55 protein-coding genes and 1 pseudogene (2 of these 56 cut by a window edge) are annotated in these 54,740 nt (G+C 70.2%); 14 read left to right on the forward strand and 42 right to left on the reverse strand.

The features are described 5' to 3' along the window. Positions 1-204 carry the 5' portion of a hypothetical protein gene (locus H8N03_RS04100; protein ID WP_187074831.1) on the reverse strand. The gene continues 111 nt to the left of window position 1, outside the view, so 204 of the gene's 315 nt are visible here — the first part of the coding sequence; it begins with the start codon at positions 202-204; its stop codon lies beyond the left edge, outside the window. A 202-nt stretch (positions 205-406) separates the two neighbouring features. On the opposite strand from H8N03_RS04100, the gene H8N03_RS04105 reads away from it, so the two are divergent. Both H8N03_RS04105 and ligD read left to right on the forward strand, forming a co-directional pair. Continuing rightward, a complete protein-coding gene (locus tag H8N03_RS04105) occupies positions 407-637 on the forward strand; it encodes a hypothetical protein (protein ID WP_187074832.1) in 231 nt (76 codons plus the stop codon). A 163-nt stretch (positions 638-800) separates the two neighbouring features. Further along, positions 801-2,645, forward strand: a complete 1,845-nt coding sequence (gene ligD / locus H8N03_RS04110) for a DNA ligase D (RefSeq protein ID WP_187074833.1) — start codon at positions 801-803, stop codon at positions 2,643-2,645. A 52-nt stretch (positions 2,646-2,697) separates the two neighbouring features. On the opposite strand, the gene H8N03_RS04115 is transcribed toward ligD, so the two are convergent. The 5 genes from H8N03_RS04115 to H8N03_RS04135 form a co-directional block, all read right to left on the reverse strand. Continuing rightward, a complete protein-coding gene (locus H8N03_RS04115) occupies positions 2,698-3,069 on the reverse strand; it encodes a hypothetical protein (RefSeq protein WP_187074834.1) in 372 nt (123 codons plus the stop codon). Positions 3,070-3,121: 52 nt separating this feature from the next. Beyond that, positions 3,122-4,039, reverse strand: coding sequence for a DMT family transporter (locus tag H8N03_RS04120; protein ID WP_255428028.1), 918 nt, complete (start codon positions 4,037-4,039; stop codon positions 3,122-3,124). Continuing rightward, complete coding sequence (locus tag H8N03_RS04125) at positions 4,036-4,326, reverse strand: hypothetical protein (RefSeq protein WP_255428029.1); 291 nt, start codon at positions 4,324-4,326, stop codon at positions 4,036-4,038. Before H8N03_RS04125 ends, H8N03_RS04120 begins: the two co-directional genes overlap by 4 nt. Positions 4,327-4,498: 172 nt before the next feature. Then, the gene (locus H8N03_RS04130) at positions 4,499-5,182 is read right to left on the reverse strand and encodes a hypothetical protein (RefSeq protein WP_187074836.1); all 684 of its coding nucleotides are present in this window, start codon (positions 5,180-5,182) and stop codon (positions 4,499-4,501) included. A gap of 4 nt (positions 5,183-5,186) precedes the next feature. Then, entirely contained in the window at positions 5,187-5,405 is a 219-nt protein-coding gene (locus H8N03_RS04135) for a hypothetical protein (RefSeq protein WP_187074837.1), read from the reverse strand. 130 nt (positions 5,406-5,535) lie between these two features. Here H8N03_RS04135 and H8N03_RS04140 point away from each other — a divergent pair, with 130 nt between their 5' ends. Further along, positions 5,536-8,331, forward strand: coding sequence for a PAS domain-containing protein (locus H8N03_RS04140; protein ID WP_187074838.1), 2,796 nt, complete (start codon positions 5,536-5,538; stop codon positions 8,329-8,331). 6 nt (positions 8,332-8,337) lie between these two features. Here H8N03_RS04140 and H8N03_RS04145 read toward each other — a convergent pair whose 3' ends face one another. After that, entirely contained in the window at positions 8,338-9,195 is an 858-nt protein-coding gene (locus H8N03_RS04145; RefSeq protein WP_187074839.1) for a hypothetical protein, read from the reverse strand. Positions 9,196-9,577: 382 nt separating this feature from the next. Here H8N03_RS04145 and H8N03_RS04150 point away from each other — a divergent pair, with 382 nt between their 5' ends. After that, on the forward strand, positions 9,578-9,961 hold the full coding sequence (locus H8N03_RS04150; protein ID WP_187074840.1) for a hypothetical protein: 384 nt from the start codon (positions 9,578-9,580) through the stop codon (positions 9,959-9,961). Here H8N03_RS04150 and H8N03_RS04155 read toward each other — a convergent pair. Next, entirely contained in the window at positions 9,958-10,656 is a 699-nt protein-coding gene (locus H8N03_RS04155) for a B3/B4 domain-containing protein (protein WP_187074841.1), read from the reverse strand. The genes H8N03_RS04150 and H8N03_RS04155 overlap by 4 nt on opposite strands. Before the next feature lie 40 nt (positions 10,657-10,696). Beyond that, entirely contained in the window at positions 10,697-11,515 is an 819-nt protein-coding gene (locus tag H8N03_RS04160; protein ID WP_187074842.1) for an AraC family transcriptional regulator, read from the reverse strand. Positions 11,516-11,619: 104 nt separating this feature from the next. Between H8N03_RS04160 and H8N03_RS04165 the strand changes: the two genes are divergently transcribed. Further along, positions 11,620-12,771, forward strand: coding sequence for an aminotransferase class V-fold PLP-dependent enzyme (locus tag H8N03_RS04165; protein WP_187074843.1), 1,152 nt, complete (start codon positions 11,620-11,622; stop codon positions 12,769-12,771). A 6-nt stretch (positions 12,772-12,777) separates the two neighbouring features. On the opposite strand, the gene H8N03_RS04170 is transcribed toward H8N03_RS04165, so the two are convergent. Next, complete coding sequence (locus tag H8N03_RS04170; RefSeq protein WP_187074844.1) at positions 12,778-13,077, reverse strand: hypothetical protein; 300 nt, start codon at positions 13,075-13,077, stop codon at positions 12,778-12,780. 233 nt (positions 13,078-13,310) lie between these two features. Here H8N03_RS04170 and H8N03_RS04175 point away from each other — a divergent pair, with 233 nt between their 5' ends. Next, the gene (locus H8N03_RS04175; RefSeq protein ID WP_187074845.1) at positions 13,311-14,855 is read left to right on the forward strand and encodes a methyl-accepting chemotaxis protein; all 1,545 of its coding nucleotides are present in this window, start codon (positions 13,311-13,313) and stop codon (positions 14,853-14,855) included. A gap of 22 nt (positions 14,856-14,877) precedes the next feature. Here the strand turns inward: H8N03_RS04175 and H8N03_RS04180 are convergent, their stop codons facing one another. Next, on the reverse strand, positions 14,878-15,186 hold the full coding sequence (locus tag H8N03_RS04180; protein WP_187074846.1) for an MTH1187 family thiamine-binding protein: 309 nt from the start codon (positions 15,184-15,186) through the stop codon (positions 14,878-14,880). Between the two features lie 143 nt (positions 15,187-15,329). Between H8N03_RS04180 and H8N03_RS04185 the strand changes: the two genes are divergently transcribed. Further along, positions 15,330-17,147, forward strand: coding sequence for an AMP-dependent synthetase/ligase (locus tag H8N03_RS04185; protein ID WP_187074847.1), 1,818 nt, complete (start codon positions 15,330-15,332; stop codon positions 17,145-17,147). 45 nt (positions 17,148-17,192) lie between these two features. On the opposite strand, the gene H8N03_RS04190 is transcribed toward H8N03_RS04185, so the two are convergent. The 4 genes from H8N03_RS04190 to H8N03_RS04205 form a co-directional block, all read right to left on the reverse strand. Then, a complete protein-coding gene (locus H8N03_RS04190; protein WP_187074848.1) occupies positions 17,193-17,339 on the reverse strand; it encodes a hypothetical protein in 147 nt (48 codons plus the stop codon). A gap of 98 nt (positions 17,340-17,437) precedes the next feature. Then, positions 17,438-19,054: a hypothetical protein gene (locus tag H8N03_RS04195; RefSeq protein ID WP_187074849.1), complete on the reverse strand. Its 1,617-nt coding sequence runs from the start codon at positions 19,052-19,054 to the stop codon at positions 17,438-17,440. Next, positions 19,051-19,338, reverse strand: a complete 288-nt coding sequence (locus tag H8N03_RS04200; protein ID WP_187074850.1) for a hypothetical protein — start codon at positions 19,336-19,338, stop codon at positions 19,051-19,053. Before H8N03_RS04200 ends, H8N03_RS04195 begins: the two co-directional genes overlap by 4 nt. A 123-nt stretch (positions 19,339-19,461) precedes the next feature. Beyond that, the gene (locus tag H8N03_RS04205) at positions 19,462-21,243 is read right to left on the reverse strand and encodes a glutamine--tRNA ligase/YqeY domain fusion protein (RefSeq protein WP_187074851.1); all 1,782 of its coding nucleotides are present in this window, start codon (positions 21,241-21,243) and stop codon (positions 19,462-19,464) included. 204 nt (positions 21,244-21,447) lie between these two features. On the opposite strand from H8N03_RS04205, the gene H8N03_RS04210 reads away from it, so the two are divergent. After that, positions 21,448-21,795, forward strand: a complete 348-nt coding sequence (locus H8N03_RS04210; RefSeq protein ID WP_187074852.1) for a virulence factor — start codon at positions 21,448-21,450, stop codon at positions 21,793-21,795. Positions 21,796-21,934: 139 nt separating this feature from the next. Here H8N03_RS04210 and H8N03_RS04215 read toward each other — a convergent pair whose 3' ends face one another. From H8N03_RS04215 to H8N03_RS04245, 8 genes and pseudogenes are all read right to left on the reverse strand, one after another. Beyond that, positions 21,935-22,180: a hypothetical protein gene (locus tag H8N03_RS04215; protein WP_187074853.1), complete on the reverse strand. Its 246-nt coding sequence runs from the start codon at positions 22,178-22,180 to the stop codon at positions 21,935-21,937. 416 nt (positions 22,181-22,596) lie between these two features. After that, positions 22,597-23,388, reverse strand: a complete 792-nt coding sequence (locus H8N03_RS04220) for a LytR/AlgR family response regulator transcription factor (protein ID WP_187074854.1) — start codon at positions 23,386-23,388, stop codon at positions 22,597-22,599. After that, positions 23,385-24,422: a sensor histidine kinase gene (locus H8N03_RS04225; protein WP_187074855.1), complete on the reverse strand. Its 1,038-nt coding sequence runs from the start codon at positions 24,420-24,422 to the stop codon at positions 23,385-23,387. The genes H8N03_RS04220 and H8N03_RS04225 overlap by 4 nt, the downstream gene beginning before the upstream one ends. Continuing rightward, on the reverse strand, positions 24,422-24,718 hold the full coding sequence (locus H8N03_RS04230) for a 2TM domain-containing protein (RefSeq protein ID WP_187074856.1): 297 nt from the start codon (positions 24,716-24,718) through the stop codon (positions 24,422-24,424). Before H8N03_RS04230 ends, H8N03_RS04225 begins: the two co-directional genes overlap by 1 nt. Positions 24,719-24,789: 71 nt before the next feature. After that, entirely contained in the window at positions 24,790-25,074 is a 285-nt protein-coding gene (locus tag H8N03_RS04235) for a 2TM domain-containing protein (RefSeq protein WP_187074857.1), read from the reverse strand. Positions 25,075-25,104: 30 nt separating this feature from the next. After that, complete coding sequence (locus H8N03_RS26590) at positions 25,105-25,641, reverse strand: DUF6622 family protein (RefSeq protein ID WP_354005082.1); 537 nt, start codon at positions 25,639-25,641, stop codon at positions 25,105-25,107. Continuing rightward, positions 25,627-26,022, reverse strand: a pseudogene (locus tag H8N03_RS26165) (DUF2306 domain-containing protein); the annotation flags it as partial. The pseudogene H8N03_RS26165 and the gene H8N03_RS26590, both read right to left, overlap by 15 nt. Positions 26,023-26,187: 165 nt before the next feature. Further along, the gene (locus H8N03_RS04245) at positions 26,188-26,337 is read right to left on the reverse strand and encodes a hypothetical protein (RefSeq protein WP_187074859.1); all 150 of its coding nucleotides are present in this window, start codon (positions 26,335-26,337) and stop codon (positions 26,188-26,190) included. A 167-nt stretch (positions 26,338-26,504) separates the two neighbouring features. On the opposite strand from H8N03_RS04245, the gene H8N03_RS04250 reads away from it, so the two are divergent. Further along, positions 26,505-27,329: an undecaprenyl-diphosphate phosphatase gene (locus tag H8N03_RS04250; protein WP_187074860.1), complete on the forward strand. Its 825-nt coding sequence runs from the start codon at positions 26,505-26,507 to the stop codon at positions 27,327-27,329. Here H8N03_RS04250 and H8N03_RS04255 read toward each other — a convergent pair. From H8N03_RS04255 to H8N03_RS04285, 7 genes are all read right to left on the reverse strand, one after another. Beyond that, a complete protein-coding gene (locus tag H8N03_RS04255) occupies positions 27,292-28,074 on the reverse strand; it encodes an esterase/lipase family protein (RefSeq protein WP_187074861.1) in 783 nt (260 codons plus the stop codon). The genes H8N03_RS04250 and H8N03_RS04255 overlap by 38 nt on opposite strands. 72 nt (positions 28,075-28,146) lie before the next feature. After that, positions 28,147-28,950: an alpha/beta hydrolase gene (locus tag H8N03_RS04260; RefSeq protein WP_187074862.1), complete on the reverse strand. Its 804-nt coding sequence runs from the start codon at positions 28,948-28,950 to the stop codon at positions 28,147-28,149. Beyond that, entirely contained in the window at positions 28,947-29,777 is an 831-nt protein-coding gene (locus H8N03_RS04265; protein WP_187074863.1) for a proteasome-type protease, read from the reverse strand. Before H8N03_RS04265 ends, H8N03_RS04260 begins: the two co-directional genes overlap by 4 nt. Beyond that, positions 29,774-32,326, reverse strand: a complete 2,553-nt coding sequence (mutS, locus tag H8N03_RS04270) for a DNA mismatch repair protein MutS (protein ID WP_187075217.1) — start codon at positions 32,324-32,326, stop codon at positions 29,774-29,776. The genes H8N03_RS04265 and mutS overlap by 4 nt, the downstream gene beginning before the upstream one ends. A gap of 296 nt (positions 32,327-32,622) precedes the next feature. Beyond that, on the reverse strand, positions 32,623-33,492 hold the full coding sequence (locus tag H8N03_RS04275) for a DUF3014 domain-containing protein (protein ID WP_187074864.1): 870 nt from the start codon (positions 33,490-33,492) through the stop codon (positions 32,623-32,625). 110 nt (positions 33,493-33,602) lie between these two features. After that, positions 33,603-34,667, reverse strand: coding sequence for a mechanosensitive ion channel family protein (locus tag H8N03_RS04280; protein ID WP_187074865.1), 1,065 nt, complete (start codon positions 34,665-34,667; stop codon positions 33,603-33,605). Positions 34,668-34,669: 2 nt separating this feature from the next. After that, on the reverse strand, positions 34,670-35,584 hold the full coding sequence (locus H8N03_RS04285) for an inositol monophosphatase family protein (protein ID WP_187075218.1): 915 nt from the start codon (positions 35,582-35,584) through the stop codon (positions 34,670-34,672). Positions 35,585-35,741: 157 nt separating this feature from the next. Between H8N03_RS04285 and H8N03_RS04290 the strand changes: the two genes are divergently transcribed. After that, on the forward strand, positions 35,742-36,464 hold the full coding sequence (locus H8N03_RS04290; protein WP_187074866.1) for an RNA methyltransferase: 723 nt from the start codon (positions 35,742-35,744) through the stop codon (positions 36,462-36,464). Positions 36,465-36,493: 29 nt separating this feature from the next. Then, a complete protein-coding gene (gene cysE / locus H8N03_RS04295) occupies positions 36,494-37,267 on the forward strand; it encodes a serine O-acetyltransferase (protein WP_187074867.1) in 774 nt (257 codons plus the stop codon). 95 nt (positions 37,268-37,362) lie between these two features. On the opposite strand, the gene mog is transcribed toward cysE, so the two are convergent. Beyond that, positions 37,363-37,953 carry a molybdopterin adenylyltransferase gene (gene mog, locus H8N03_RS04300; RefSeq protein ID WP_187074868.1) on the reverse strand — a complete coding sequence of 197 codons (591 nt, stop codon included), beginning with the start codon at positions 37,951-37,953 and terminating at the stop codon, positions 37,363-37,365. Next, positions 37,946-38,575, reverse strand: coding sequence for a ribosome biogenesis factor YjgA (yjgA, locus tag H8N03_RS04305; protein WP_187074869.1), 630 nt, complete (start codon positions 38,573-38,575; stop codon positions 37,946-37,948). Before yjgA ends, mog begins: the two co-directional genes overlap by 8 nt. 62 nt (positions 38,576-38,637) lie before the next feature. Between yjgA and pmbA the strand changes: the two genes are divergently transcribed. Continuing rightward, positions 38,638-40,014, forward strand: coding sequence for a metalloprotease PmbA (gene pmbA, locus H8N03_RS04310; RefSeq protein ID WP_187074870.1), 1,377 nt, complete (start codon positions 38,638-38,640; stop codon positions 40,012-40,014). A gap of 151 nt (positions 40,015-40,165) precedes the next feature. On the opposite strand, the gene H8N03_RS04315 is transcribed toward pmbA, so the two are convergent. Next, the gene (locus tag H8N03_RS04315; protein WP_187074871.1) at positions 40,166-41,374 is read right to left on the reverse strand and encodes a M20 aminoacylase family protein; all 1,209 of its coding nucleotides are present in this window, start codon (positions 41,372-41,374) and stop codon (positions 40,166-40,168) included. A 7-nt stretch (positions 41,375-41,381) separates the two neighbouring features. Then, the gene (locus H8N03_RS04320; protein ID WP_187074872.1) at positions 41,382-42,362 is read right to left on the reverse strand and encodes a tripartite tricarboxylate transporter substrate binding protein; all 981 of its coding nucleotides are present in this window, start codon (positions 42,360-42,362) and stop codon (positions 41,382-41,384) included. Positions 42,363-42,472: 110 nt separating this feature from the next. Here H8N03_RS04320 and H8N03_RS04325 point away from each other — a divergent pair, with 110 nt between their 5' ends. Further along, positions 42,473-43,354, forward strand: a complete 882-nt coding sequence (locus H8N03_RS04325; RefSeq protein ID WP_187074873.1) for a LysR family transcriptional regulator — start codon at positions 42,473-42,475, stop codon at positions 43,352-43,354. A 13-nt stretch (positions 43,355-43,367) separates the two neighbouring features. Here H8N03_RS04325 and H8N03_RS04330 read toward each other — a convergent pair whose 3' ends face one another. After that, positions 43,368-43,817, reverse strand: coding sequence for a GatB/YqeY domain-containing protein (locus H8N03_RS04330; protein ID WP_187074874.1), 450 nt, complete (start codon positions 43,815-43,817; stop codon positions 43,368-43,370). 80 nt (positions 43,818-43,897) lie between these two features. Beyond that, on the reverse strand, positions 43,898-44,110 hold the full coding sequence (rpsU, locus tag H8N03_RS04335) for a 30S ribosomal protein S21 (RefSeq protein ID WP_104301834.1): 213 nt from the start codon (positions 44,108-44,110) through the stop codon (positions 43,898-43,900). Between the two features lie 175 nt (positions 44,111-44,285). Between rpsU and H8N03_RS04340 the strand changes: the two genes are divergently transcribed. Then, positions 44,286-46,472, forward strand: coding sequence for an ATP-binding protein (locus H8N03_RS04340; protein WP_187074875.1), 2,187 nt, complete (start codon positions 44,286-44,288; stop codon positions 46,470-46,472). On the opposite strand, the gene H8N03_RS04345 is transcribed toward H8N03_RS04340, so the two are convergent. The 6 genes from H8N03_RS04345 to nirB all read right to left on the reverse strand — a co-directional run. Then, positions 46,441-47,703, reverse strand: a complete 1,263-nt coding sequence (locus H8N03_RS04345; RefSeq protein WP_187074876.1) for a BaiN/RdsA family NAD(P)/FAD-dependent oxidoreductase — start codon at positions 47,701-47,703, stop codon at positions 46,441-46,443. The two genes, H8N03_RS04340 and H8N03_RS04345, sit on opposite strands and share 32 nt — an antisense overlap. An 18-nt stretch (positions 47,704-47,721) precedes the next feature. Next, positions 47,722-48,489: a uroporphyrinogen-III C-methyltransferase gene (gene cobA, locus H8N03_RS04350; RefSeq protein ID WP_187074877.1), complete on the reverse strand. Its 768-nt coding sequence runs from the start codon at positions 48,487-48,489 to the stop codon at positions 47,722-47,724. Next, positions 48,486-49,391 (reverse strand): DNA-binding protein YbiB, encoded by a 906-nt coding sequence (ybiB, locus tag H8N03_RS04355; protein WP_187074878.1) that lies wholly within the window; start codon positions 49,389-49,391, stop codon positions 48,486-48,488. The genes cobA and ybiB overlap by 4 nt, the downstream gene beginning before the upstream one ends. A gap of 174 nt (positions 49,392-49,565) precedes the next feature. Next, on the reverse strand, positions 49,566-52,490 hold the full coding sequence (locus tag H8N03_RS04360; RefSeq protein WP_187074879.1) for a nitrate reductase: 2,925 nt from the start codon (positions 52,488-52,490) through the stop codon (positions 49,566-49,568). Continuing rightward, positions 52,487-52,861 carry a nitrite reductase small subunit NirD gene (nirD, locus tag H8N03_RS04365; RefSeq protein WP_187074880.1) on the reverse strand — a complete coding sequence of 125 codons (375 nt, stop codon included), beginning with the start codon at positions 52,859-52,861 and terminating at the stop codon, positions 52,487-52,489. Before nirD ends, H8N03_RS04360 begins: the two co-directional genes overlap by 4 nt. After that, positions 52,858-54,740: the 3' portion of a nitrite reductase large subunit NirB gene (nirB, locus tag H8N03_RS04370; protein WP_187074881.1), read on the reverse strand. 565 nt of this gene lie beyond the right edge of the window; the window shows 1,883 of its 2,448 coding nt (coding positions 566-2,448); its start codon lies beyond the right edge, outside the window; its stop codon occupies positions 52,858-52,860. Before nirB ends, nirD begins: the two co-directional genes overlap by 4 nt.

The raw sequence follows: 54,740 nt of genomic DNA on the forward strand, positions 1-54,740 counted from the left end.
GTGCAGCACGGATTCGACGAGCACGCCGAGGCTGTAGAAGGAAAGGCCGCACCACATCCACCGCTTCATGTACGTGGGCAGCCAGCGCGCCTGGTCGCGGTTGTGGCGCCATGCGGCGGCGCGCTCGAGCAGCGTGCCGCGGTTGACGTCCTTGAACAGCCAGCCGAAGAAGAAGTAGCGGTACAGCAGGGTGCCGAAAGACATGATGCGCCTTCACTCCGTGACGCGGCCCGCCTGCGCGGCCGCGTTGCCATGTTCGATCCTTGTAGCGGCAAGGCTCGTGCGTGTCCATGCTGGTTTCGTGTAGGAACGCGGTACCCGGCCGGCCGATTCTTAAGGGCACTGGACTGGTGCGCCACGCTGCCGCACTGCAGCAGGCACAATGGACCTTTCACGAAAGCAGTTCATGACCCATTGGACGGAAGAACTGGCCGCGGCGGAAGCGCAAGCCGAGCGCTTCGAGGCCGCAGAGAGCCAGGCGGAACAGCAGTTCCACATCGTGCTGGCCGAAGCCGAGCAGGCCGGTGATTCCCAGCGTGCGCTGCAAAGCCCCGAATTCCGGCAGTGGATGGATGCGCGCTGCGCGACCGACCTTGCGTGGGGTTCGTGGTTCCTGTTGAAGGGTGCGAAGGGGTAAGTCGTTCGGTGGGGTTCGCTGACGCTCACCATCCGCGGCTTCCGCCGCGCCACCCTACAAGAAACTCCTACAAGAGCAGGCACGCGCGTCGCTGACGATCGGGCTTTCCGTCGAAGGGAGCCCTGCCATCGCGCGACGACGCATCGCCCTGCCGGCGGCCGCCGTGCCGGCCGACCTGCCCGCCACCCTCGAGCCCGAGCTCGCCACGCTGGTGGACAAGCCCTTGCCGGGCGACTGGATCTACGAGATCAAGTTCGACGGCTACCGCATGCTCGCGCGCGTCGGTGGCCGTGACGACGTGCGCATCGTCACCCGCCGCGGCAACGACTGGACGCACCGCTTCTCCGCCCTGCGCCGCGCGCTCGTCGCGGCGAAGCTGCCGCCCGGCTGGTACGACGGCGAGATCGTGCTGCTGGACGAGGCAGGCAAGCCCAGTTTCAACGGCCTGCAGAACGCGATCGAGAGCGACCGCAACGATGCGATCGTCTTCTATCTCTTCGACGTGCCGTTCTGCGATGGCCACGACCTGCGGCGCGTGCCGGTGGAGGAGCGCCGGGCACTGCTGCAATCCTTGGTGAAGGAAGGCGAGCGGCTTCGCTTCAGCCAGGAGATCGGCGGCGACGCCGCGGCGATCCTGCACTCCGCATGTCGCCTGGGGCTGGAAGGCGTCATCGGCAAGCGGCGCGGTTCGATCTACGTGCAGCGGCGCTCCGACGACTGGATCAAGCTCAAATGCACGCAGCGCCAGGAGTTCGTCATCGGCGGCTTCACGTGGCCGGACGACGCGCGGCCCAACGGCATAGGCGCGCTGCTCGTGGGCCACGTCGACGACACGGGCGAGCTGCAGTACGCGGGCAAGGTGGGCACGGGCTTCACCGGCGAGATGTCCGCGGCACTGCGCCAGCGCCTGGAAGCAATGGCGGTCCGCAAGCGGCCGTTCGCCGGGCCGACCGGACACGACAGGCACGCGACCTGGGTAGCTCCCGTGCTGGTCTGCGAAGTGACCTACAACGAGTGGCCGGAGAACGGAAGCCTGCGCCATGCATCGTTCAAGGGCTTGCGCGAGGACAAGCCCGCGCCCGCCGTGCAGCGCGAGCGGCCCGCGCCCACACCGCCGCCCGCCGCGCCCGTGCTGCGCAAGGTGACGCACGGCAGCCGCGTGATGGACCCCTCCACCGGCTTCACCAAGCTCGATGTCGTGCGGTACTACGTGGAGGTGGCGCCGTGGGTGCTGCCGCATTTGCGCGGGCGCCCCGCGTACATCCGCCGTGCGCCGCTCGGGATCACGCAACCCATGGTGTTCCAGCAGCATCCCGAAGGGCTGCGCGGCCTGCGCGGCACCGACCCGGCGCTGTGGCCGGGGCACGATCCGGCGATCGCCTTCGACACGCCGGAGGACCTGTTCGCCGCGGCGCAGCTCGGGATGATCGAGCTGCACACCTGGAACTCCACCGCCCGCGCGATCGGGCAGCCGGACCGCATCGTGTTCGATCTGGACCCGGGCGAGGACCTGCCGTGGGCGCAGCTGCAGGAAGGCGCCGTGCTGCTGCGCGCGCTGCTGCAGGAGCTGGGGCTGCACAGCTGGCTGAAGACCACGGGCGGCAAGGGCCTGCACCTGTGGGTTCCGCTCGCGCCGGTGCGGGATTACGAGACGGTGAAGGACTTCTCCGAAGCGGTGGTGCAGCACATGGCGCGCACGATCCCGCAGCGCTTCGTCGCGAAGTCCGGGCCGCGCAACCGCGTGGGCCGCATCTTCATCGACTACCTGCGCAACGGCTGGGTGCAATCCACGGCCGAAGCCTTCTCGGCGCGGGCGCGGCCGGGGATGGGCGTGTCGATGCCCGTCGCGTGGGAGGAACTGCCGCGGCTCAGGGGCGGCGACCACTGGAACATCGCCACCGCGACCGAGCACCTCGCGAAGCTGAAGGCCGACCCGTGGGCGGGCTACTGGAAGAAGCCCCAGAAGCTCGATGCGGCGATGAAGAAGCTCGGGTTCGCGAAGATGTAGGGTGGCCGCGGCGCGCCGCGGGAAGGTGAGCCGCAGGCGAACCCCACCGTCCTCAGACCGTCGCGTCGACGGCGCGTTCGCCCGGCGGCATCTCGTCGAGTTCGATGGAGATCCGCGTCGCGCCGTCGAGGTCCAGGTTGGCGTCGTCGCGCGCATCCGCGACCGCGGTGAACTGCCCGTCGAGCCACAGGAAACGCACGCTGCGCGCGATGGCCTGCAGCGCCTCCTCCTCGGTGAAGAAGCCGCCGTCGGACTGCTGGTTGCCATCGAGCAGGTAGCGGAAACTGCCGCCGTCCTCGCGCGTGATCGCGCCGAGGTCGATCACCTTCTGGGTGCGGTTGCGTGCATAGATCCGCCCCTTGGCGGCATACAGCAGGAAGGGCTGGCGCACGGGGCTGCGGGTGGTGGTGTCGTCGTTGGCCATGGCCCCAATCTCGCGTCCCGGCCGCGCCGCGCCTGTAGGACCGCGCCGCGGCTCAGGGCCGCCAGGCCAGCGCGAGCAGGCCCGCGACCACCAGCGCCAGCCCGCCTTGCTCCACGGTGGCGAGCTTCTCGCGCAGCAGGCGGCGCGAGACGAGGTAGCTGAACACGACTTCCACCATGCCCAGGGTGCGCACGTTCGCCGCGGTGGTGAGCGCGAAGGCGGTGAACCAGCCGATGGACGCGAGCGCGCCCATGCAGCCCGCGATGGCGGAGATGCGCCACGCGCTGACGGTGGCGCGCAGGGAGGCGGGCGCGCGCCACGCGAGCCATCCCCCCAGCAGCACGGTCTGGATGGACTGCGCGAGCAGCACGCCCCAGGCGCCCGCCATCCAGGCGGAGCTCTCCGGGATCTGCAGCGACGCGCCGCGGTAACCCACCGCGGACAGCGCGAAGCCCGCGCCCGAGGCCAGCCCGTACCAGGCCGCGCCGGAGGTCCACGCCCGCCCTTCGACGGCGGCGCCCCTGGCGGGCAGCGAAAGCATGATCACGCCGGCCGTGGCGAGCGCGATGGCCACGAGCGTCGTCGCAGCCGGCAGCTCGCGCAGGAAAAGCGACCCGAACAGCGCGACCTGCAAGGCATCCGTCTTCGAGAAGGCGACGCCGACCACGAAGTTGCGCTGCTTCATGGCCGCGAGCAGGAAGGCGGTCGCGGCCAGCTGGCCCAGCGCGCCCAGCAGCAGCCAGCCGAAATAGCCGGCGTGGAAGGCGGGGAGGGGCGCCGCGGTCGCGGGCAGCCGGTGCAGCAGCAGCACCCAGGCTGCCGCGAAGGGAATGCCGTAGAGGAAGCGCGAGAGCGTGGCGCCGAGCGTGCCCGCTTGCGCCACCAGCGAACGCTGTGCCGCATTGCGCGCCGTCTGGGCCAGCGCGGCCCAGAGGACGATGGGAACCCAGAGCCAGGAGGCGGAGCTCAACCCTTGCAGCTGCTGCCGGTGGCGCGGGTGAAGGACTGGCCGGTCGCCAGCGCCAGCATGCCGGAGGCGCTGACGATGCGCAGTTCGTCGCCGCTGGCCTGCAGCTCCATCGTGTGGTCGCGTTGCGGGTCGACCTTCACGCGGGTGCCTTCCACCTTGCCGGTGATCTCGCGCACGCGCTGCTTGCGCACGAGCCGCCCCTGCACGTTGGCGTACTGCTGCGCGATCTCCAGCGTGAACTCGTGCAGCAGGCCGGCGCCGCACCAGAGGCCCCCGACCGCAGCCACGCCGGTTCCGCGCGCGCTCACCTGTTCCGAGGCGCTACCGGGTGCGGCAGAGGCAGGGAACGCGGCGGCGAGCGCCAGGGCGGCTGCCAGGCAGGAGCGGGACGGGAACGGCATGGCGCGCACGATAGCACCATGCGCGGCCGCGTTCACTTCCGTCGTGCAAAGACCTGACTCAGCGGCGAGGCGGCTGGGGAGCGGGCAGGCGCTCCCGGGCGGGGCGGCGCAGGTACATCTGGTCGGACCAGGTGGCCAGCCACTGCGGCCGGTAGGCCACGAGCAGGCTCACCAGGGCGCAGGACCAGGACGCCTCGCCCATCGCGAGCAGGAAGACGGCGACGCGCTGCAGGTCCGCCGTGGGGCCTTGCAGGCCGTGCGTCAGCGCGGCGGCGCAGAAGCCGCAGGCGGCCAGCGTCAGCATCGGCACGAAGAACGCGCGGCCCAGCATGTACGCGACGGGGTTGGGCCCGAAGGCCTTGCGCACGCCGTGGCCCAGCAGGAGGACCAGCGTGGCGGGCAGGAGACCGGCCCACACCGTCAGCGACAGCGCATGCCCGAAGGACGCATCCGCCGTGAGCATGGTGCTCAGCCCCGCCACGGTGATGACGGGCACGGCCAGCGGCCAGCCAAGCAGCAGGACCACCAGCGGTGCACCGGACCAGTGCAGCGGCAGGGGCAGGAGGGCCAGGCCGGGCCATGACCACAGCCACGGCAACACCGTGAGCGATGCCAGGAAAGGCGTCACCAGCGGGGGCACGTCGCCGCCGTAGCGAAGCAACAGGCGCCACGGCCGCACCGCGAGGGTCGCGGCCCAGGCGAGCGCGAACAGGAGGATCTCGGCGAGCGCGCGTGCTTCCATCGCTTCACTGCCCGTCGGGACGGATCTTGCCTTCCTTGCAATACCGGTCGTACTCGTCGCGCGTGATGGCGGCGGAGCCGGCATTGCCTTCGCCGTCCGTCCACGAGAGCGTCACGCTGTCGTCCGCCACCTCGATGTCGACGTCGCCGTCCGGGATGGGCATGAGGACGCCGTCTCCCGCCCGGAAGCAGACTTCTCCGCGGATGATGGCGTGCTGGGACATGGCGTTCTCTCCTGTGGGGTCGGGGAGCACCCAGTGTCTGGCCCGGCAAGGGGGCACCCCTGTCAGCGGGCGCCTTGAGTCCTTGCCGGACGGCGGGGAGCACGGCCGCGCCGGGCGGCACAATGCCCCCATGACGAGAGTGTGGAGGGACGTTGGGGCGGTCGTGGCCATCGCGCTGCTCACCGGCGCCTTGCTGGTGTTCGCGCTGCTGTACCAGCGCGAGGCCGCGCTGCGCGGAGGCGAGGAGCTGACCGACACCCTGTCGCGCGTGATCTCGGAGCAGACCGCGCGCACGCTGCAGTCCGTGGACCAGACGCTGCAGCTCGCCATCGTGCGGCTGGAGGCGGACCAGGCGGCGGGCCGCCTCGACGAGGCCGCCGCGCGCGACACGCTGCGGGGCTACCTGAAGGACCTGCCTTTCCTGCGGGCGATGTGGGTGCTGGACCGCGACGGCCGCATCGTCCTCGACACGGACGAGGGCAACATCGGCACGGACATGCGCGACCGTCCTTACTTCCAGGCCTACGTGCGCAACCCGGAGACCGAGTTCTTCATCGGCCCGGTGATCCGCAGCCGCACGCGCGGCACCTGGATGATGAGCGTGGCGCGCCCGATCCGCGATGCGAAGGGCGAGGTCACCCAGGTGATCGCCGGTGCCGTGGAACCGCCTTACTTCGAGCAGCTGTGGCGCGGCATCGACCTCGGGCCGCACGGCGCGATCGTGCTGTACAGCCGCGGGGGGCAGCTCCTCGCGCGCAGCCCCGCCGACCCCAGCGTGCTGGGCAAGGACTACTCGCACCTGCCGATCTTCCGCGAATACCTGCCGCGCGCGCCGCAGGGCACGTTCATCCGGGAAAGCGGCATCGACGGCGTGCTGCGCGTCGTGGCCTACCGGCAGTTGCCGACGTATCCCGACCTCGTCGTCGCGGTGGGTTCCAGCTACGGCGAGATGCTCGCGCCCTGGCGCCGCTTCGCCCTGCTGACCACCGCCGTGTGGACCGCCGCGGTGCTGATGGCCATCGTGCTGACGGTGCAGCTGCGCCGGCAGGCGCGCAGCCGCGAGCGGACGGAGCACCGCTTCCAGCAGCTCGCGCAGGCGATGCCGCAGATCGTCTTCATCGCGCCGCCCTCCGGGGGCGTGCAGTTCATCAACCAGCGCTGGGTGGAAGCGACGGGCCACCCCGTCGAGGACGCGCTGGGCATCGGCTGGCGGCAGCTGGTGCACCCCGCCGACATGCCGGGGCTCGTCGACCACCTGCAGCAGGCCATGCGCGACAACGTGGAGTTCCAGCAGGAGTTCCGCCTCCGCTACCGGGACGGGAGCTACCGCTGGCAGCTGCTGCGGGCGGCGCCCATGCGCATCGGCGCGGACCCGGTGGAGTCCTGGTTCGGCACCGCGACCGACATCGACGCGCTGAAGCAGGCGCAGGAGCAGTTGCGCGGCCAGGCCGAGCGCCTGCACATGGCGAGCCGCCTCACCCGCATGGGCCACTACCGCGCGGACCTGGCGACGCAGCGCATCGTCCTGTCCGAGGAAGCCGCGGCGATCCTCGACATGCCGCCGGATGCGGAGCCCACCATGCAGGAGGTGCTCGCCATGTTCGCGCCGGGCTCGCTGCCGCGGGCGCTGCAGGTGCTCGACGCGTGCGCGAACGCGGGCGAGCCCTTCGACGTGGAGGTGGAACTCGTGACGGGCACGGGACGCCACGTGTGGCTGCGGTCCGTGGCGGAGCCGGTGCACGATGCTTCCGGCAAGGTGGTGGCGATCCAGGGCGCGCAGCAGGACATCACGCTGCGCAGGCTGATGATGGAGGAGATCCGCCGGCTGAACGCGAGCCTGGAGGAGCGCATCGCCGAGCGCAGCGCGCAGCTCTCGCGGCAGGACGCGCTGTTCCGCACGCTCGCGGAGCAGGCGCCGCTGCCCTTCTGGACCGTCGACACCGACGGCCGCGTCACCTTCCTGAGCCGCGCCTGGTACGACCTGGCCGGCGGCGGCCCGCCGCAGTGGCACGGCCTGGAGTGGGTGCGCCTGATCCACCCCGACGACCGCGAGGCCGTGCTGCAGAACTGGGCGAGGTCGCGATCGACGGGGGCGCCTTACATGGGCACGCGGCGCATCCGCGCGCACGACGGCACTTACCACACGACCTCGTACCGCGCGGTCCCGGTGCGCGACGACAAGGGCACCATCCTGCTGTGGGTCGGCGTGGACAACGACATCACCGACCTGATGGCGAACCAGGAAGCGCTGCGGCTGGCGAACGAGCAGCTCGAATCGTTCTCCTATTCCGTGTCGCACGACCTGCAGTCACCGCTGCAGCGCATGAGCTCCTTCGGCCGGCTGCTGCAGCAGGAGCTCGCGCCGCTGCCCGAGGGGCGCGCGCACCACTACCTGTCGCGCATCCTCGCCAACGCGGACGACATGGCGCAGCTGATCGAAGGCCTGCTCGCGCTCGCCCACGTGTCCGAGGTGGACCTGATCCGCGCCGTGGTGAACCTGAGCGAGACGGCCACGGACATCCTGCAGCGCCTGCAGTCGGAGCAGCCGCAGCGGGGCGTGCGGTGGCGCGTGCAACCCGGGCTGCTCGCGACCGGCGACGTGCGCCTGGTGCGCTCGGTGCTGGAGAACCTGCTGGGCAACGCCTGGAAGTTCACCGGCAAGGCGAGCGAGCCGCAGATCGAGGTCGGCGCGGGCAGGGAGCCGGGCGTGTTCTACGTGCGGGACAACGGCTGCGGCTTCGACATGGCCTACGCGGACCGCCTCTTCGGCACCTTCCAGCGCCTGCACGGCACGGACGAATTCCCGGGCACGGGGATCGGCCTGGCGACGGTCGCGCGCGCGATCTCGCGGCAGGGGGGAAGGGTGTGGGCGCAGGCGGTGCCCGGCGAGGGCGCCACCTTCTGGTTCACGCTGCCGCCGGCGTAGCGCTGCCTAGGGCCGCGGCGTCGGGTCGCGGCGGACGGCTTCGAGCGGCGTGAACGCGGAGTCGATCGGGTGGCGCCGCGGGGCCTTCGAGTTTTCCTTGCCGAGCAGCAGGCGCGTGATCTTGCCGGCGCGGCCCCACAGGAAGCTGAAGAGGGCGCGCATCAGGATGGACCCGTTGAAGGGGATGTACGTGAGCATGCCCGTGCCGTCCACGTAGCCCGGGTTGTGTTCCAGGTAGAAGCGCGTGTCGCGGCGGCGGCTGTTCAGCCAGCGCTGGCGCTCCTCGTCGCTCTCGAGGGTGATCCAGTTCACCTGGCGCACCAGCGGCTTGGCGGGGTCGACGCACTCCAGCTCGAAGCAGCCGGCCAGTTCCTCCATGCGGTTCAGGATGGCGGGCGGGATGTCGCGCCGCTTGGCGTTGGGCCAGATCACCGGCGCGTAGTGCGCGAGGAAGGTGTAGCTGCTCGGATGCGTGAGCGCCGCGAAGATGCAGAAGCGGCGCCACGGGTGCTGCAGCCACACCTGCAGCAGGCGCAGGCAGCCGTACACCATGGTGATGTCGCGGCCGCGGTAGGCCGGCAGCGTGCCCGCCTCCATGCGGATCACCGTGGAAAGGCGGTTCTCCACGATCAGCCGGAAGGCGTGGATGGAGTGGTAGCCCACCACCTGCCCCTGCGGGTTGCGCTTCACGTAGACCCAGGTGCGCCACGCATCGCGCTCCACCACGTACGAGCGGAACTCCTCGTAGCTGAGGCCGGTGAAGATCTGGGCGTGCACGGCGAACAGGTCGCGCGTGAGGGCCTCCCGCTCGTCTCGGGACATGGCATGCACGGCGTGACAGGTGATGCGGGAGAGGGTGTTCATGGCTAGGGCTTTTGCTTAGTATGGCAGAGCATTACAAATTGCAACAGCCCCTCCTGTCCGGTGTCCCTGTGCTGGATCAAATTTTCGGGCCGCCAGAGGGAAACGGGTCGCCAAAACGTGACCATTCGTTCTGATTTCCAGATGTAAATGCCCCGAACGGCAGAGCTGCGAGCCGTGCTCTATCTGCAACAGGTTGTTAGGAAACGGTCGTTTTTCGACGACGAACGGTCGAGCACGGCTGCGAACGTGAATTGCTTGGCAGTTCCCGGCGCGGACTTTGCCGCCGGCTGCTCGCCTGTTGGCGGGGCGCGTCGCGGACACGATCTGTAGCAGGCGCACGGCCTTGTCCCTCCTAGGATCGCGGCCAAGGATGGAGGAAGCCATGGCACGAATGGCGATGCGTTGGGGGATGGGGCTGTTCGCGCTGGCGGTGCTGCACCTGCCGGGACCGGCGGGCGCGCAGGAAACGGCCATGTACAAGTGCTACGCGAAGGGGCAGGTCGTCTACTCGCAGATGCCCTGCGGCAAGCCCTTGAACCAGCCGAAACCGCGCGTGAACGTGCGCTACGAGACCCCGTCGCAGGACCGGGCGAAGATCGCGCGCCGCGCGACGCTCACCGCCGAGGCGCGGCAGGAGTGCAGCGCGCTCGACGCGACGATGCACGAGCAGGAGGCCGGCGTGCGCGCGAAAGGCGACGCGGCCACCATCGAGGACGAGATGCCGCTGGTGCGCTCCAGGAAGCGCTACCGCGAGCTGAAGTGCTAGCGGAACGCGAAGCGCGGGTCTGAGGCGGCCAGGCGCCGGCTGCTGGCGCCGACCTGCCAGATCGCATCGAGCGCCTCCCGGACCGATTCGAGCACCCGCTCCACGTCCGCCGCGCCACCCGCGTGCATCGCCTCCGAGACCACCAGCACCTCCGACGTGCCGTCCCGCACCGCGGAGAGTCCGCTTTGCCGGTGGGTCCAGCGCCGCGCGTGCGCGTTGCCTTCGTCGTCCACGAAACTCACTTCGCGGGGATCGGGGTGCTCGACCTCGTCGCCGAAGGTGAGGTAGCGCTCCGTGCCTTGCGCATGGCGCACCTGCAGGTCGCCGCGGACCTGGCCGACGTCCAGCACCGCCACCGGGATGCCATGGGCCATCGAGATGGCATTGCACACGTCGATCAGGGGATGGATGCGGGGCAGGGCGTCCTCCTTGCGGAAGCGCCGCAGCAGCGACTCGGAGGCGCAGCGGTACTGCGTGGGCTTCAGGCCCATGCGCGCGAAGGCGCGGCGCCACGCCTGCACCTCCGGCCATTCGGACTCGCCGCCCGACGCGGCGAGCCGCGCGCGGGCGACGGCCTCGTGGCGCGCGATCACGCTCTCCGCCTGCACGTCGCGGTGCAGTCCGCGCGCGGCGAGCACGCCGGCGGCGAGCTCGGGGTACTGGGTCCAGATCGCGGGGTGGTGGCTGAAGTGCATGGCCGCAGTCTGGCGAGGCCGCGGTCCGCGGTCTTGAACCTTATTGCAGGACCCGGTGCGCGCGTTGCCAGGCACCGGGCGTGAAGCCGAACTGGCGCGCGAAGAGACGCGTCATGTGCGCCTGGTCGGCGAAGCCGCAGGCCGCCGCGGCATCGGCCAGGGGCAGGCCGCCCGCGACCAGGCCGCGCGCGCGTTCGCAGCGCTGCTGCGTGAGCCACGCGTGCGGGGTGCATCCGTGCACCTGCGCGAAGCGGCGCAGGAACTGGAAGCGGCTGACGCCTGCCTCGGCGGCCAGCTCCGCGAGCGAGGGCGGCCCGACGAGCTCCTCGCCGAGGCGGCGCCGCGCCTGTTGCAGGGACACGGCCGCCGCGCGCATGGGGGGCGCAGTCGTGTGCCGCGCGACGAGCAGCCCGCAGGCCGTGACCAGCGCCTCCTCGCAAGCCAGCGCCTCGCCGGCGCCCTGCTGCCATTGCTCCAGCGCCGCGACCAGCCGCCGCACCGCGCCGCGCAGCTCCCCGTCCGCGAAAGCCGCCTGCGTGATGCGGACCTCGCCCGCGAGCCCGGCGACCGAGGACAGCAGTGCGGGCTCGAGGTACACGGTGTGCCAGTGGCGCGTGGGCCCGCCCAGCGGCCGGCCGTCGTGCATCTCGCCGGGGTTCGTGGCCAGGATGTCGCCCGCGTACGCATCGAAGCTGCGCCGGTCGCTGGAGGAGCGGTGCGCGCCCTGCTGCAGCACGCCGAAGCCGTAGGTGCCGTGCGAGTGGCGCCCGTAGTGCCGGCCGCTGCACGTCTCCGTGGCGTAAAGGCCCGCCCAGGGCGACAGGAGCACGCGGCAGTGGTGCGCGGGAGCGGCAGGCATGCGGGGCATCTTGCCACCCCGGCCCCCCGGGTCAACCCCGAGCCGGACGGGGTCGGGGGCGGGTGTTAAGCTGCCCCCCTTTCCGTTTCCCCACCAGAGACACCATGCCCGGACTGCTGCCCAACGTCGATCCCGAAGGCCTGCTCGAGTTTTCCGTGGTCTACACGGACCGCGCGCTGAACCACATGTCGCGCAGCTTCCAGGGCGTGATGAAGGACATCTCCGCGATCCTGAAGGACGTGTACAAGGCCCACGCCGTGGCGCTGGTGCCCGGCAGCGGCACCTTCGGCATGGAGTCGGTCGCGCGCCAGTTCGCGGGCGGCAAGCACGTCATGGTGCTGCGCAACGGCTGGTTCAGCTTCCGCTGGACGCAGATCTTCGAGATGGGGAACATCCCCGCCTCGGCCACCGTGCTCAAGGCGCGCAAGCAGGGCAATGGCCCGACGGCACCGTGGGTGCCCGCGCCCGTGGCCGAAGTGGTGGCGGCGATCCGCAAGGAGAAGCCCGCGGTGCTCTTCGCCCCGCACGTCGAGACGGCGAGCGGGATGATCCTGCCGGACGACTACATGCGCACCGTGGCCGAGGCCATGCACGAGGTTGGCGGCCTCTTCGTCCTGGACTGCATCGCGTCCGGCGCCATGTGGGTCGACATGAAGTCGGTCGGCATCGACGTGCTGATCTCCGCGCCGCAGAAGGGCTGGAGCAGCTCGCCCTGCTGCGCCATGGTGTGCCTCAGCGAGCGCGCCCGCCAGGCGATCGACGGCACCACCAGCAGCAGCTTCGCCATGGACCTGAAGAAGTGGCTGCAGATCATGGAAGCGTACGAGGGCGGCGCCCACATGTACCACGCGACCATGCCCACCGATGCCCTCACGCGCCTGCGCGAGACGATGCAGGAGACGCAGGCCTACGGCTTCGCGAAGGTGAAGGCGGAACAGGAGGAGCTGGGCCGCAAGGTGCGCGCGCTGTTCGAAAGCCGCGGCCTGCCCAGCGTGGCGGCCGAGGGCTTCAAGGCGCCGGGCGTGGTGGTGAGCTACACCACCGACGCCGACATCCAGTCCGGCAGGAAATTCCTGGGCCAGGGTCTGCAGACCGCTGCCGGCGTGCCGCTGCAGTGCGACGAAGGCAGCGACTTCAAGACCTTCCGCGTCGGCCTGTTCGGCCTGGACAAGTGGCACTACGTCGACCGCACGGTGCAGTCCCTGAAGGACGCACTGGACCGCATCGGCGTGCACGCGCCGGCGAAAGCGGCCTGAGCGGCCTCAGTCGCGGCGCAGCAGGCGTGCCGCGACGCACCCGAGCACGAAGCCACCCAGCATCAGCACCCAGGGGGCATGCTCCCCGATGCGGCCGGCCTGCCGCTCCATGCGCTGCATCCGCGTCGGCTCCGGCACGCCTGGCTCTTCGTTCAGCGCGGCGAGCGTCTGCGCCGGCGCGGGAGGCGTGTAGCCGTCGGCATAGACGCGCACCTCCGCGGTGTCCAGCGCATTCGCTGCGTCTTCCTGGTAGAGGCCGCCGGTGGCTGGCGTAGGCGTGGGCTTCAGTCCGTTCTTCGGGTGCATGGTGGGTCCGTGTCTTCGTTGCTGCAGCCAATCTAGGCAGGCCGGCGTGCGGGCGGCGTAGGAGGGCGCCCGGGGCGCGGCGCCGAGCGCTCCGGCATGGGTCCCCGGCATGTCTCTTAATGCCGACGCCTGGAGCGCGCTCCCTCCTCCCTCGTGATGTTTTTGCGTGGCGGCGGATGGACGCGGGCTCCGGGCTCTGCACACAATTCCTTGCACTTGCCGCAAGAAATCCGATGACCACCCACGCGCTGCCCACGGCCCTGTCCCCCGATGCGGCGGCGCGCTTGCCGCTCGCGGAGCGCGGGCGAACCTACCTGAGCGTGCGCATCGCCGCGGTCCTGGGGGCGATCGGCGTCCTCGTCGCGGCGCTCACGGTGCTCGCCGCGTGGCAACTCCAGGGACCCGCGGCGATCGCCGCCCTGCTGCTGGGTGGCCTCGCGCTCGTGGGGCTGGCGCTGACCGCGGCCTGGCTGCTGCGCGGCCTCGTGGGGCCGCTGGGGCCGCTCACCGCCGCCACGGCGCGCCTGGGCACCGGCGACCTCACCGTGGTGGTCGACCCGCGCTCCGCGGGCGAACTGCGGCCGCTCGCCGGTGCGCTGCTGCAGGTGCGCGAGCACCTCCTGCGCGTGGTGAGCCAGGTGCGCACGGGCACCACCAACGTGGCCCTCAACGCCGCGGTGATCCACCGCGACAACGAAGCGCTGTCGCAGCGCACCGACACGCAGGCCGACTCGCTGCAGGAAACCGCGGCCTCCATGGAGCAGCTGACGGCGGTGGTCCGCCAGAACGCCGGCACCGCGCAGGAGGCGCATGCGCTCGCGCGCACGGCCACCGACCGCGCCACGGGGGGCGGCGAGGTGATGCGCGAAGTGGTGCAGACGATGGACTCCATCCGCGCCAGCTCGCGCAGCATCCAGGACATCATCGGCGTGATCGACGGCATCGCGTTCCAGACGAACATCCTCGCGCTCAATGCGGCCGTGGAAGCCGCGCGCGCGGGCGAGCAGGGACGCGGCTTCGCCGTGGTGGCGGCCGAGGTGCGCATGCTCGCGCAGCGCTGCGCCGAAGCGGCCCGCGAGATCAAGGCCCTGATCAGCGCCTCCGTGCACAAGGTGGACACGGGCGGCGCGCGCGTGGACGAGGCGAGCGCCGCGATGGCGGAGATCGTCGAATCGGTGCAGCGCGTGGCGCACATGATCGGCCAGATGGATGCGGCCAGCCAGGAACAGAGCAGCGGCATCGACACGATCAACCTCGCGATCAGCCGCATCGACAGCACCACGCAGGAGAACGCCGCCTTCGTGAAGGCCGCGGCGCGCACCGCCGCCGCCCTGCAGGAGCGCGCGGTGACGCTGCAGCAATCCGTGGCCGGCTTCGACCTCGGCCAACGCGAGCACGGCAGCGCCGAGGATGCGGTGGACCTGGTGCGGCGCGGCTGCGAACTGCTGCGCGCGCGCGGCCGCGATGCGCTGCTCGCGGACGTGAACAGGCTGGACGCGGGCTCGCTGATCGACCGCGACCTCTACCTGATCGTCCTGGACGAGAACGGCATCTTCATCGCGCACGGCAACAACCCGGGCCGGCTGGGCAAGGGGCCGGAAGTGCGCGACATCGACGGCAAGGCGTTCGGGACCGAGTTCGTGCGCGTGGCCCTCGAGCGCGGCCAGGGCTGGGTGGACTACAAGTGGGTGCACCCGGTGACGGGCGAGGTCTCCGTGAAGTCGGGCTTCGTGCGGCACGAGGGCGGCCTGGTGCTCGCCTGCGCGATCACGAAGTGAACCCGCGCCGCCGGGCGGGCGTTCAGGTGCGCAGCTTGCGCCCGACGTGCCCCTCGACCGCGTCGACCTTGCCGTGCAGGCGCGACTCGATGCCGGCGCGGTAATCCATCTTCAGGTTCATCGAGATCCGCCGGCAGTCCTTCTGCAGCTCGCGGAAGCACTCGCCGACCACGCCCATCACCTCGTCCCAGTCGCCCTCCAGGATGGTGCCCATGGCGGTGAGCTGGTAGGTGACGCCGCTGCGGTCGATGATGTCGAGGATGCGGGCGACGTGGCGGCTGAGGCTCTCGCCTTCGCCGGAAGGGCTCATCGCGAATTCGAGCAGGACCATGGCGCCTCCGTCGGTAGAGCTGACATGCTGCCAGATTCCAGAGCGGAACGCGCGATTCCGCCGGGGAAAGCAACGGTGCATTGCAGCCCTTGCAGCGATTCCGGCATGAGAATGGCGGGTTTGTTCGGAATCCCCGCTGCCCGATGTCCCGTTCCGCGTCCGCCGACCTCGCTTCCGTCCGCACCCTCGCCGAGCTCCTGCAGTGGCGCGTGGCCGTGACGCCGCATGGCGAGGCCTACCGGCAGTTCGACCCCGCACGCTCTGCGTGGTCCGGCGTGACCTGGCAGGTGTTCGGCGAGCGGGTGGCGCGGTTCGCGCGGGCCCTGGTCGCCCTGGGCCTGCAGCGCGGTGACCGCGTCGCGCTGCTGCTGCCGAACACCCTCGACGCGGTGACCGTGGACCAGGCCGTGCTGGCGCTGGGGTGCGTGCCGGTACCGATGCACGCCATCGACAACCCGGCGAGCATCGCCTACATCCTCGCCGACAGCGGGGCGACGCTGCTGGTGGCGGACACGAAGGAGCAGTGGCAGGCCATCGCCGCGACGGGCGCGGTGCCGGCCACGCTGCGGCACGTGGTGCTGCGCGAATGCGACAAGACGCCGGAGGCAGGATCTCCCGCCGTGCTGTCCATGGACGTCTGGCTGGCCCGCGGCGAAACCGCGGCGGTGGCGGAATCGCTCGAGGGTCCCGGCGAGGAAGACCTGGCCACGCTGGTCTACACCTCCGGCACGACCGGCAAGCCCAAGGGCGTGATGCTCACGCACCGCAACGTGCTGGCGAACGTGAAGGCCATCCAGCAGCACCTGGCTCCCCGCGCGGACGACCTGTTCCTGTCCTTCCTGCCGCTGTCGCACACCTTCGAGCGGACTTGCGGGTATTACCTGCCCATCGCCTGCGGCGCCTGCGTGGCCTTCGCGCGTTCGGTGCAGCACCTGCCGGAAGACATGCGAACGGTCCGGCCGACGATCCTCGTGTCGGTGCCGCGCATCTACGAGCGCGTGTACGCGAAGGTGCAGGCGATGCTGGAGGCGTCCCCGGCGAAGCATCGCCTTTTCGCATGGGCGCAGGCCGTCGGGTGGCGCCGCTTCTGCCGCGCGCAGAAGCTGCCGCTGGAGCAGGGCGGCTCGGCACTCGTCGATGCGCTCGCCTGGCCGCTGCTGTCGCGGCTGGTCGCCAAGCCGCTGCTCGCGCAGTTCGGCGGCCGGCTGCGCGTCGCGGTGAGCGGCGGCGCGGCGCTGTCGCAACCGATCGCGCAGACCTTCCTCGGGCTCGGGCTACCCATCGTGCAGGGCTACGGCATGACGGAGAGCGCGCCCGTCGTGGCGGCGAATACGCCGGAGGACAACGACCCTGCCACGGTGGGGCGGCCCCTGCCGGGCGTGGAGGTCCGCATCGGCGAGAACAAGGAACTGCTGGTGCGCGGCCCCAACGTCATGCGCGGCTACTGGAAGCGCGAGGAGGACACGGCGCGTGCGCTCGCGGACGGCTGGCTGCACACCGGCGACCAGGCCGCGATCGAGAACGGGCGCGTGCGCATCCTGGGCCGCGTGAAGGAGATCATCGTCACCTCCACCGGCGAGAAGATCGCGCCGGTGGACCTGGAGATGGCGATCGTGGCGGACCCGCTCTTCGAGCAGGCCTACGCGTTCGGCGACGACCGGCCCTTCATCGCTTGCATGGTGGTGCTCGGACGCGAGCCCTGGGAACGCCTCGCGCGCGGGCTGGGGCTGGACCCTGCGGACCCCGCGTCGCTGCAGGCTCCCGCCGCGGTGCATGCCGCGCTGGAGCGCATCAAGGAGCTGACGAAGGGCTTCCCGTACTACGCGCAGCCGCGCGCCGTCGCATTGACGCTGGAGCCGTGGACGGTGGAGAACGGGCTGATCACGCCGACGCTGAAGTTGAAGCGGAACAACCTCGTGGCGCGGTACGGGGATGGGATCGAGCGGCTGTATCGCCGCTGACCCCGAACGACGTCATGCCGGGCCTGACCCGGCATCCATGGGGCCTCAACTCCCCAGCTTCTTCATCTTCCCCTTCGGCAGGACCGACGTGGTCGGGGGCATCGGCCGGTCCGAGAAGCTCTCCTTCGGGGGCGAGGTGTCCTTCTTCGGCTTCTTGGCCATCTTGTTGCTGCGCTGTTCGCCTTTGGGCATGGTCCGCTCCTGGTGATGACCTCGCGACTGTACCTCGCGCGGCATCACCAACTCAATGCAATGGACAGCCGTGGCGCCGTACGCGCCGGCCGGGCCGTTCACTGCACCTGGAACAGGCTGCCTTCGTACGTCCCCTGGAACACCGGCGTGGCCGGGCCCACGTAGCGCGCGACTTCGCGCCGCAGGATCTGGAAGTCGCCGGAATCGATCTTGTACGCATGCTGGCGGCCGATGCGGACGACCTCGGCCTGCCCCTGGCCCGAGACGGTGGACTCGTGGTAGCCGGAGAGCAGAACGGCCGCGATCTTGCGTCCCCCGGCCTGGATCTGCCAGTTCACCTTCTCGTAGTTGCTCAGCACCAGCACGAGCGGCTCGCGGCCGGGCCCGACGACGACGTTCACGGTGCCGGTGCGCGCCGTCGAGCGCGAACTGCCCGCCGCCTGGTACACGCCCAGCATGGCGACCTTCACGTCAGGCGGCACGTTCAGGATCGTCTTGCCCACCAGCGGCGCCGCGGGTGCGGCAACGCCAGCCGGCAACGCGCCGGCACGCGCCTGCCGTGCGAGCTGCTCGAACAGCGCTCGCTGCTCCGGCGTCTGGCCGGGGTTGGGTCCGCCGAAGTCGGAGCGATAGGGATCGTTCAGCTTCGCGATCTCGCGCGCGGTGAGTGCGTCGCTGATCAGGCGCTCCGCGTCCTGCGGCTCGGTGGCCTCGAGCACCGTGACGAGGGCGAGGGCATTCGCGCCGCCGCGAAGGAAGCCGAAACGCGGGCCCAGGGGGAGCAGGTAGCGGCCGCTCTCCGCCGGCTCCGCGGCCGAAGCGACGGTGCCCTTGTCCACGTCCAGCACCTTCGTGGCCGTGCCGCTGCCGTCCCGGCTGGCGACGTCGAACGCGACCAGCTGGTCGGACAGCGGTGCGTAGTTGGTCGCACCGATCGCGGACAACTGCCACTTGCCCTGCTGGCCGCTCGCCATGTCCAGCCACGCAAGGTCCGTGTTGGAGCGCCACGCGAGGCGCCGCCCGCCGTTGACGAGGAAAGGCGAAGGTCCGTTCTGGTAGCTGGCGAGGTTCCACTGCTGCGTGGCCTGCACCTGCAGCGCGCCGTCGGCGCCGCGCGCGTGCTGCAACAGCCAGGCCGAGCCCGAATGGCCCACGAGCATGCGGCCGGGGCCGGCGGGCAGGGACCAGTTCAGGCGCTTGCCTTCCAGGGCGGGGATGGGCTCGATGCGGCCCGTGTCCGTGTCCAGCGTGGACGGCGTGCCGTTGCCGGCCATGCCCACCAGCACGAAGCCGCTCCCCGGCCCCCAGGCCACCACCGAGTCGTACTTGTCCGTGGTCCAGAGCGGCTTGCCGGTCTCGGTCTCCACGATGCGCAGCTTCTTGCCGGAGCCGCCGGAGGCGTTCGCCAGCATCCGCCCGTTCGGCGACACCGAGGGCATCGCGTAGCCTTCCAGCGGGACGCTCGCGATCTCCTTGCCCGAGGGCAGCTCCAGCACCTGCGCCTTCTGCTGCGAGACGTTGCGCAGCACGAGCACGTTGGCGTCGGCGGCGAGTTGCGCCATGGGCCCCGAGCTGGAGCCGGGCAGCAGCACCTTGGCGGGCAGTTGCGCGACCGGCACCAGCGCCGGGGCGCGCAGCGCGAGCCCGATGCGGCGCACGGCGATCCATTCCTCGATCTGCGCGTCCTGCCGCGCGAAGCAGGGCTTGTCCGTCACCTGCGCTGGATGCCGGCCGCGGTGTCGAAGCGACCGACCGGCGTGGAAGCGCTGCACGCGAGGGCGCGTGCGTTCATCAGCTGGGCGAGGTGCGTGGCCGCCCGGTCGTGTGCCGCCTTGTCGCCTTCGAGCGCGGCGAGCAGCCGCGTGCGGGCGATGTCGACTTCATCCGGCAGCGGGAACGCCGCGTTGACTTTCTCGGGGATGGGCGTGAACGCCGCCTGCATGCGGTCGCAGCCGGTGAGGCACGTGGCGACCGCCAGTGCCAGGATGAAATGACGCAAGGAGCCCTCCGTCCGCTGTTCTTCTGCCCGGCATTGTCCGGAGCGCGGACGGAGGCGGCAAACGGGGCGTTGCGCCCCTGCGTCGTTGCGGCCGTGGGTCCCCCGAAGGGAGGAGGCGCGGGGCTACTTCCCCCAGCTGTCCTTCAACCCCGTCACCCGGTTGAACACCGGCTTGTCACCGTGATCCTTCCGGTCCGCCACGAAGTACCCGTGCCGCTCGAACTGGAACTTCTCGTCCCCCTTCGCCTTGCCCAGTGAGGGCTCGACGTACGCCGTCACCACCTTCAGCGAATCGGGGTTCAGCTCCTCGAGGAAGTCCTTCTCCCCCGCACCGGGCTGCGGCACGGAGAAGAGGCGGTCGTACAGCCGCACTTCCGCCTTCACGCCGTCGGCCACGCCGACCCAGGTGATGTTGCCTTTCACCTTCACGGCGTCCGCGCCCGGCGTGCCGCTCTTGGTGTCGGGCACCAGCTTCGCCTGGATCTCGGTGACGGCCCCCGAAGCGTCCTTCGTGGCACCCACGCACTCGATCACGTACCCGTACTTCATCCGCACCTTGTTCCCCGGGAACAGGCGGAAGAAGCCCTTGGGCGGCGTCTCTTCGTAGTCGGTGCGCTCGACCCACAGCTCGCGGCCGAACATGAACTCGCGCTTGCCGCGCTCGGGGAAGTGCGGATGCACCGGCGCGGAACACGGCTCCAGGCGGCCCGCACCCATCAGCTCGTCCCAGTTCGTGATGACCATCTTCACCGGCTCCAGTACCGCCATCGCGCGCGCGGCCTTCGGATCCAGGTCGTCGCGCAGCGCGCCTTCGAGGATGCTGTAGTCGATCCACGAGTCGGCCTTGCTCACGCCGATGCGCTCGGCGAACAGCTGCAGCGCCTGAGGCGTGTACCCGCGGCGGCGCAGGCCCACGATGGTCGGCATGCGCGGGTCGTCCCAGCCGGCCACGTGCTTCTGGTCCACCAGCTGCTTCAGCTTGCGCTTGCTGGTGACCACGTACGTAAGGTTCAGGCGGGCGAACTCGTACTGGCGCGGGTGCGGCGTGTTGATCAGGCCGCCTTCCGCGAGCCGGTCGAGCAGCCAGTCGTAGAAGGGCCGCTGGTCCTCGAACTCCAGCGTGCAGATGCTGTGGGTGATGTTCTCCAGCGCGTCCTCGATCGGGTGCGCGAAGGTGTACATCGGGTAGATGCACCACTTGTTCCCGGTGTTGTGGTGCTCCGCATGCTTGATGCGGTAGATGGTCGGGTCCCGCAGGTTGATGTTGGGACTGGCCATGTCGATCTTCGCCCGCAGCACGGCGGCGCCGTCCGCCAGCTTGCCGTCGCGCATCTCGCGCAGGCGCTGCAGGTTCTCCTCGATGCTGCGGCTGCGGAAGGGGCTGTCCACGCCCGGGCGCCCGAAGTCGCCGCGGTTGGCGCGCATCTCCTCCGGCGTCTGCTCGTCCACGTAGGCGTGGCCGGCCTCCACCAGGTACTCGGCCGCGCGGTACATGAAGTCGAAGTAGTCGCTGGCCTGGTAGAGGTGCTTCGTGCCCAGCGCGTCCCAGCTGAAGCCGAGCCACTGCACGGCGTCCTTGATGCCGTCGACGTATTCCTGCTCTTCCTTCTCCGGGTTGGTGTCGTCGAAGCGCAGGTGGCAGATGCCCTGGTAGTCGCGCGCCAGGCCGAAATTGAGGCAGATGCTCTTGGCGTGGCCCACGTGCAGGTAGCCGTTGGGCTCGGGCGGGAAGCGGGTGCGGATCTTCGCGGGGTCGCTCGGGCCCGCCTTCTGGAAGGCGGCGTCTCCGGGAGCGCCGTTCCAGTGCCGGCCGGCATAGGTCCCTTGCTCCAGGTCGCGTTCGATGACCTGGCGCAGGAAGTTGCTGGTCTTGGCGGCGGGTTCGTTGTCGGTCGGGGAAGCCATATCCGGGGGATTTTCCCATGGCTTGTTGCAGCGCACCGACGCGGCGCCCGGCTGTGACGGATTGGCGTTTCGCGCGACGGGGACGTGAACGGTTTACGTCCCGCAACGGATTTGACGCGGCAGCCCGCAGTGTGAAGCGCGCGCCAGCGTTAAATCGACGTGCGGGGCAGCGGCCCCGTGCAGTACCAGAAACGGATCCGAATCATGAAACTGAAGTTCTCACGCGTCGTGGCGGCCAGCAGCGTGCTGGCGCTGGCGGCGTTCGCCACCGCCGCGCAGGCGCGCGTGGGCGTGTCGGTCGGCCTGAGCGTGCCGATCGGCGGCCCGGTGTACGCCCCGGCCCCCGTCTACGCTGCCCCGCAGCCCGTCTACGTGCAGCCGGCCTATGTGGCGCCGGCCCCGGTGATGTATGCGCCTGCGCCCGTCTATGTCGCGCCGCCACCGGTGTACGTCGCGCCGCCGGCCTTCGGGGTGTATTTCGGCACGGGGTATGGTCATGGCGGCCACCATCATGGCCGCGGCCATGGACACGGGCATCGCCACTGGCGCTGATTCCGGCGTGGAGTTGTCGCCTAAAACAACTCGGGATCTCCAAGCGTGATTGGCCCCGGCCCCGCCAAGCCGGGGCCTCTTTTTTCCTGGGCCCCTTGGTGCTCGGTGGTTCACGCCGTCCCGCGTGTAATCGTCCGCGCTAGCGGTGGTGTTCGTCCTTCGGGCCGTCCTGCTCGGGCGTCGGGAAAGGCTGGGGCAGCAGCGACTTCAGCTTCAGCTGGTCCCGCAGGTGCGGCCGCACGCTCTCGGCGCCGTGGCCGCTGTGGCCCATGGCCGTCGCGCGCTCCACGAAACCGCGCTGCCGGCCCGCTCCCGTTCCCTTGCGCCCCGCCGACGCGCGCCGGCCTTCCTGGTCGCTCGCGTAGTTGGGTTTTCCGTCCTTCATGTCTGTCGTTCCTCTGAGTGTTAACAGCGTAAGGGCGGTGCAACGCTTTACATGCCGGTCCTGCACGGCGGTAGACGTCGGACCCGTTCGACCTAGCCGTAGTCCTTAGGCCTCTGGGTTTAGGGACAGGCCCTCAGCACGGAACGGCCGCGCCAAAAAAAGAACCCCCAGGTGTGAGCCTGGGGGTAACAATGCCAGTCGCGGGACGGAGGGCCGGACCAGCTCACCCCGGAGGAGGAGGGGACTCAGAGGAGTCGGGGTGACCGGGACGGAAGTCGCTTGGATTTGTCGGTGGTAGGGCGTCTTCCGTGCAATTCGATGCCTTGTAGTAGAAGCGCCGGACGCGGCAGCTCCTGTAGGACGCCGCCCACAGCGCCTGCCAGATAAATGCCTTAAATCGGGGGCCGCGGCCCGCTTTACATGGCCTTGAACAAGTGCGCGTACAGGCGGCTCACCGGCAGGCGCTCCTTGCGTCCGCGCAAGGCGAGGTGCAGCTTGCCGGCCTCGTCGCGGTGCACGCTCTCCACCGCCGCCGCGCGCACCACCGTGCCGCGGTGCACCTGCCAGAACGCCTGCGCATCGAGCTGCGGCAGCAGCTCCTTCAGCGGCGTGCGGATCAGGACTTCGCCGTCGGCGCAGACCACGCGCACGTACTTGTCGGCCGCCTCGAAGTACGCGACGTCGTCCACCGGCACCATGCGGATGCTGTTGCCCACGCTGGCCTGGATCACGCGCAGTTGCGGCTGCGGCGCCGCCGGCGCGCCTTGCAGCAAGTGGCGCAGCTGGCCCAGTGTCGCTTCCAGGTCCGTGCCGCGCGAGGCGCGCTGCGCCAGCACGCCCTGGAGCTTTTCCACCGTCCTGCGCAGGCGCGCGGGCTGCACCGGCTTGAGCACGTAGTCGACCGCCTGCGCCTCGAAGGCCTGCACGGCGTACTGGTCGTACGCGGTGACGAACACGAGGGCGGGGAAGGGCGCCTCGTCGGGCCAGTCCTCGGCGAGTTCCGCGGCCGCTTCCATGCCGCCCTGGCCCGGCATGCGGATGTCGAAGAACAGCACGTCCGGGCGGTGCTCCAGCGCCGCGCGCACCGCCGCGGCGCCGTCGCCTACGGTCGGCAGCACTTGCAGCTCGGGCCACGCGCGCGCCAGTTCGGCCTGCAGGGCCTGCGCCAGCAGCGGCTCGTCTTCGGCGATGAGGGCCGTGGGAGTCATGCGATCGGCAGCGCGATGCGCGCGTGGGCGCCGTCGTCGGCGGCGCGGAAGTCCAGCGCCGCGTCGCCGGCGTGCAGTGCCGCGAGGCGCTCGCGCACCTGCGACAGGCCGAAGCCCGACCCGTTGGAAGCGCCGCTCGCACGGCCCACGCCGGTGTCGTCCACCGTCAGCACCAGTCGATCGCTCTCCCGCGCGGCGCGCACCGCGATCCGTCCGCCTTCCACCTTGGGCTCCAGCCCGTGCTGGATGCTGTTCTCCACCAGCGGCTGCAGCAGCAGGGTGGGGACGCGCACGGACGCGAGCTCGGGCGGCAGGTCGAGGGTGTAGGCGAGGCGCGGCCCCATGCGGATCGCCATCAGCTCCAGGTAGTCGCGCAGGCGGTCGAACTCCGCCTGCAGCGGGTGCGTCGTGTTGCGCGAGGCATCGAGCGTGGCGCGCAGGTACGCGATCATGTGGTCCAGCATGTGCTGCGCCCGGGGCGGGTCCACGCCGATCAGCGCGCGCAGGTTCGCCAGCGTGTTGAACAGCATGTGCGGCTCGAGCTGCGTCTCCAGCAGCTTCAGCCGCGCCTCGTGCGCATGCTTCTGCGCCTCGCCCATCTTGCGCAGCAGGTAGGCGCTCCTGTTGCGGCTGTAGAACCAGTAGCTGCCCACGATGCCGGCCAGCAGCGTGATCATCATGCCGGTGCGCAGGTGGTCCTCCGGGTCGTGCCGCTGTCCGGCCGGATAGAGGTTCCATGCGCGGCACAGCACGTCGCCGACGGCGCTGCCGACGAAGAACCCGGCCACGATGCCCACGGCCACCAGGGCGATGCCGGCGAAGCCGTCCGGCCAGCCGGTTTCGCGCGCCGAGGGCAGCAGGTGCCGCCCGAGGTCCACGACCGCCCAGATGGTGGTGCCGATCAGGATCGAGTAGACGACGGAGGGGCCGTACAGGGCGCGCGGGTTGAACGCCTGCTCGATCGTGGAGACCATCAGGCAGAAGGCCAGCGTCTGCAGGTAGTGCTGCAGCTTGTCGATGGCCTCGATGCGCATCACCGCCGTTCCTGTTCGCGCTGCAGCCGCTCGCGCTCGCGCGCCACCATCCGCTCGCGGAAGGCACTGCCCCGGCCCAGGAGGAACACGGAAATTCCGTGGAAGGCCAGGCCGAGGCCCCATCCCAGCACCGGGAACACGGACCAGGGCCGCGTGCCGAAGCCGTGGCTGGACATCGCGAAGAGCCCCAGGTTGACGAACACGTACACGCACGCGTGGATGTACCAACCCATCTTGGCACCGGCGCGGCGGCGCGCCAGGTGCTCGATCTCTTCGGGGGTGTAGGGGGGAGGCATCGCGGGCGATTCTAGGGGAGCGGGTCCTGGGGGAAGAACGCCGGCGGCAGCCGGCGTCCCGGGGCTGCGGGTCACCACGGATCCCTGCTCGCCTGCAGCTTGCGGCGCTCCTGCTCCACGAGTCGCTGCTGCAGCCCGCCGCCTCCGGTCACGACGAAGACCACCACGCCGTGGATCGCGAGGCCCAGGCCCCAGCCCAGCGCGGGATAGATGGCCCAGTGCCGGTCGCCCATCGCGGACAGGGCGGCCAGCATGGTGTTCACCGCGATGTAGACGGCGGCGTGGATGAACCACCCCATCTTGGCGCCGGCGCGGCGGCGCGCTTGCTGTTCGATGCTCGGGTCGTAGGTTTGCATGGAGCTTCTCCTGCTTGGAAAGGTTGGGGTTCAGGCGGCGGCGGCGACGGCGGACGGGCGCAGCGCCAGGCGCCACAGCTGCACGGCGCGGCCCAGGAAGATGCCGCTGAAGGCGCCGTAGAGCGTCGCGACGGGAAGCACGAACGTCGCGTCGTGCAGCAGGCCGGGGTGGATCGCCAGCCGCACGTTCACGATGTAGCGGGCCAGGAAGATGCCGATGAACAGCACGAGCGGCACGCCGGATCCGCGCAGGTGGAACACGCGGGCTGCGGCGTCGTAGCGGGCAGTGGTGCCGGCGAGGGCGAAGAGCGCGGTGGCGCCCGCCATGGCGAGGGTCCAGAGCCACAGGGCTTCGCCCACCACCGGGGAACGGGCGAACGCGGAGGTGGCGGCCCAGAGGGAGAACGCGAACATGGCGACCGGGGTGAGCGAGACGCGCAGCAGGCCCTGCGTGCGGTCGCGCATCTGGCTGGCGCCGAGGACGACCAGGCCCGCCAGCAGCAGCCACACCCAGCCAGGCGTGCCGCGCAGGATGGGGCCGAGCTGGCCGACCTGCCCCCAGACCATCTGGCCCAGGTAGCGCTGCGGCAGCAGCGTGAAGCCACCGGCCACCACGCAGGCGGCGACGTAGAGGCGGCGCATCGTCGACGAATGCCCCCGGATGTCGCCGTGCGCGAGCTGCCAGAAGGCGCCGAACAGAGAGAACAGCGTGACCGGCACCAGCAGGTGGATCGGCGTGTAGCCGCCGATGTTGGGCAGGCTGGTGTCCCGGATGAACAGCGCGGAGATCGCCGTCACCAGCATGAAGGTGACCCACGCATAGCCGAAGGCGCGGTGCAGGCGGGGGCGCTGGCGGACGCCCTGGCGGGCCCAGAGGGCGACGGGGCCGGTCACGACCGCCGCCAGGGCGGCGGTCATGTGGATCGCGACGACGGGGGACAGTTGCATGGCAGGGCTCCTCGTTGGTGGAGCGGACTGTGCTCCCCGGCGGCGGGGAGGGCCATGCGGATGCGACGAAGCGCCCGGGGGGCGCCGCGAAGTGCGGCCGGGGCGGCGTGAACCGCGCCCGGCCGGGGTGGGGTGGGCGGCCCGTTCAGGGCCGCCCGGTGTGCGTCAGGCCCAGATCCGGCGGTACTTCTCCGCCAGCTGTTGCTGGCGCAACATGATCTTCGGCACGTCGGGATGCATCGGGCTGATCTCGTTCATTGCCCAGCGGTAGAAAGCCTGGGCGCACACCACGTGGAGCAGGTGAAGGATTTTCATGGCCGCAATGGTGGGGCCGCCACCCGGCGGGGACCTGTAGGTTCCCTCCGCGCGCGTGCCTGCCCGATTCCGACATGGCGTGTCGGACGCCTTCGCCTGCTGAGCCAGCCGAGGCGTTCGCGCGGACCCGGCCTGCATAATCCGCGCTTTTGCTTTCGGGAGCTTGCGTGGACGCTGTGTTGCTGGTGAAGGCCGCGATCATGGGCATCGTGGAGGGCCTGACGGAGTTCCTCCCGATCTCCAGCACGGGCCACCTCATCCTGGCCGGCGCCCTGCTGGGCTTCGACGACGAGAAGGCCAAGGTCTTCGACATCGCGATCCAGACCGGTGCCATCCTGGCCGTGATCCTGGTGTACTGGCAGAAGATCCGCAGCACCATCGTCTCGCTGCCGAGCGACCGCGAGGCGCAGCGCTTCGCGCTCAACGTGGTGGTGGCGTTCATTCCCGCCGTCGTGCTGGGGCTGCTGTTCGGCAAGGCGATCAAGGAGCACCTGTTCACCCCGCTCGTGGTGGGCACGACCTTCATCCTCGGCGCCTTCGTGATCCTGTGGGCGGAGGGCCGCAACCATCGCCCGGTCCGGATCCAGGAAGTCGAGGACATGCGCTGGACCGACGCGCTGAAGCTCGGCCTGGTCCAGTGCTTCGCGCTCGTGCCGGGCACCAGCCGCAGCGGCGCCACCATCATCGGCGGCATGCTGCTGGGGCTGTCGCGCAAGGCCGCGACCGATTTCTCCTTCTACCTCGCCATCCCGACCCTGATCGGCGCCGGTGCCTACAGCCTCTACAAGGAGCGCGGCCAGCTCGGCGCGGACGACGTGCCGATGTTCGCGGTGGGCCTGCTGTTCTCGTTCGTGAGCGCGTGGCTTTGCGTGCGCTGGCTGCTGCGCTACATCTCCACGCACGACTTCAAGCCGTTCGCCTGGTACCGCATCGCCTTCGGCGTGATCGTGCTGGTCACTTCCTGGACCGGCTGGGTGCAGTGGACCGCTTGAGGGCGGTGCGGCGGCGGCCGTAAGGGCGCCAGCGGCCTTCGGCCTGCGCGAGCCGGTCGGCCACGATGCGCAGCACGTCCGGGTGCGTGGGCATGCCCAGGTGGCTCGCCTCCACGGAGATGTTCTCCACGTCCGCGCCCGGGTCCTCCAGGCAGCCGCGCCAGCTCACGATGCCGTCGGTGGGGCTGTAGATCGAGGTGGTGGGCACCGGCGGGCGCTGCGCGAGCCGCGCCTCGAGCTCCGGCGTGAGCTGCGAGGTGTCGCCGCCCAGCATCCGGAAGATCGTGCCGGCGTGGTTGGCGCCGCCGACGCAGCGGTGCGGCGTGGCCAGCGTGATCACCTGCCTGACGCTGTCGGGGCAGTGCTTCGCGATCTCGCGGGCATAGATGCCGCCCAGGCTCCAGCCCACCAGGCTCACCTTGCGGCCGTAACGCTCGCGCAGGGCGCACACGCGTTCGGCGAGGCTGGGGAGCCAGCCGTCGAGCGGGCCGTCCGGGCCGGTGTTGACGCCGAGCTCCCAGTCGTGGACCTGGAAATTGCAGCTCTGCAGGTGGTTGCGCAGTTGCGCAGTGGTGAGGGCGCCGGCGCCGAGGCCGGGGTACACGACGACGGGATGGCCGTCGCCCTCGACGGTCGAGAGGCTCGCCACCTTGGCGGAGCAGAGTTCGAGGATCGCGCGCAGGGGCTCGGTGGCCAGCAGCGCGAGCGAGGGAGCCTGGAAAGCCAGGGCTTGGGAAGAAGGCATGTCCCCATGTTGGGACCTGCCGTGCCAGGCCTTGTGGGCGCGGCAACTACAGCAGCGTAGGACCCGTCCGCTTCACATTGCAAGCAATGCGGCCTCGATCGCCGCGGCCGTGGCGAGGGGCTTCTCCATCGGGAAGAGATGGCTCCCATCGAGCATCGTCATGCGGCCTCCGGTGACCTTCTTCGTCATGGCGGTTCCCACCTGCCCGAGCTCCTCGGACTGCAGGCCGCCGATGAAGGCGGCGGGACAGCGCAGGGGATGGCGCTTCAGCAGTGCGTCCATGTTGTCCGGCAGCGTGTTGTAGATGCGGGTCTCGATGTCGCGGTCGAAGGCGAGGACCCGCTCCCCGCCTTCGTCGCGCGTGCCGTGCGCGACGTAGTCGGCGAGCACCAGCGGGTCCCAGCGGGCAAACGCCTTCTTGTGGCGGAAGTGCTCGAGCGCGGCCTCGGCGGACGGCCAGCGGTGCTTGCGCTTGCGGCTCACGGCGCCGGGCGAAATGGATCCGACCAGTTGCGTGCGCTTGGCGGCGCGCACGGCGTGCGATTTCCATCCGCCGAGAAGCGGCGAATCCAGCAGCAGCACGCCGCGCGCGAGCTGCGGGTGGCGCGCGGCGCACATGACGCTCAGGAAGCCGCCCAGGGAGTGCCCCACCAGGTACGCAGGCTGCCCCGCCTTCTCCACCTCGCGCGCGGCGAAGTCGTGCAGCTGCTGCACGAGCCCGGGCCAGTTGTTCTCGACGGGGTACGCGGGATCGTGGCCGAACTTGTCCGGCGCCTTCACCGTGAAGCCGCGCGAACGCAGGTGCTTGAACAGCACCGCGTAGGTGCCGGCGGGGAAGGAGTTGGCGTGGGAGAAGACGATGAGGCCGGAGCTCAAATCAGCTTCTCTTCCGGCCGCGTGATCTTCTTCAGCGGCTTGCTCCGCCCGCTCGCCTCCGTGCGCAGCGGGATGTCGGTATGCGACTCGTCCCACACCGGGTCGTCGAGGCTGTCGAACACCTCGCGCAGCTTCTGGCCCCAGCCGCTGTGCAGCATGCGGAAGTAAGGGTTCTGCATGTCGATGCAGACGATCTTGTCGGTCTCGAAGCGGTTGGCCTCGTAGACCACCAGGTCCAGCGGCGGGCCGACCGAGAGGTTGGACTTCATCGTGGAGTCCATGGACACCAGCGCGCACTTGGCGGCCTCGTCGAGGTCGGTGTCCGGCGTGAGCACGCGGTCCAGCACCGGCTTGCCGTACTTGTACTCGCCGATCTGGAAGTAGGGCGTCTCCGCCGTCGCCTCGATGAAGTTGCCGGCGGAATACACCTGGAACAGGCGCATGCCTTCGCCGCGGATCTGCCCGCCGAACACGAGGTTCACGTTGAACTCGACGCCCGAGGCCTGCAGCGCCTTGGCGTCGCGGTCGTACACGTGGCGCACCGCCTGGCCCAGCACGCGGCACGCGTCGAACATGCTCGTGGCGTTCCAGATCGTGATGGGATCGCTGGTCTCGGTTTCCTTCAGGTGTTCCACCTGCAGGATCTCGCGCACCGACTGCGAGATGCTCAGGTTGCCCGCGGACAGCAGCACCATGAAGCGGTCGCCCGGCTTCTCGTAGACGATCATCTTGCGGAAGGTGCTGATGTTGTCCACGCCCGCGTTGGTGCGCGAGTCGGACAGGAACACCAGCCCCGCATTGAGCTTGATGCCGACGCAGTAGGTCATGGTTGGATCAGTTTCTTCAGCGTGTACAGGGCATCCAGCGCGTCCCGCGGCGTGAGCGTGTCCGGGTCCAGGGCGGCCAGGGTGGCTTCGACCCTGGAGGGCGCGGCCGCATCGGCCGCGGGCGGCGGCGCGAACAAGTCTACCTGCTCGCGGCTTTCCTCCTGGTGCTTCTCCAGCGCAGCCAGGGCGTGGCGTGCGTGGTTCACCACCCCCGTGGGCATGCCGGCCAGCTTGGCCACCTGGATGCCGTAGCTGCGGCTGGCCGGGCCGGGCTGGATCTCGTGCAGGAACACGATGTCCGCGCCGGACTCGGTGGCGCCCACGTGCACGTTGACCGCGCCATGGTGCTTCGCCGGGAACTCCGTCAGCTCGAAGTAGTGCGTGGCGAACAGCGTGAAGGCCTGCGTCTTGTCGTGCAGGTGCGCGGCGATGCCCGAGGCGAGCGCGAGCCCGTCGAAGGTGGACGTGCCGCGGCCGATCTCGTCCATCAGCACGAGGCTCTGCGCGGTGGCGCCGTGCAGGATCTGCGCGGCTTCCGTCATCTCCAGCATGAAGGTCGACTGCGCGTTGGCCAGGTCGTCGGCCGCGCCGATGCGCGTGTGGATCGCATCGAGGGGACCCAGCCGGCACGCCTGCGCCGGCACGTAGGAGCCCATGGCGGCGAGCAGGCAGATCAGGGCCACCTGCCGCATGTACGTCGACTTGCCGCCCATGTTGGGCCCGGTGATGACCTGCATGCGCTGCTTCGGGCCCAGGCGCGTGTCGTTGGGGATGAAGGCGCCGCCGGTGGTCTCGGCGAGGCGCGCTTCCACCACGGGGTGGCGGCCTTGCGTGATCTCGATGCCGGGTTCCTTGATGAACTGCGGGCGGCACCAGCTCAGCGTGAGCGAACGCTCGGCGAGTGCGCACAGCGCATCGAGCGTGGCCAGCGCCTTCGCGAGGCGCGTGAGGCAGGGCACGTGTTCCTGCAATGCGTCGAGCAGCTGCTCGTAGAGCCACTTCTCGCGCGCGAGCGCCCGCTCCTGCGCGGACAGCGCCTTGTCCTCGAACGCCTTCAGTTCCGGCGTGATGAAGCGCTCGGCGTTCTTCAGCGTCTGGCGGCGGCGGTAGTCGTCCGGCACCTTGTCCAGCTGGCCCTGCGTGACCTCGATGTAGAAGCCGTGCACCTTGTTGTACTGCACGCGCAGGTTGGCGATGCCGCTGCGTGCGCGCTCGCGCGCCTCCAGGTCCAGCAGGAAGCCGTCGCAGTTGTCCTGGATGGCGCGCAGTTCGTCGAGATCGCCGTCGTGGCCGGCGGCGATCACGCCGCCGTCGCGGACCAGTGCCGCAGGCTCCTCGCGCAGCGTCTGCGCGAGGCGCTCCGCGCAGCCGGAGGGCGGCTGCAGGTCGTGCGCCACGTTGGACAGCAGGCCCGGCAGGCCTTGCACCTGCTTCGCGAGCTGTTCGGCCTTGGCGAGCGCGTAGCGCAGGCCCACCAGCTCGCGCGGGCGCACCTGGCGCAGCGCGATGCGCGCGGTGATGCGCTCCACGTCGCTGACGCCCTTCAGCTCGTGGCGCAGCTTCTGCCACAGCTGCTCGCGCAGGCCGCCGATCGCGTCCAGCCGCTGCTGCGCCACCGAGCGGTCCCGCAGCGGCTCCAGCAGCCAGGACTTGAGCATGCGGCTGCCCATGCCGGTCATGCAGGTGTCCAGCAGCGAGAAGACGGTGGGGCTGTCCTCGCCGCGCAAGGTCTGCACCAGCTCCAGGTTGCGGCGGGTGGCGGGCGGCAGCTCGATGCGCTCGCCTTCGCGCACGACCAGCAGCTGCTGCACGTGGGAGAGCGAGCGGCCCTGCGTGTGTTCGGCATAGGCGAGCAGCGCCGCGGCTGCGGCGTGGGCGCAAGGCAGATCCTCGGCGCCCCAGGCGGAAAGGCTCGCCGCCTTCATCTGCTCCAGCAACTTGCGCTGGCCGAGGCCGGCGTCGAACTGGAAGGCGGGACGCTGCGCGATCGGCACGGCGCGGAAGGCCTGCAGCCGCTGCGCGAACGCGGGGCTCACGTCGGTGCTGTGCAGGATCTCGCTGGGGAGCACGCGCGCGACCCAGTCCTGCAGGTCGTCGGCGTCGCACTCGGCGAGCTGCAGCGCCCCCTGCGTGACGCTGAGCCAGGCGAGGCCGACCTTGTGCTTGGGACCCTGGTGGATCGCGAGCAGCACCGCCTCGGACTTGTCGTTCAGGAGTTCGCTGTCGGTGAGCGTGCCCGGGGTCACGACGCGGATCACCTTGCGCTCCACCGGCCCCTTGGTGGCGCCCACTTCGCCGACCTGCTCGCAGATCGCGACGGACTCGCCGCACTTGATCAGGCGCGCGAGGTAGCCCTCGACCGAGTGGAACGGGACGCCCGCCATCACGACCGGCTCGCCGGCGGACATGCCGCGGCGGGTGAGGGTGATGTCCAGCAGGCGCGCGGCCTTCTCGGCGTCCTCGTAGAACAGCTCGTAGAAGTCGCCCATGCGGTAGAAGACCAGCGTGGACGGGTACTCCCTCTTGACCCCCAGGTACTGGGCCATCATGGGAGTGTGCTTGCTCAGGTCCGGGAGGGCGGGGGCGGGATTCTGCGACACCCCGCGATTATCGGGCGCGGCGGCGGATCGCCTCTGCAGGCGCCGGCGGCGGCCCCGCAGCGAGGCTTATGTCACGCCTTCGTCGCGGGCCGGACGAAAAAAGCCCCCGTGCACACACGGGGGCGAGGGAGCATCCGGAAATCACTCATCTCTCGATGCCGTGGCCGCTTGCCAGGGCCACGAGCCGATTATACGAATGGGGACAAATGCATCTGCCGGTGTTTCCCCGGGGCAAATGGCGGGAACTATCGGCCCTGGACGAGGTGGCGGCGCAAGGCCTGCAGGTGCTGGCGCACCTTGCCCCGCTCGGCGGCGTCGAGGCGCAGCAGGATCTTCTGCCCTGCCGCCAGCGCCTCGAGCTGCGGGTCGGCGAATTCGTAGCGCAGCCACGGGCGCGTGGAGGGCACCGGGCCTTTCACTTCCGTGAGGCGCACCGCGACGGGCCGCGGCGGCTCGGGCGTGCGCAGCAGGAGGTCGATGACCTCGATCACGCGATCGTTCAGGTAGCGGTTGCCCATGCCGAGCTCGCGCCATGCGCGGTCCAGCACCGGATAGGCGCGGCGATAGAGCGCAGCGACCGCAGCGGGATCGACGGCCGTCAGCCCATCCACCATGGCGGCATAGCGTCGTGCGTTGGCGGCAGCGATCACCGTCTGCCCGCCGACGTCCTCGACGAGGAAGTGCTCCGGCGCCTTCGCGAGCGGCCACATGGAGGGCGGCGCGTGCTCGCGCCCGAGCTGGTCGATGGTGGCGACGATGCGGCGCGCCAGGTTGTCGCCGACGAGGAAACCCGCGGCGGGGCCGAGCAGCTGTTGCACTGCGGCGCCCAGGCCCTCCGTGGCGAGCACGTCGGCCTCCGCGACCGGAGGCAGGGGATGGCGGATCGCCGGCTCGGGTGCAGGCGCGCCTTCGCCGGGAGCCGGGGGCGCCGCAGCGACGACGGGCGGGGGCGTGGCCGGGGTCTCCGCGCGCAGCCACCAGAACCACGCCGCCGCGCCGGCGGCAGCGGCCACGATCAGCGAGAGCGCGAGCGCACCGCCGTGGCGGCGGCGTCGCAGGTCGGCGCGGTCGTCGGGGTCCGCGCGGAAATCGGGAGCGGGGAGGGTGCCGGCCATGGGGGTCTCCTGCAAGGGATTGCCGGAGCGGCGCGGGACGCCGCATCGCATTCGTACCAATGCAGGGCCAATATACACCCCTCGCGCGCTTGCGGCGCGAGGGGTTGCCGTCAGGCCCCGGCGATGGCCGGCGCCTCGGCGCCTTGCACGCGCACCTGCGGCAGGGCCTGCGGATGCTCGCGCGCGAGGAAGGCGAGCAGCGCCTCGCGCATCTTGCAGCGAAGGTCGAACGCCTTGCCGGAGTTCGACGCGGACACCAGCACGCGGACTTCGATCGTGCGTTCCTTTGCGTCGGTGACCTGCACCGCGAACACGCGCTCGTCCCACTCGGGGAAGGTCTTGACCAGGCGCTCGGCCTCCGCGCGCAGCGGCGCGATCGGCGTGGCGTAGTCCAGGTACAGGAACACGGTGCCCAGGATGTTCGCGCCCGTGCGCGTCCAGTTCTGGAACGGGTTCTCGATGAACCACTGCAGCGGGATGATCATGCGGCGCTCGTCCCAGATCTTCAGCACCACGTAGGTGCCGGTGATCTCCTCCACGCGGCCCCACTCGCCCTGGACGATCAGCACGTCGTCGATGCGGATCGGCTGCGCGAGCGCCAGCTGCAGGCCGGCGATGAGGTTGGCGAACACGGGCCGGGCCGCGAGGCCGCCGACGATGCCGAGCACGCCGGCGGACGCCAGCAGGCTGGCCCCGAGCTGTCGCGCCCCCGGGAAGGTCATGAGCGCCATGGCGACGCCCGCGATCAGGAGGAGGACCATCGCGCTGCGGGAGAGCACGCGCGTCTGCGTGGCGATGCGCCGCGCCTGCAGGTTGTCCTCGATGTAGATCGGATGGCGCGCGATCACGCCTTCGGCGAGGCCGCCCACCGCCTGGATGGCGAGCCAGGTCGCCGCCGCGAGCAGCAGCAGCCCGTTCACGTGGCGCACCAGGCCGATGAATTGCAGGTTGTCCGGCGCGGAGCCCCACACGACCTGCATGGCCAGCAGCGGCAGGGCCACGGCGCCCGCGCGCTCCGTCTGCTTCAGCATGGCCTGGAGGACGATGGAATGCCGGGTGACGCGGTGCAGGACGGCGCGGCCCACCACGTGCACCACGACCGCCACAAGCGCCGCCACCAGCGCCACGACGAAGGTGATCGTCCAGGTCGGGTTCTGTTCGAGGATCTGGAGCATCGTCAGCCGGGTTGCTGGCCGGGGCCCTCGTCGATCTGGGTCCCGGGTTCCATGGTGGGCTCGACCAGCGTCGGCGTGTTCTGGCGCAGGTCGGCCTTCTCGCCGGCGCTCGCGAACTTGCTGTACTTGCCCAGGATCTTCACGAGCTGGCCGTAGATCTTGGGATTGCCGGCAACGCATTCGCGCTGCTCCAGGAAGTCCGCTTCGCCGGTGAAGTTGCCGATCAGGCCGCCGGCCTCGGTGACCAGCAGCGAGCCCGCGGCGACGTCCCAGGGCGACAGGCCGGTCTCGAAGAAGCCTTCGGTGTAGCCCGCCGCCACGTAGGCGAGGTCCAGCGCCGCCGCGCCCGGCCGGCGCAGGCCCGCCGTGCGCTTCATGACGTCGGCCATCATGCGCAGGTAGATGTTGAAGTTGTCGCCCGGGCGGAAGGGGAAGCCCGTGGAGACCAGCGATTCCTTCAGTTGCGTGCGCTTGCTCACGCGGATGCGGCGGTCATTGAGGAACGCGCCGCGGCCGCGCGTGGCGGTGAAGAGGTCGTTGCGGGTGGGGTCGTAGATCACGGCCTGCTCGACGCGTCCCTTCACGAGCAGCGCGATGCTGACGCAGTAGACGGGGAAGCCGTGGATGAAGTTGGTCGTGCCGTCCAGGGGATCGATCAGCCACACGTGGTCGCTGCCGGCGCGGCCATGCTCGCGGCCCGATTCCTCGGCCCAGATGCCGTGGTCGGGGTAGGCGCCGAGGAGGGTGTCGATGATCGCCTGTTCGGCGGCGTGGTCGATCTCGGTGACGAAGTCGTTCGTCTGCTTCTGCGAGATGCGCACGGCTTCGACGTCGAGCGCCGCGCGGTTGATGATGGCGCCGGCGGCGCGGGCGGCCTTGACGGCCATGTTGAGCATGGGGTGCTGGTTGGACGACATGTTGTTCAAGAGCTGCACCCCCGGGGGGGCGGGTCGCACGCCGGCGATGCGGAATGCACTAGTTGGCCGCGATTTTACCGGCGAGGGTGTCGGCCGCGTTCCTGAAGGGTTGCCCGGTCGTGCGCCTACGTCGGATCACGTACTGGACAATCCGTCCATGGCCACCCGCTTCGTCCTGATCCAACCCAGCCACGCCGGCAACGTCGGCGCCGCTGCCCGCGCGCTGAAGGTGATGGGCTTCGACGACCTCGTGCTCGTGCAGCCCCGGTGGGAGGACGTGCTGGCCCTCGACGAGACCATCGAACGCGCGAGCGGCGCGGTGGACGTGCTGCGCAAGGCGCGCGCCGTGGACACGCTGGAGGAGGCGCTCGATGGGGTGACGCATGTCATGGGCACGGTCATGACGCCGCGCGACTTCGGCCCGCCCACCTTCACGCCGCGCGAGCACCTGGCGGCGATCGCGCCGGCGGGCCACCACGTGGCCTTCCTCTTCGGGTCGGAGCGCTATGGCATGCGCAACGACGACGTGTACCGCTGCCACGCCGCGCTGCGCATCCCGGTGGCACCGGACTACGGCTCGTTGAACCTGGCGGCCGCCATCCAGGTGATCGCGTACGAATGGCGCCAGGCGCTGGGCGGCTTCGACCTGCCGCCGCCGGCGCCGCCGGTCGCCGCGGATGCCGCGGCCGTCGCCGGCATGCTGAAACACTGGGAGCAGGCGCTGGTGGAGATCGGCTTCCTCGATCCCGCCGCGCCCAAGAAGCTGATGCCGCGCCTGAACCAGTTGTTCAATCGCGCGCAACCCACCCCCGAGGAAATCCACATCCTGCGAGGTGTCGCCAAGTCCATGGCCGAAGCGGCGCGGAAGGCAAAGCCTTAGACTCCGAATGCCATAAGCAAAGAGCCCCCATGTTCCGGCGCATCCGTTCCGACATCCAGTGCATCCTCGACCGCGACCCTGCCGCGCGCAGCAAGTGGGAGGTGGTCACGTGTTATCCGGGCCTGCATGCGCTGGTGCTGCACCGCGGCGCGCATTGGCTGTGGCGGCACGAGCTGCGCTGGCTGGCCCGCTTCATCTCGCAGGTCTCGCGCTGGCTCACCGGCATCGAGATCCACCCGGGCGCGACCATCGGCGACGGCGTCTTCATCGACCACGGCATGGGCGTCGTGATCGGCGAGACGGCCGAAGTGGGCGACGGCTGCACGATCTACCAGGGCGTGACGCTGGGCGGCACCTCGCTGGCCAAGGGCGCCAAGCGCCATCCCACGCTGGGGCGCAACGTGGTCGTGGGCGCGGGCGCGAAGATCCTGGGCGGCTTCACCGTCGGCGACGATGCGGCGGTGGGCTCGAACGCCGTGGTCACCAAGCCGGTGCCCGCGGGCGCGACCGCGGTGGGCATTCCCGCGCGCATCATCCAGGCCGAAGACTCGGCGCGCCGCGAGGAAGTGGCGGCCAAGATGGGGTTCTCGGCCTACGGCGTCACGCAGAACGACGACCCGCTGTCGCAGGCCATGAAGGGCCTGATCGACAACGCCTCCTCCCAGGAGCACCAGATCGCCCTGCTGTGGCAGGCCATCGAGAAGCTCTCCGACCAGCGCAAGGGCGAGCCCTGCGTGCCGCTGGAAGCGCAGACGACGGAGAACTTCGAGAAGGAGAAGTTGACACAACTCGTGGGCAAGTAGGCCCACATGTTGTGTCATCCCGGCGCAGGCCGGGATCCATAGGGCGCCTCCAGGAGACGCCCTATGCGTTGCGGGTCAAGCCCGCAATGACGTGCTCAAGCTTTCGGTGCGCGGATCGCCGACTTCGGCCGGAACCCCTTGCACACCTCGTCGTTCGTCTCGAGGTAGGGACCGCCGATCAGGTCCACGCAGTACGGCACGGCAGCGAAGATGCCCGGCACGACCTGCTTCCCATCCTCCTTCAGCCCTTCCAGCGTCTCCTGGATCGACTTCGGCTGGCCCGGCAGGTTGATCACCAGGCTCCTGCCGCGGATCACCGCCACCTGGCGCGAGAGGATGGCCGTCGGCACGAAGCGCAGGCTGATCTGCCGCATCTGCTCGCCGAAGCCCGGCATTTCCTTGTCGGCGATCGCGAGCGTGGCTTCCGGCGTGACGTCGCGCGGCGCCGGGCCCGTGCCGCCGGTGGTGAGCACGAGCGAGCAGCCCGCGTCCACCAGTTCGACGAGCGTGGCGCTGATGCGGTCCTTCTCGTCGGGGATCAGCCGCTCCTGGAAGGCGATGGGGTTCTTCAGCGCCTTCGCCAGCCACTCCTTGAGCGCGGGCAGGCCCTTGTCCTCGTAGACGCCGCTGGATGCGCGGTCGCTGATCGAGACGATGCCGATGGTGACGGGATCGTGGTCAGCCATGTCCTTCCTCCTCTTCGTCCTCCAGCGCGTCGCGCACGATCTGGAAGATTTCGCGGTAGGCACGCCCGCGGCGCGGAGCCTGGCCTTTCGAGACTTCGTCCTGCGTCGGCGCGCCGTCCTTGCGGGCCTGGCGGATGAGGGCGCGCAGCTGCTGGACGTCCGTGCCGGGATGCGCCTGCAGCCAGGACTGCAGGGCGTCGTCGTTCGCGATCAGGTCGTCGCGCCATTTCTCCGCGGCGTGCAGCGCCAGCGTCTGCTGCGCGGAGCCGCTGCGCTGCTCCTCGAGGGCATCGCGAATGGCCTGCAGCGTCTGGGGCTCCAGCTGGCGCATCAGCTTGCCGACGTACTGCAGCTGCCGCCGCCGGCCTTCGAAGTTGCTGATGCGCTTCAGTTCGTCGAGCGCGGTGCGCAGCGACTCGGGGAGGTCGAGCCGCTGGAAGAGGTCGGAGCGCAGCGTGAGCAGCGCCTCGCCCACCTTCTGCAGCTCGGTGCTCTCCTTCTTCAGTTCCGTCCGGCTCGGCTCGCCTCCAGTCTGCTCGGCGCGCAGCTCGAGGTCGAGCTCGCTGCCTTCGGCGACGAAGTGGCCTTTGACGTAATAGCCTTTTTTGGGTTTGCGGGACATGCGGGAGAGGGATGCGCAGCGCGACCGTGGCGTGCTGCCTTGCACAAGTATCATAGCCCGCCATGAACAAGACACCCGCGCAAGACGGATCCGGCTTCAGCTACAACCGCGCCGATTTCGAGGAACTGGTCGATTTCGCCCTGGAGCACGCCCGCAAGCTGGGCGCCACCGACGCCGGCGCGGAGGCCTCCGAAGGCTGCGGCCTGAGCGTTTCCGTCCGCAAGGGCGAGCTGGAGACCGTGGAGCGCAACCGCGACAAGTCGCTGGGCATCACGGTCTACGTGGGCAGCCAGCGCGGCAACGCGAGCACCTCCGACTTCTCGCGCCCCGCGATCGAGCGCACGGTGCAGGCGGCCTACGACATCGCCCGCTTCACGGCGCAGGACCCGGTCGCCGGCCTCCCCGAGCCGGAAGACGTCGCGCCCCTGGCCGAACAGCCGGACCTGGACCTCTTCCACCCCTGGGCCATCACGAGCGAGCAGGCGGCCGAACTGGCCCTGCGCTGCGAACGCGCGGCGTTCGCGACCGACGGCCGCATCACCAACAGCGAAGGCGCGGGCGTCTCCGCGCAGCAGAGCCACTTCTTCAGCGCGCACACGCACGGCTTCCGCGGCGGCTACGCGAGCTCGCGCCACTCGATCTCGGTCGCGCCGATCGCGGGCCGGGGCGACGACATGCAGCGCGATGCGTGGTACAGCTCCATGCGTTCGGCCGACGAACTCGCCTCGCCCGAATCCGTGGGCCGCTACGCCGCGGAGCGCGCGCTGGCCCGCCTGCAGTCCCGCAAGATCGCCACGCGCGAGTGCCCCATCCTGTTCGAGTCGCCGCTCGCCGCCGGACTGCTGGGCGCCTACGTGCAGGCCACCAGCGGCGGATCGCTGTATCGCAAGAGCACCTTCCTGCTGGATTCGCTCGGCAAGCAGGTCTTCGCCGACCACATCGACGTGGTGGAAGACCCGTTCGTCAAGCGCGGCAAGGGCAGCGCCGCGTTCGACGAGGAAGGCGTGCGGACGAAGCCGCGCAAGGTGGTGGACGGCGGGCGCACGGAAGGCTACTTCCTGAGCAGCTACTCCGCGCGCAAGCTGGGCATGCGCACCACGGGCAACGCGGGCGGCTCGCACAACCTCTCGCTCACCTCTCGCCTCACGCAGCCCGGCGACGACCTGCCCGGGATGCTGCGCAAGCTGGGCACGGGCCTGTTCGTCATCGAGCTGATGGGGCAGGGCGTGAACTACGTGACCGGCGACTACTCGCGCGGCGCGAGCGGCTTCTGGGTGGAGAACGGCGAGATCGCCTTCCCCGTGCAGGAGATCACCATCGCCGGCAACCTCAAGGACATGTTCCGAGGCATCGAGGCCGTCGGCGCCGACGTCTACAACTACGGCGCCAAGAGCGTGGGCTCGATCCTGGTGAACCGGATGAAGGTCGCCGGGTCGTAGGGTGCCCGCGGCACGCTGGTCGCCGGGTCGTAGGGTGGCCGGCGGCACGCCGGGAAGGTGAGCGAAGCGAACCCCACCGAGCGGCTCTGGCGAGCAAGCGCTGTCCGGTGGGGTTCGCTTCGCTCACCTTCCGCGGCTTCGCCGCGCCACCCTACAAGGCGCAGCGCGAGCCTTGGTTGTCCGGGGAAAGGAAGCGCTCCGCCAGCAGCACCCAGTACGCGGACCCCACGGCGATGTTGTCGTCGTGGAAGTCGTAGCCCGGGTTGTGCACCATGCAGGCGGAGGCCCCTGCAGCCGCATCGTCGCCGTTGCCGATCAGCACGTAGCTGCCCGGCACGCGCTCCAGCATGAAGGCGAAGTCCTCGCTGCCGGTGAGCGGCTGGCCCTGCGGCGTGACGCGCTCGGCGCCCAGCAGCTCCACGGCCACCTCGCGGGCGAACGCCGTCTCGGCCGGCGTGTTCACCAGCACCGAGTAGCCCCGCCGCCATTGCACGTCGGCCTGCACGCCGAAGCTCTGCGCCTGCAGCGTGACCAGTTCCCGGATGCGCCGCTCCAGCAGCACGCGCACGTCGCGGTCCAGGGAGCGGATCGTGAGTTCCAGCGTGGCGGTGGCCGGGATCACGTTGTTCGCCTTGCCGGCGTTGAGGGCGCCGACCGTCACGACCGCCGGCTGCAGCGGGTCGACGTTGCGCGAGACGATCGTCTGCAGCGCCATCACGGTGCTGGCCGCCGCCACGAGCGGGTCCGCCGCCTTGTGCGGCACGGCGCCGTGGCCGCCGACGCCGGTCAGCACGATGGTGGCGTAGTCGCTGGAGGCCATCATCGCGCCCTCGCGCATGACCATGTGCCCCTGCGCGATGCCCGGCATGTTGTGCATCGCGAAGATCGCGTCGCAGGGATAGCGGTCGAAGAGGCCCTCGTGCATCATGCGCAGCGCGCCGGCGCCGCCTTCTTCGGCGGGCTGGAAGATGAGGTTCAGCGTGCCGGTGAACTGCCCTTGTTCGGCCAGGTGCCGCGCCGCGGCGAGCAGCATCGCCGTGTGCCCGTCGTGGCCGCAGGCGTGCATGAGGCCCGGGCGCCGGCTGGCCCACGCACGGCCGCTGGCTTCCTCGATGGGCAGGGCATCCATGTCGGCACGGATGCCGAGCCGGCGGCCTCCCTTGCCGCGGACCAGGCGCCCGACGACGCCCGTCCCGCCGACGCCGCGCTCCACCGCGTAGCCCCAGGACTCCAGCTTGTCCGCGACCAGGGCCGCAGTGCGGTGTTCCTCGAAGGCGAGTTCCGGCTGGCTGTGGATCTCGCGGCGCAGCCGGATGAATTCGCCCGCCCGTTCGGTGAGCGCGTGCAGCAGGTAGGTCATCGCGCGGTCACTGCGGCTGCAGGTTGATGGACTTCGCGACGGCGCGGTAGCGCGCCATCTCGCCCTCGAAGTACTTCGCGGCGTCGGCGAGCGACATGGGGGCCGAAGGCTCCTGCGTCTGCAGCTTCAGCTGCGAGATGACCGACGGGTCCTGGAGCGTCTTGCCCACCGCGGCATGCAGGCGCTGCACCACCGGCTCGGGGGTGTTCTTCGGCACCATGAAGCCGGTCCACGTCTTGTAGTGGAAGCCCTTGAGCGCCTTGCCTTCGCCCACCGTGGGCACGTTCTTCAACAGTTCCGAGCGCTGCGCGCCCAGCTGGCCGATCACCTTCAGGCGCCCCTGGTCTGCCATGGCGCCCATCGCGGCGCTGTAGACGAGCACGGCGAAATCCACCTGGCCGCCGCCGACGTCCTGCAGCAGCGGCGCGTTGCCCTTGTACGGAACGTGCGTGGCCTTCATGCCGGTCACCTGCTGCATGTTCTCCACGATGAAGTGGTACAGCGAGCCGACGCCCACGCTGCCGTAGCTGAGGGGCTTGTCGGCCGACTTCTTCGCCAGCGCGATCAGCTCGTCGACGTTGTTCACCGGCAGGTCCTTGCGCGTGAGGACCACCATCACGGCGTCCGCGATCGGGGCGACCAGCCGGAAGTCCTCGGCCTTCAGGCGCACGGAGGAATTCGCCAGCGGCGACAGGATGACCTCGTTGGGCGAGCCCTGGAAGATGTAGTAGCCGTCGGCGGGCGCGGAGAGCACCTTCTGCGCCGCGATCGCGCCGCTGACGCCGCCGAGGTTCTCCACCAGCACCGTCTGGCCCAGCTCCTTGCCGAGCGGCGTCGCGAAGATGCGCCCGATGGCGTCGGAGGGACCGCCCGCGGGGTACGGAACCATGAGGTTGACCGGCTTGGCGGGCCAGGTGTCGGCGGTGGCGGCTGCGGCCAGCAGCATGCCGGCGAGCAGGGCGATGGAACGCTTGAAGAACCTTTGCATGCTTGTCTCCTCTGGATGGGGCGGAGCGCATCCTAGGAGCCGGGCAGGCATAACGTCCAATGCATTGTTGTACCTGATAGCATGAGTCGGATGAATACATTGCCGACGCCATGACGCTGGTGCAGCTGCGCCACCTGATCGCCCTCGTCGAGAGCGGCTCGTTCAGCCGCGCCGCCGAGGCCTTGTTTCTCACGCAGCCGGCGCTCAGCCGCAGCATCCGCGCGCTGGAGGAGGAGATGGGGCAGGCGCTGTTCGACCGCCTGGGGCGCCGCATCGAGCTCACCGCGTTCGGTCGCGACGTGCTGCAGCGCGCCCGGCAGATCGTCTTCGAGGTGGACGAACTGGCCGCGAACGGCCGCCAGCAGCGGGACGGGCGCGCGGGCAGCCTGCGCGTGGGCATGGGCTCCGGCCCGGGCGCGATGCTGATGACGCCGCTGCTGCTGGAGATGGCACGGCGCCATCCGCTCGTGCACCTGACCGTCAGCCGCGGCAGCACCGACCGCCTGCTGCAGGGACTGCGTGAGCGCGAACTGGATGCGCTGGTCGTCGACGCCCTGTCCGTGTCGCCGGCACCGGACCTGGAGCTGGTTACGCTCGCGGAAATGCGCGGCGTCTTCATGTGCCGCCCGGGCCACCCCTTGCTGCGCGCGGCCAGCGTGCGGTTCCCCGAGGTGCGCAAGTACCCGATCGCCTCCACCCCCTTGAGCGACGAAGTGGCGCGGATGCTGGTGGAGCTCTACGGCCCGGCGGCTCATCCCGAGGCGTGCGTCACCCTGCGCTGCGAGGAAATCGCCAGCCTCGTCGATGTGGCGCGGCAGAGCGACGCGGTGCTGCTCGCGATCCGCGCTTCGGCGCCGGACCTGGTGGAGCTGCCCATGAAGCCCGCCGTGGGGCGGAAGGCCCGCTTCGGCCTGGTCACGCTGGCGGGGCGCTCGGAGCCGCCCGCGCTGTCCATCGTGCGCGACCTGGCGCAGCGGCTCCTGCGGGACTGAGCCCGGGGCGGCCTCAGCCGGCCAGGGCCGCCTTCACCGCCGCCGACACCTGCCCCATGTCCGCCTTGCCGGCCAGGCGCTGCTTGGCCGCGCCCATCACCTTGCCCATGTCGCCGGGGCCGCTCGCGCCGGTTTCGGCCACGATCTTCTTCACTTCCGCGGCCACTTCGTCCGCGGACAGGCGCGCCGGCAGGTAGGCCTGCAGCACCGCCACTTCAGCCTGTTCCTTGTCGGCCAGGTCCTGGCGGCCGGCCTTCTGGAAGGCGTCGATCGAGTCCTTGCGCTGCTTCAGCAGCTTGTCGACGATGGCCACCACGCCGGCGTCATCGAGCTCCACCCGCTCGTCCACTTCCTTCTGCTTGATGGCGGCGGTGAGCATGCGGATGGCGCCCAGGCGCTCGGTTTCCTTGGCGCGCATGGCGGCCTTCATGTCTTCGGTGATGCGTTCCTTGAGCGTGGCCATGGTGGAATTCCTTGTCTGATGATGAAAAAAGCCCGCCTGAGCGTCCCCAGGCGGGCTTTTCGAAGGCTGTCAGCCGGGGCTCAGTAGAGCTTCTTCGGCAGCTGCATGGAGCGCACGCGCTTGAAGTGGCGCTTCACGGCGGCGGCCTTCTTGCGCTTGCGTTCGGCGGTGGGCTTCTCGTAGAACTCGCGGGCGCGCAGCTCGGTCAGCAGGCCCAGCTTCTCGATGGTGCGCTTGAAGCGGCGAAGGGCCACGTCAAACGGCTCGTTTTCCTTGACACGAATGGTCGTCATGACTTCCAGAAGATTCAGTGTGGCGGATGAAGATCGAGGGCATCCACCGAGTTTCCCCACCTTTGTTTCGATCAGGCCGGTGGGGGTTTGCCAGCAAAGCCCGAGATTATAGCCGCACGCGCAAACCCTGCAACGCCTGCCCTGTGCCCGCAGGCTTCTTGCTAGGATCAGCTCAATGTCCGCCAGCCAGGTTCCCCCCACGGTCAACCTCGACAATTGCGACCGGGAACCGATCCACATCCCGGGCGCGGTGCAGTCGCATGGCGCGCTCCTGGCCTTCGCGCCGGACGGCACCCTGCGCTGGGCGAGCGCCGGCGCGGCCGGCCTCCTCGGGGTGGCACTGCCTGCCCTCGGGGAGCGCCTGGGCAGCGGGCACTTCGGGGGCGACGCCCAGGTTCCGCTGGCGATCGCCGGCGGAATGGAGCCCATCGAGGAGGGCATGCCGCCCCTGCAGCACGAGGCGACCCTCGCCGGCCGCGCCTTCGACGTGTCGGTGCACCGCAGCGGCGGCCTGGCCGTCGCGGAGTTCGAGCCCCGCCGTTCCGGCGCCGAACAGCCCGGCGCCTTCGCCATCCGCGCGCACCGCGGCCTCGACCGGCTGCGGCGCGGCCGCTCGGTGCAGGAGTTGCTGGAACTGGCCGTGCACGAGATCCGGGCGCTCACCGGCTTCGACCGCGTCATGGCCTACCGCTTCCGCCACGATGCCAGCGGCGACGTGGTCGCCGAAGCGCGGGACGAGGCGCTGGAGCCTTTCCTGAACCGCCGCTACCCGGCCAGCGACATCCCGGCGCAGGCGCGCCGCCTGTACGTCACCAACACCTTGCGCCTGATCGCGGACGTGCGATCGGCCCCCGTGCCGCTGGAGGGCAGCGGGCCGCCGCTGGACCTGAGCCAGGGCGTGTTGCGTGCGGTGTCCCCGGTGCACATCGAATACCTGACCAACCTGGGCGTGGGCGCGTCCATGAGCGTCTCCATCGTCGTCGGCGGACGGCTGTGGGGCATGCTGGCCTGCCACCACATGACGGCGCGGCACGTGCCGTACGGCGTGCGCATGGCGTGCGACGTGCTGGCCCACGTGCTGGCCGCGGGCGTGCAGAGCCAGCTGTCCGCGGAGCACGCCAGCCGCGTGGCGGACGCGGCCAGCCTGCGCGGGCACCTGGTGGAGGCGCTGCTGGTCGGCGACGACCCGGTGCTGTCGCTGCGGACCTATGCCGAGGAACTGCGCGACGCCTTCGAAGCCCAGGCCATCGCCATCGCGGAAGGGGGCCGCCTTTCCCTGCACGGCGACCTGCCGCAGCAGGGCGTGCAGTCCCTGCTCGAATGGCTGCGGCAGCCCGAGAGGAGCCTGGACAGCGGCCTGTTCGCCGCGAACGCGCATGCGGAGCTCCCGCCCGGCATCGCCGCGGACCTGGGCTCCTGGTGCGGCGTGCTGGCGCTGCGCTTCGACGAGGTCGCGGACGCATGGGTGGTCATCCTGCGCCGCGAACAGATCGAGACCATTTCCTGGGGCGGCCGGCCCGAGAAGCAGTACGTCAACGGGCCGCTCGGGCCGCGGCTCACCCCGCGCGGCTCCTTCGAGGTCTGGAAGGAGACGGTGCGGGGGACGGCCGTCCCGTGGACGGCCACCGAGCGCGAGATCGCCCGCCAGCTGCGCGACGAACTCGGGCGCGCCGCTTCCGTGCGCCACGCCGAGCTCGGGCGTGCGCGCAACCAGCTGCTGGCGGTGCTGGGCCACGACCTGCGCAACCCGCTGCAGACGATCTCGATGACCTCGCACCTGCTGGAGCGGGGCGTCGACGCGGCCAAGATGGGCCAGCGCATCCAGAGCGCCACCTCGCGCATGCAGCGCCTCGTGGGCCAGGTGCTGGACATGTCCCGGCTGCAGGCCGGCCTGGGCCTGGGCTTCGCCTTCCAGCCCGTGGACCTGCGCGTGCTGGTCGACAACCTCGTCGACGAGGCCGTGATGGCGTACCCGGGCAGCACCGTCGAGCGCAGCCTGCCGCCCACGCTGCCTGCCGACGTGGACCCCGACCGCTTCGCCCAGCTCCTGGGCAACCTGCTGTCCAACGCCCGGCACCATGGGGAGGCGGGCAAGCGGGTGGCGGTGCACCTGGCGCAGCAGGGCGGTGAGGTGCTGCTCTCGGTGCGCAACGTGGCAGCGCCGATCCCCGAGGAAGCCGTCGCGCAGCTGTTCACGCCTTACAAGCGCCAGTCGGTGGGCAACGCGCGCAACAAGGGCGGCCTCGGGCTCGGCCTGTACATCGCGCACGAGATCGCGCGCGGCCACGGGGGCTCGCTGGAATACGCCTACGAGGCGCCCGACGTCGTGTTCACGGTGCGTTTTCCCGCGAAACAAGGCTAGCCGCCAGTGCCTGCGCGCAGGCATGGCCGCTCGCCCAGGCCCACTGGAAGTTGTAGCCGCCGAGCCAGCCCGTCACGTCCACGACTTCCCCGATGAAGTACAGCCTCGGCTGCTTCGTGGCTTCGAGCGTCTGCGACGACAGTTCGCGCGTGTCCACCCCGCCGGCCGTGACCTCCGCCTTGCGGTAGCCCTCGCTGCCCGTGGGCACCAGCTCCCACGCGGAAAGGCGCGCGGCGAGCTGCTGCAGGGCCTTGTCGCTCGCCTCGTTCACGGGCCGCTGCCACGCGGCGTCCTGCTGCACCCATGCGTCCGCAAGGCGCGACGGTACCCACTGCGCGAGCTCGTTCGCGATCAGCTTGCGCGAGCCGCGCGCCTTGGCCGCGAGCAGTTCGCCCGCGAGGTCCTGCCCCGGCGCCAGGTCGATGCGCAAGGGCGTGCCTTCCTTCCAGTAGCTGGAGATCTGCAGCACCGCTGGCCCGCTGAGGCCGCGGTGGGTGAAGAGCAGGTCTTCGTCGAACGCGACGCGCTCCTTCTTCGTGCCGGTCTCGATGCGCACCGGCAGCGCCAGGCCGGCAAGCTGGGCGAAGGGCGCCCAGGCCGCACCGTCGAAGGTCAGCGGGACCAGTGCCGGCCGCGGCGCGACCACGCGCAGTCCGAACTGCTGCGCGATGCGATGGCCGAAGTCGGTCGCGCCGATCTTCGGGATCGACAGGCCTCCCGTGGCGATCACCACGGCCCGCGTGCGCACGGCGCCACGGCTCGTCTGCAAGGTGTAGCCCTCGCCGTCGTGCGCGATCGCCGACACGCTGCACGGCTGCCAGTGCGTGACGCCGCCCGCCTCGCACTCGGCCAGCAGCATGCGGATGAAGTCGTCCGAGCTCTCGTCGCCGAACAGCTGGCCCTTGTGCTTCTCGTGGAAGGGGATGCCGTGCTTCTGCACCAGGGCGAGGAAGTCCGCGGGCGTGTAGCGGGCCAGTGCCGAGCGGCAGAAGTGCGGGTTGTCGCCCAGGAAGTGCTTGTGCGGCGCGCGCGGGTCGAGGTCGCGGTTGGTGAAGTTGCAGCGGCCGCCGCCGGAGATGCGGATCTTTTCCGCGACCTTCTCCGCGTGGTCGACCAGAAGCACCTTCACGCCGAGCTGGCCTGCCTGCCCCGCGCAGAAGAGGCCGGCGGCGCCGGCGCCGATCACGACGGCGTCGAAAGGGGAAAGGTCAGGCGAGGGCGCGTCCGGCATGGGCGCGCATTATCGGGCTCAGGCGGCGTGCGCCCTGGCCACGGCCTCGCTCGCCGCCGTGACGCCGCGCACGACGTCGCCGACGACGATCACCGACGGGCTCGCGAGCGCCTCGCGGGCAATGGTGGAGCCCAATTCGCCGAGCGTGGTCACCGCATGGCGCTGGTCGGGCAGCGAGGCACGCTGCACGACGGCCACGGGCGTGTGGGCGGGCAGCGCCGTCAGCAGGTCCTGCTGGATGCGGGTCGCGCTGCTCACGCCCATGTAGATCACCAGCGTCAGGTGCGCGTCGCGCGCGGCGGCGGCGAGCGAGCGCCAGTCCAGGCCCTCCGCCCCTTTCTGGGCATGGCCCGTGAGGAACACGACGCCCTGCGCATGGTCGCGGTGCGTGAGCGGCACGCCGAGAGAGGTTACCGCCGCGAGGCCGGCCGTGATGCCGTTGACCACCTCGACGTGGATGCCCGCCGCGCGCAGGTGCTCCAGCTCCTCGCCGCCGCGGCCGAAGATGAAGGGGTCGCCGCCCTTGAGCCGCACGACGTTCTCGCCTTCGCGCGCGGCCATGATCATCAGCTTCTCGATGAAGGCCTGCGGCGTGCTCTTGCAGCCGCCGCGCTTGCCCACGTAGACGACGCGCGCCTCCTTGCCGGCATGCGCCACGACCTCGCGGCTCACCAGGTCGTCGACCAGCAGCACCGTTGCGGCCTGGATGGCCTTGAGCGCCTTGAGGGTCAGCAGCTCCGGGTCGCCAGGACCCGCGCCGACGAGGGTGACTTTGCCTGTGTTCATGCGGTCGAAAGGTGCAAGATGTGTTCCACCTGCAGCGCGAGGGATTCGGGGATTGGCTTATGCCCGGCAAGCACGTCGCGGATGTAGGCGGCGGTGGTGTCCGGGTCCACTTCCTTCGGCAGGTGGGGCAGGTCGGTGAGCGTGCCCTTGCGGCCTTCCTCCAGCGTCACGCGCTCGCCGCGCACGAAGCCTTCCATCTGCGGGAGGCGGCGCGCGTCGGCGACCACCTCGCCTTCGGTGCCGCGCAGGAGCAGGGCGGTGGACCGCATCCGCTGGAAGACCTCGCCCATGGAGACCGCGTACTCGGGGTGCGTGTAGCTGCTCACGATGACGGCCGGGCCGCTGCAGGGATTCATCAGCTTCACCAGGCTGTGCGCGCTGTTGCGCAAGCCGATGACGCGGCGTGCATCGAGCAGGCGCTTCAGCCCGGGGCTGAGCACCTCGGTAGGGACGAAGGCGACCTGGCCGTCCTGCAGCACCGGGGCGGTTTCGGCCGCCTGCACGTCCAGCGCATGCAGCACGTCGCGCACGAACACGCGGCTTGATTCGGTGGCGGTGCCGTGGATCAGCACCGGCAGGCCGCGGCGCGCGACCAGGCCGGCGAGCAAGGGCGTGAGCACCGGCAGGCGGCGCGCGCCGTTGTAGCTGGGCAGCACGACGACGGGCTTGCCGCCGGCGGAGCGCACGGCTTGCACGCGCGCCGCGGTGGCGTCGAGGAAGCCGCACATCTCGTCGGGCGTCTCGCCCTTGACGCGCATGGCGATGCAGAAGGCGCCCACCTCCAGGTCGCTCACCTGGCCGTCGAGGATCTGGCCGAACAGGTCGGCCGCCTGCTCGCGCGCGAGCGCCCGCGCGCCCTGCTTGCCGCGGCCGATGTCCTTGAGGTATTGGCTGATGCCCACGGTCGGGATTGTCCCAGAGGGTTGATGACCTTTGCTTATATGACGAATGCTGGGGCTCGCTCGCGCGAAACCCAGCCCACAAAGCCCGTCGCGTCGCCGGCCCGTAGGCTGGGTTGCGCGAAGCGCACCGTAGGCTGGGTTTCGCGCCAGCGAACCCCAGCGATGCAACGCCTCCTACGCCACCTGCGCCACCGGCACCCCCCCCCGCACCATCCTCTTCAACTCCGGCACGCAAGACCCGCAATTCGTCCCGCAGCGCAAGCGACCCTGCACGGACGCCAGCCGCTCCTCCACGGACCCGCTGCACTGCGCCAGGTGGCTTTCGATCGCCGCGGCCTCCACCCCGAAGCAGCTGCACACCTGCCTGCCCGTCTTCTGCACGGCCACCGGCGCCTTCGCCCCCGGCGCGAGCAGCAGACGGCCGTACGCTTGCGCCGGCAATTCCTGCAGCAACAAGGACTTGATCCACGCCTCCGCTCTCGTGTCCCCGGCGAGCAGCAGGCCTTCCAGCAGCATGTCCCCGCCGGCGCGGCGCACGCGCACGGTGCGCCGCTGGCCCTTGCGGCGGTCGGCGTAGCGCAGCGTCTCGGTGCCGACGAGCCCGAACAGTGCTTCCACACGCTGCAGGACGTCGTCCGGGGGCGCCTCGTATGCCGCGGCCCGGAACAGGACGCCCGTCCGTTCGCGGCTTGCCGCGTGCTCGAGGGGCGCGTTGCCGGAAAAAGGCACGCAGGCCGCGAAGGGGAACAGGCCCATCAGCGCCTTCAGTTCCTCGCGCCGCTGCAGTGCATCCTCGCCGGGCAGCCATGCGGCGGCGAGCAGCGTCCACGGCAGTTCCGCCTTCAGGATCTTCACGGCGGCGTGCTTCAGCTCCGGCTGCTTGCTGGTCGGGCAGTACGCGGAAGTGGTCAGCGCGTTCACGCCGGCCAGCCGCTCGCCCGTGCTCGAGACGCCCGAGAGGAAGGACGGGCCCCAGTGCATGGCGATGAAGGCCTGGCCGAGGCCGACTTCCGTGCTCGCCTGCACCGGCAGCACGATGGATCCGCGCTTCGAGGTGACGTGCACCAGGTCACCTTCCTGCAGGCCGCGCCGCTGGATGTCCTGCGGGTGCAGTTGCACGACGGGTTCCGGCACGTGGCCGAAGAGCCGGCCGAGGGTGCCCGTGCGGCTCATGCCGTGCCATTGGTCGCGCAGGCGCCCGGTGGTGAGGGAGAAGGGATAGCGCGATTCGCGCGGCTCCGCGACCGGCTCGTACAGGACAGCAGCGAATTTCGCCTTGCCGTCGGGGGTGGGGAAGAGGCCGTCTTCGTAGAGTCGGGCGCGACCTTCGGTGGCGCCGGCGGGAAAGGGCCACTGGCGCGGGGCTGCTTCGAGGAGGGCGTAGGTCAGGCCGGTGATGTCGAGATCGCGGCCGCGGGTGGAGGCGCGGTGTTCGAGCCAGATGGCTTCGGGGGTGGCATAGGGGAAGAGCGTGCGCCGAGCGTGCCCCTCACCCCCGCCCTCTCCCCAGGGGGGAGAGGGAGTCTCCGTGCCTTGCTCCCTCCCCCTCTGGGGGAGGGCTGGGGTGGGGGCGTTCCCTCTCCCGCCTGCGGGAGAGGGCTGGGGTGAGGGCAATCGTCCCTCCAGCCGCTGCGCGAAATCCACCACGATCTCCCAGTCGTGCCGGGCACTCCCCGGCGCCGCCACCGCGGCCCGCACGCGGCTGATGCGCCGCTCGCTGTTGGTCACCGTCCCTTCCTTCTCCCCCCAGGTCGTCGCCGGCAGCAGCAGGTCCGCGTAGTCGCACGTCTCCGTCGTCGCGAACGCCTCCTGCACCACGACGAACTCCGCGCGCTGCAAGGCGCGCTTCACCGTCGCCTGGTCCGGCATCGATTGCGCGGGGTTGGTGCAGGCGATCCAGAGCGCGCGGATCTCGCCGTCGGCCGCGGCCTGGAACATCTCCACGGCGGTCTTGCCGGGCTTTTCGGGCACCGACGGCACGCCCCACAGCGCCGCCACTTCCGCGCGGTGCTGGGGATTCGCAAGGTCCCGGTGCGCGGACAGCAGGTTGGCGAGCCCGCCCACTTCCCGCCCGCCCATCGCGTTGGGCTGCCCCGTCAGCGAGAACGGGCCGGCGCCCGGGCGCCCGACCTGCGCGGTGGCCAGGTGCAGGTTGATCAGCGCCGCGTTCTTCGCCGTCCCGTTGGCGGACTGGTTCAGTCCCTGGCAGTAGAGGCTCAGCGTCGCCGGCGAGGTCGCGAACCAGCGCGCCGCCGTGAACAGGTCCTCTTTCGGGATCCCGCAGACCTGCGCCACGTGTTCCGGCGTGCACTCGCGCACCAGAGCCTTCAGTTCGTCGAAGCCGCTCGTGTGCGCCGCGATGTAGTCCGGCTGGGTCCAGCCTTCCCACAGCATGATGTGCAGCAGGCCGTGGAACAGCATCACGTCCGTGCCGGGCTGCACCGGCAGGTACAGGTCGGCGAGTTCCGCCGTGTCCGTGCGGCGCGGGTCGCAGAAGATCATCTTCGTCCCCGGCCGCGTGGCCTTCGCTTCCTCGATGCGGCGGAACAGGATCGGGTGCGCGAACGCCGTGTTGCTGCCCACGATGAACAGGCAGTCCGCATGGTTCACGTCGTCGTAGCAGGCGGGCGGCGCGTCGGCGCCCAGCGTCATCTTGTAGCCCGCCACCGCGCTGCTCATGCAAAGGCGCGAGTTCGTGTCGATGTTATTGGTGCCGACGAGGCCTTTCGCCAGCTTGTTGAAGACGTAGTAGTCCTCGGTGAGCAGCTGGCCCGAGACGTAGAAGCCCACCGCATCCGGCCCGTGGGCGCGGATCACCTGTGCGAAGCGGTCGGCGGCCGTGTCCAGCGCCGCCTGCCAATCCACGCGCACCGGCTTGTCGCCGCGCCGCTCGCGCAGCAGCGGGTGCAGCAGGCGCGTCTGGCGCGTGACGGTGGCGGACGCGGTGAGGTGCAGCGTCGATCCCTTGGTGCACAGCCGCCCGAAGTTGGCGGGATGCGCGGGGTCGCCGCGCACGCCCGTGATCTGGTCGCCCTCGGACTGGATGATCACCCCGCATCCCACCCCGCAGTAGGGGCAGGTGGACTTCGTTTCCCTCACCGGCAAGGCCCCGCTTTCGGTGGCTCGACGTCGATGGCCAGCGTCGCGAGTTCCACCGGGTCCAGCATCACGTTGCCCGCATCGACGCGACACGAGAAGCGCTGCGTGCACCCGTCGTCGGGCGCCTTCGCGCAGCCGTCGTCCAGGCCGATGGTCCAGTTGTGCAGCGGGCAGGCCACGCTGGTGCCGAACACGATGCCCTGCGACAGCGGGCCGCCCTTGTGCGGGCAGCGATCGAGCAGGGCGAAGACCTGGTCCTCGCCGTTGCGGAACACGGCCACGTCCATGCCGCGCTCGCGCGCCACGCGCCGCGCGCCGAGCACCGGGATGTCTTCCACGCGGCAGATCACCTGCCAGTCGTTCGCCTTCATGCCACCTGTCCTTCCGCGTCCAGCTTCTCGAATTGCCGCACGTCCACCTGCGCCTGCGCCTGCTCGAACCAGGGGTCGGGCTCGCCGTCGAGGGCGAACTGCAGCCGCTCCCACAGCGCCTTGCGGTTCGCGGGATCCTCCAGCACCTTCTTCTTCACGTGGTCCAGGCCGACGCGCTGGATGTAGTGCACGGTCCGTTCCAGGTACCAGCCTTCCTCGCGATAGAGCTGCAGGAAGGCGCCGCTGACCTCCAGCACCTCCTCGGCGGTCTTCACCTTGCAGAAGAACTGCCCGGCCTCGGTCTTGATGCCGCCGTTGCCGCCGACGTAGAGCTCCCAGCCCGAGTCGACGCCGATCACCCCGACGTCCTTGATGCCCGATTCGGCGCAGTTGCGCGGGCAGCCGCTCACCGCGAGCTTGACCTTGTGCGGCGCGTACATGCGCCACAGCGCGCGCTCCAGGTCCTTGCCCATCTGCGTGGAGTCCTGCGTGCCGAAGCGGCACCACTCGCTGCCGACGCAGGTCTTCACCGTGCGCAGCGCCTTCGCGTACGCGTGGCCGGAAGGCATGCCGAGGTCCTGCCACACGCCGCGCAGGTCCTCCTTCTTCACGCCCAGCAGGTCGATGCGCTGGCCGCCCGTGACCTTGACGGTGGGGATCCCGTACTTGTCCACGACGTCGGCGATGCGGCGCAGCTCGGACGCGGTGGTCTCGCCGCCCCACATGCGCGGAATCACCGAATAGGTACCGTCCTTCTGGATGTTCGCGTGGCTGCGCTCGTTGATGTAGCGCGACTGCGGATCGTCCTTCGCCTCCTTGGGCCAGGTGGAGATCAGGTAGTAGTTCAAGGCCGGCCGGCAGGTGGCGCATCCGTTGGGCGTGCGCCACTCGAGGAACTGCATGGCCGACGCGATCGTCACCAGGTGGTTGGCGCGGATCGCGTCGCGCACTTCCTGGTGGCTGTGGTCCGTGCAGCCGCACAGGGCCTTCTTCTTCGGCGCGGCGGAGTAGTCGCCGCCGGCCGTGAACATGATGATCTGTTCGACGAGGCCGGTGCAGGAGCCGCAGGAGGCGCTGGCCTTCGTGTGCTTGCGCACCTCGTCGAGCGTGAAGAGGCCTTTCTCCTTGATCGCCTTGCAGATCGTGCCCTTGTTCACGCCGTTGCAGCCGCAGACCTCGTCGCCGTCGGCCATCGCCGCGGCCTTGTTCTGGCCCTGGTGGCCGGCGTCGCCGAGGTTGGACTCGCCGAACATCAGCCTGTCGCGGATGTCGGTGACGGTGCGGCCCTCGCGCAGCAGCTTGAAGTAGTAGCTGCCGTCGACCGTGTCGCCATAGAGGCAGGCGCCCACCAGCTTGTCGTCCTTGAGGACCAGCTTCTTGTAGACGCCGCCGAAGGGATCGCTCATCACGATCTCCTCCGTGCCCTCGCCGCCCATGAACTCGCCGGCGGAGAACAGGTCGATGCCGGTCACCTTGAGCTTGGTGGACGTGAGCGAGCCGGTGTAGCGGCCGATGCCGAACTGCGCGAGGTGGTTCGCAGCCACCTTCGCCTGCTCGAACAAGGGTGCCACCAGGCCGTACGCGATGCCGCGGTGCGCCGCGCACTCGCCGACCGCATAGATGCGCGCATCGGTCACCGTCTGCATCGTGTCGTTCACGACGATGCCGCGGTTGCAGTGGATGCGTGCCGTCTCCGCGAGCTCGGTGTTCGGACGGATGCCGACGGCCATCACCACCAGGTCCGCGTCGACCTCGGTGCCGTCCTTGAACTTCACGGACTTCACGCGTCCGCTTTCGCCACCCACCAGTTCCTGCGTGTGGGCGCCGATCAGGAACTTCAGGCCGCGTTCCTCCAGCGACTTCTGCAGCAGCTTGCCGG

The organism is Ramlibacter cellulosilyticus (assembly GCF_014297465.1).
Classification (GTDB): Bacteria; Pseudomonadota; Gammaproteobacteria; order Burkholderiales; family Burkholderiaceae_C; genus Ramlibacter; species Ramlibacter cellulosilyticus.

Coding starts and splice junctions, on each gene's coding strand:
- H8N03_RS04285 (WP_187075218.1), bottom strand. CDS start 35,584: ATGTCGTCCAACCAGCACCCCATGCTCAACATGGCCGTCAAGGCCGCC.
- H8N03_RS04160 (WP_187074842.1), bottom strand. CDS start 11,515: ATGCCTGCCGCTCCCGCGCACCACTGCCGCGTGCTCCTGTCGCCCTGG.
- H8N03_RS04135 (WP_187074837.1), bottom strand. CDS start 5,405: ATGTCCCAGCACGCCATCATCCGCGGAGAAGTCTGCTTCCGGGCGGGA.
- H8N03_RS04330 (WP_187074874.1), bottom strand. CDS start 43,817: ATGGCCACGCTCAAGGAACGCATCACCGAAGACATGAAGGCCGCCATG.
- H8N03_RS04175 (WP_187074845.1), top strand. CDS start 13,311: ATGACCACCCACGCGCTGCCCACGGCCCTGTCCCCCGATGCGGCGGCG.
- pmbA (WP_187074870.1), top strand. CDS start 38,638: ATGAACAAGACACCCGCGCAAGACGGATCCGGCTTCAGCTACAACCGC.
- cobA (WP_187074877.1), bottom strand. CDS start 48,489: ATGAACACAGGCAAAGTCACCCTCGTCGGCGCGGGTCCTGGCGACCCG.
- H8N03_RS04235 (WP_187074857.1), bottom strand. CDS start 25,074: ATGCAAACCTACGACCCGAGCATCGAACAGCAAGCGCGCCGCCGCGCC.
- H8N03_RS04345 (WP_187074876.1), bottom strand. CDS start 47,703: ATGCCGGACGCGCCCTCGCCTGACCTTTCCCCTTTCGACGCCGTCGTG.
- H8N03_RS04275 (WP_187074864.1), bottom strand. CDS start 33,492: ATGGCCGGCACCCTCCCCGCTCCCGATTTCCGCGCGGACCCCGACGAC.
- H8N03_RS04225 (WP_187074855.1), bottom strand. CDS start 24,422: ATGCGCATCGAGGCCATCGACAAGCTGCAGCACTACCTGCAGACGCTG.
- H8N03_RS04150 (WP_187074840.1), top strand. CDS start 9,578: ATGGCACGAATGGCGATGCGTTGGGGGATGGGGCTGTTCGCGCTGGCG.
- H8N03_RS04320 (WP_187074872.1), bottom strand. CDS start 42,362: ATGCAAAGGTTCTTCAAGCGTTCCATCGCCCTGCTCGCCGGCATGCTG.
- H8N03_RS04205 (WP_187074851.1), bottom strand. CDS start 21,243: ATGGCTTCCCCGACCGACAACGAACCCGCCGCCAAGACCAGCAACTTC.
- H8N03_RS04115 (WP_187074834.1), bottom strand. CDS start 3,069: ATGGCCAACGACGACACCACCACCCGCAGCCCCGTGCGCCAGCCCTTC.
- H8N03_RS04220 (WP_187074854.1), bottom strand. CDS start 23,388: ATGACTCCCACGGCCCTCATCGCCGAAGACGAGCCGCTGCTGGCGCAG.
- mog (WP_187074868.1), bottom strand. CDS start 37,953: ATGGCTGACCACGATCCCGTCACCATCGGCATCGTCTCGATCAGCGAC.
- H8N03_RS04315 (WP_187074871.1), bottom strand. CDS start 41,374: ATGACCTACCTGCTGCACGCGCTCACCGAACGGGCGGGCGAATTCATC.
- H8N03_RS04190 (WP_187074848.1), bottom strand. CDS start 17,339: ATGCCCAAAGGCGAACAGCGCAGCAACAAGATGGCCAAGAAGCCGAAG.
- nirD (WP_187074880.1), bottom strand. CDS start 52,861: ATGAAGGCGAACGACTGGCAGGTGATCTGCCGCGTGGAAGACATCCCG.
- H8N03_RS04255 (WP_187074861.1), bottom strand. CDS start 28,074: ATGCCTTCTTCCCAAGCCCTGGCTTTCCAGGCTCCCTCGCTCGCGCTG.
- cysE (WP_187074867.1), top strand. CDS start 36,494: ATGTTCCGGCGCATCCGTTCCGACATCCAGTGCATCCTCGACCGCGAC.
- H8N03_RS04215 (WP_187074853.1), bottom strand. CDS start 22,180: ATGAAGGACGGAAAACCCAACTACGCGAGCGACCAGGAAGGCCGGCGC.
- H8N03_RS04265 (WP_187074863.1), bottom strand. CDS start 29,777: ATGACCTACTGCGTCGGCATCAAGCTCAATGCGGGGCTGGTGTTCCTG.
- H8N03_RS04155 (WP_187074841.1), bottom strand. CDS start 10,656: ATGCACTTCAGCCACCACCCCGCGATCTGGACCCAGTACCCCGAGCTC.
- H8N03_RS04230 (WP_187074856.1), bottom strand. CDS start 24,718: ATGCCTCCCCCCTACACCCCCGAAGAGATCGAGCACCTGGCGCGCCGC.
- mutS (WP_187075217.1), bottom strand. CDS start 32,326: ATGATGGCCCAGTACCTGGGGGTCAAGAGGGAGTACCCGTCCACGCTG.
- H8N03_RS04185 (WP_187074847.1), top strand. CDS start 15,330: ATGTCCCGTTCCGCGTCCGCCGACCTCGCTTCCGTCCGCACCCTCGCC.
- H8N03_RS04130 (WP_187074836.1), bottom strand. CDS start 5,182: ATGGAAGCACGCGCGCTCGCCGAGATCCTCCTGTTCGCGCTCGCCTGG.
- H8N03_RS04245 (WP_187074859.1), bottom strand. CDS start 26,337: ATGAAAATCCTTCACCTGCTCCACGTGGTGTGCGCCCAGGCTTTCTAC.
- yjgA (WP_187074869.1), bottom strand. CDS start 38,575: ATGTCCCGCAAACCCAAAAAAGGCTATTACGTCAAAGGCCACTTCGTC.
- H8N03_RS04325 (WP_187074873.1), top strand. CDS start 42,473: ATGACGCTGGTGCAGCTGCGCCACCTGATCGCCCTCGTCGAGAGCGGC.
- H8N03_RS04145 (WP_187074839.1), bottom strand. CDS start 9,195: ATGAACACCCTCTCCCGCATCACCTGTCACGCCGTGCATGCCATGTCC.
- H8N03_RS04180 (WP_187074846.1), bottom strand. CDS start 15,186: ATGGTCCTGCTCGAATTCGCGATGAGCCCTTCCGGCGAAGGCGAGAGC.
- H8N03_RS04140 (WP_187074838.1), top strand. CDS start 5,536: ATGACGAGAGTGTGGAGGGACGTTGGGGCGGTCGTGGCCATCGCGCTG.
- H8N03_RS26590 (WP_354005082.1), bottom strand. CDS start 25,641: ATGGTCTGGGGGCAGGTCGGCCAGCTCGGCCCCATCCTGCGCGGCACG.
- H8N03_RS04290 (WP_187074866.1), top strand. CDS start 35,742: ATGGCCACCCGCTTCGTCCTGATCCAACCCAGCCACGCCGGCAACGTC.
- rpsU (WP_104301834.1), bottom strand. CDS start 44,110: ATGACGACCATTCGTGTCAAGGAAAACGAGCCGTTTGACGTGGCCCTT.
- H8N03_RS04340 (WP_187074875.1), top strand. CDS start 44,286: ATGTCCGCCAGCCAGGTTCCCCCCACGGTCAACCTCGACAATTGCGAC.
- H8N03_RS04170 (WP_187074844.1), bottom strand. CDS start 13,077: ATGCACCCGAAGAACGGACTGAAGCCCACGCCTACGCCAGCCACCGGC.
- H8N03_RS04280 (WP_187074865.1), bottom strand. CDS start 34,667: ATGCTCCAGATCCTCGAACAGAACCCGACCTGGACGATCACCTTCGTC.
- H8N03_RS04165 (WP_187074843.1), top strand. CDS start 11,620: ATGCCCGGACTGCTGCCCAACGTCGATCCCGAAGGCCTGCTCGAGTTT.
- H8N03_RS04105 (WP_187074832.1), top strand. CDS start 407: ATGACCCATTGGACGGAAGAACTGGCCGCGGCGGAAGCGCAAGCCGAG.
- H8N03_RS04210 (WP_187074852.1), top strand. CDS start 21,448: ATGAAACTGAAGTTCTCACGCGTCGTGGCGGCCAGCAGCGTGCTGGCG.